This window comes from Streptomyces violaceorubidus (assembly GCF_000717995.1).
GTDB classification, from domain to species: Bacteria; Actinomycetota; Actinomycetes; order Streptomycetales; family Streptomycetaceae; genus Streptomyces; species Streptomyces violaceorubidus.
Map to the genome: position 1 here is coordinate 55,783 of NZ_JODM01000007.1, position 57,671 is coordinate 113,453.

A 57,671-nucleotide genomic window follows, 5' to 3' on the forward strand; every position below is an offset into this window, starting at 1 on the left:
CCAGGACCTGGTGGAAGAACTCCTCCGCGGGGCCTCGGCCCTCGTGCGCGCTCCCGGACACCGGACCCGGGCCGTGGGCGCCGCCCAGTGGGCTGATCAGACGCAGCAGGGCCGAGGCCCGCTTCATGCGGTCGCGCAGGACGGTCGCGGTCCGGGCGCGGGGGTCGTCGCCTCCGGGGGAGAGCGTCAGCAGCTCGATGATGTTCTCCGCGTCGAGCCAGCCCCGGGGCAGGAAGCGGGTCAGCCCGGCGGCGAGATAGGCACCCCGCATGAGGGTCTCGGTGCCGGGCATCTCCGGCAGGCCGGCCCGCCGTCGATACGGCTCGGGGAGCGAGGCGACCGTGATCGCGCCGAGCAGCGGTCCGACGACGGCCCTGCCCGCCGCCCACAGGGTCGGCGCACCGTCGAGCAGCGCCGGGGCGGGCAAGTGGTCGAAGAGCCGGTACAGGATGATGCGGGCCGCCTCGGTGTTCTCCAGCTCGTCTTCGACGACCCGGTCGAAGTACCCCCAGAAGTCCTGGAGGCTCTCCGGGAGTTCCCCGGCGTCACCGTCGAGCGCGGCGAGGTACGCGCGGTACTCGGCGTACATCCGCTCCATCGTGTCCTGGTCGAGAGGCTGGCCGCTCAACCGGCACATCGTGACGGCACTCTCGAACAGGGTGGCGACCACCCAGGCGCGCGTGGCGCGGTCCATCGCGTCGTAGGGCCGGCCGCGGGAGTCCTCGCCGCTCATGCGTGCGTGCAGCCGGTTGAGCCGGGCGGCCTCCCGCTCGCGTACCGCCGGGTCGCCGCTGTACATGCGCCGCATGCTGAGGAGGGTGTTGCGGAGCCGGCGCCAGGGATGGGCGACGAAGGTGGAGTTGTCGGCGAGGGCCGCACCGATCTGGGGGTGCGCCGCCTCCAGCACGGTCGCACGGATGATGGCGAGGGCCCAGCGCGGGTCGTCGAAGAAGGCGTGGAACTGCGAACCCGGCCCGAACAGGGGCGGTTCGTCGTCGGGGCGCCCGGTGTGCGTGCGGCTCGTGTCGGTCGTCATCGTGAGTCTCCGTTCGTCCAGGGCGGCAGGCTGCCGAAGCGACGGTCGCGGCGCCGGTAGGTGTGCAGGCAGGCCAGGAAGTCGGGGGCCCGGAAGTCCGGCCAGAGCACCTCGGGGAACGTCCACTCGGCGTAGGCGACCTTCCAGAGCATGAAGTTGGAGATGCGCTGCTCGCCGGACGTCCGGATGACCAGGTCCACGTCGGGTGTGTCGGGATACGGCAGGTGCTGGGCGAAGAGGTGCTCGGTCACCTCGTCCGCGGACCTCCCGCTCCGGATGAGCGACCGGGCGGCCTCGACGATGTCCCTGCGCCCGCCGTGGTCGAACGCCACGGTCAGCGTCATGCCCCGGTTGCCGTCGGTCAACGTCGTCAGGTCGTCGAAGTCCTGGGCCAGCTCGCGGGGGATGCGCGGGTCGGTGACCCCGAGGAAGCGACAGCGGACGCCGCGGGCGAGCAGGAGCGGTGCGTGCTTGCGCACCACCCGGCGGACCAGGCCCATCAGATAGTCGACTTCCGTCCCGGGCCGGTTCCAGTTCTCGGTGGAGAAGGCGTACAGGGTGAGCCACTCGACACCCGCGGACCGGGCCGTCTCGATGATCTCGATGACCGTGGCCTCGGCGGCCCGATGGCCCGCCGTCCGGGGCAGTGAACGCCGCTGTGCCCACCGGCCGTTCCCGTCCATCACGCACGCCACGTGCCGGGGCAGGGCGCCTGCCCCGGAACCGGTGCCTCGCCCCCGCTCGGCACACGTACCGGCACGTCCGGCAGTACCGTGCTCGTCCACACCCACCCCACCTCGCCCACGCCCCCACCGGCGCGCTTTCCCTACCGGGAGCTTGGCAGCGACACAGGCCCCGGCAGGCGGAAACGGTGTGTTGTCATCCTTGGCTCATACGTCCGAGTCCCGCCGTGTGGACGAGGTCGGGCTCACATGCAGTTCGGGGGCTTGTCCTGTGGATTCAAGGGCATTCGGTGCTCTGGAGGTTGATAACTATGGTTCCCCTGCTTCTTGTTCTTCTCCTGGCCCTGATTCTCTTCGGCGCGGGCTTCGCGTTGAAGGCACTGTGGTGGATCGCCGTCATCGTGCTCGTCCTGTGGCTGCTGGGCTTCCTCGTCCGTCCCGCCGGCAGTGGAGGCCGCAAGGGCCGCTGGTACCGCTGGTAGAGACACATGGCGGAGCCCGGAGGGGGCGGAGGATGGGCGGCGTCACCCGGCAGGGTCGCCCCCGGAATCCGCCCCCACCGGCGTAGCGGACGTGTCCGGGGCCCCAGCGCACAGGTCGAGGGTCCAGCTCTGGCCGACGAGGTCCTGGCCGTAGCTGGGGTGGCGCTCCTCGTCGGCGAGGGTGAACCCGAAGCTCTGGTAGATCCTGCGCGCCGCCACGAGGACGTCGTTGGTCCACAGGGTCACCCGCTGGTAGCCCGCCGCACGGGCGAAGTCGAGGCACTCCCCGACCAGGCGTGTGCCGAGGCGGAGGCCCCTGCCCCGCGGGGTGACGAGCAGGATCCGCAGCTTGGCCACCTCCGGCCGGTCGCCCGCGACGAGGAAGACGCAGCCCACGCGCCGACCGTCGACCTCGGCGATCCAGCCCCCTCGCGGGACGGGTCGTGCCGGGTGGCGTAGTCGGCGACGATCCGGGCGACCAGGGCCTCGAAGTCGGTGTTCCAGCCGAACTGCCGGTCGTACGTCTCGCCGTGGGCCGTCACGACCCACCCCGGGTCGCCGGGCCGGTCGGCGCGGCGTACGACGACGTTCCTCTCATCCTGCTGCGGCATGTGCTGCTCCCCCGCCTCCGCGGTCGTTCCCCCGGTCCCTCGACACCGCGGCCGTCGCGCTCCAGCTCGGCCTGCTGCGGGACAGCGACGGCGAAGGCGACGCCGGGGGCGGGGCCAGGGACGGGGACGGGGCCAGGGGCGGGGACGGGGCCAGGGACGGGGAGGACTGACCGCCCCGGCCTGCCTGGAGGTGACTAATGTGAACGGTATGAGCGAACACTCGGAGCGTTCCGTCGTCGTCGAACGCATCAGCAGCGGCCAGTTCGTGGCGACCAACTCCCACGGCGCATCGATCCGGTTCGGTACGTCCCCGGACGGCGACCAGGACGCCGGGTTCACCCCCGTCGAGTTGTTCCTGGCCGCGATCGGCGGCTGCACGGCGGTGGACGTCGATCTCGCCACCGGCCGTCACGCGGAGCCCACCCGGTTCTCCGTGACGGTCAGGGGAGACAAGGTCAGCGACGACCTGGGCCATCGCATGACGAACCTCGAAGTCGCGTTCACCGTGGCCTTCCCGGACGACGAGGGCGAAGGGGCGGAGCGCGCCCGCGCGATCCTGCCCCGGGCCATCAAGGCCTCCCACGACCGTCTGTGCACCGTGAGCAGGACCGTCGAGATCGGCACACCGGTGACCACGACGGTCACCGACGGCTGACGCCCCAGCCCGCCCCGCTCGCGCCATACTGGTGGAAACAGGGTGAAATCGGGAAGGGCGAGTTCCTGGAGGCGCAGCGATGCAGCAGCACGCCGAGAACGGGCGCGACCGCACGACGGACGCCGCGGAGGAGCCGGAGCCGTACGACGACGAGCCGTACGACGACGAGCCGTACACCGACGAGCCGTACGACGACGGGGCGTACGACGAAGAATCGGCGGCGCGGCCTCCGCAGGACGGCGGCCCCGATGTCTTTCTGGACGTCCCCCAGCTCAAGGTCGATGAGCTCACCCTCGACGTGGAGAACCTGCGGGCCCGGGTGTCCCTCCAGGCCGAGGTGCTCGACCTGCTCAAGCTGAACGTGGGCGCCGACGTGGCGCTCGGCCAGGTCCACCTCGGCATCTCGGGGGTCGAGGCGCAGGCCCAGCTCAAGGTCCGCCTGGACAACGTCGCGCTGATCATCAACCGGGTTCTCACCACGCTCGACCGCAATCCGCAGATCCTGGAGGACCTGGCACGCGGCATCGGGTCGGCCGCGCACGACGTGGGCCGGGGTGCCGGGAGCGCCGTGCGGCAGGTCGGGGAGGGAGCCGGGTCCGCCGTCGAGGACCTCGGCGGCAGCGCCGGCGAGGCCGTCGGAGAGGTCGCGCGGGACGTCGGAGATGGAGATACCGTCGACGCCGTCGAGGGCGTCGCAGGCGGGGCGGGGGAAGCCGTCGCCGAGATGGGCGGGGCGGCGGGCAGGGCCGGCGCGAGCGCGGGCGACGCGGCGCGGGAGACCGGACGGGCCGCTGGACGGGCTGCCGGGCGGAGCGTTCCACGCACCTCGCAGGAGGCCGGGGGCGGAGACCCGGCCCGTCGGCGCCGCACCCGCGACGACGGGCCCCGGGCGCCGCGACCGACCGCGCGCCGGGGTGTCGGAAAGCGCGAAGAGCCGCCGTGAACGGGTGCGCCGGCGTCACCGGCCGCCGGGCCCTCCACCGGGCACCCCGCGGACCCCGGCCCCGACATCGCCTTCGACGCGGTCGTCAGGGGCGCCCGGCTGCGTTTCGAGGAGTCACCACGGACCCGGGTCTCCTTCCCCGGCTCCGGAGCGCGCGAGTCGGTGTCCCGCACCGAGCGGACCAACCTGCCCCGACGTGTGGAGCCGGGGAAGGAGTATCGCGGGGTGACCGTGGAGTACCACCTCGCCAGCCGTCTCACGGGGACCCCGGAGCACGGGTCGCCGCCCGACGAGGGTGATCGGGCGACGCGAGCCGAACGGCCTGGGCCGGACCGCGGACCGGCGGCTTCCCGTAGCTCCCCAGTCGACCGACCATGATGGACGCATGGCAGCACAGGAACCCGACCGGCCCGACAGCGGGCCTTCGCTGGACCGGATCCTCGGTCTCATCGCCCCCGGCATGCTGGATGTCGTCGTGGCGCCGCGCGGCTCCGGTGTGCCGGTGGCGGACGTGGCGCTGTACGACCCGGGCGAGGAGCGGGACGACGGCACCTGGGCGGCGTCCGGACTGATCCTGCTCGCGGTCGGTGTGGACGCCGCCTCGCCGGAGGCGATCGACGTGCTGCGCGCCGCCGACCGGGCCAAAGCCGCGGCCGTGGTGCTGAGGCGGGGTACTCGCGGGCCGCGGACCGCGCTGCTGGAGGCGGCCGCAGCGGGCCGTACGGCGCTGCTCACCCGGCGGCCGGCGCCGGGGTGGACGGAGGTGCTCGGTCAGCTGCGCACCGCCCTGGCCCACAGTGCCCCGACCGGGACGACCGGGATGGAGGGCCTGCGGCTCGGTGACCTGCCGGGGCTGGCCAACACGGTGGCGGCCCTGGTCGGCGGCGCGATCACCGTCGAGGACCCCCGGTCGAGGGTGCTCGCCTACTCGCGGATGGACCATGAGCCCGACCCGATGCGCAGGCTGACGATCCTCGGGCAGGAGGTCCCCCGCTGGCGGGTGGACGAGCTGCGCGAGAGCGGCTTCTTCCAGGCCCTGTGGAGCACCGACGGCGTCGTACGGCTGCCCGCCGACGACCGGTACGCGGAACGGCTGGCCGTGGCGGTGCGCCACGGCTCGGAGATCCTCGGGTCGCTCTGGGCCGCCGCCGACGGCCGGCCACTGGCCGAGGACGCGGCGGCGGCGCTGCACACGGCGGCGCGGGCCGCCGTCCCGCATCTGTCCCACCACCAGACCTGGGGCCGGGCCGCGGCCAGGGCGCGAGAGGGCGCGGTGCACGCGCTGCTCGACGGGAGCGGACAGCCGGCGCGCGTCGCGCACGAGGCCGGGGTCGCGCCGGGTCGGCCGTACACGGTGATGGTCGCGGAGGCGTACGACGCTCCGGAACGGACCGGTGCGCCGTCCGCGGCAGCGGGGGGCGCCGCCGAGCAGCGGGTGCTGGACGTGCTCGCGCTGCAGGCCGCGGCGTACCGGCCGGGCTGTGTGACGGCGAGGTCGGGGCGACGACTGTACGTCCTGCTTCCGGCCGGGGAGGACGAGACGGACCCGGCGCGTGCCCTGCTGACGGCGGCTCGCTCGGTGCCGCGCGGCGTGGTGTTCGCGGGCGTCGGCCCGGTGACGGCCGACCTGTCGCAGTTGCCCGCGTCGCGCGAGGCCGCGGAGCTGGTGGTGCGGGTGCTGGAGGAGCGTGCCGCGCGACTGCCGGCCGTGGACGTGGTGTCCGCGGCGGCGGCGTTCGGTGAACTGGTCCCCGAGGTGTCCGCGCTGCGGGTGCTCGACCGGGTCGCGCCGTTGTGGGAGAGCCTGCCGGGCCCGGTGCACGCCATGGTGGAGCACGACCGGACACACGGCTCGGAGTACGGCGCGTCGGTCGCCGCCTACCTCGACGCGTTCGGTGACACGGGCGCGGCGGCCGGGTGCCTGAACGTGCATCCGAACACCCTGCGGTACCGGCTGCGGCGGGCCCGGGAGCTGTTCGGCGTCGACCTGGCGGACCCCACCCTGCGCCTCCTGGCGGACATCGGGCTGCGGCTGGCGCGGCGACCGGGGTGAGGCTCCCGGTCCCTCGAGTGTCGCGACCACGCAAGAAGAGTGATCGTTTGGTTGTCGTCGTGCACAGCAATCCGAGCCCACCCTGGGCGAGGGGAACGAAGACACGGCGGGTGCCGCGGACCGAAGCTGGGCGGGACAGGACGGCAGACCGCCCGACGAACGCCGTGAGGACCGACACGTCTGGAGTGTGTTGACAGTGACTTCCGGTTCCGTGACCTCTGGTCCCGTGACTTCCGGTTCCGTCCACCGGCGCGGCGCCGCCCGTGAGGCCGCGCTCGCACGGGCCGTCAAGGACGGTCTGCTGGGCCCGCACGCGCCGCTGATCGGTCTCCTCGACGTCGACGGTGTGCTCGCCGCCGTCGAGGCGCTGAACGAGGCGTTCCACGGACCGGCCGCGGCGCAGCACACGTTCGCGGCGAAGGCGTGCGGCCTGGTGCCCGTACTGAGGCTGCTCGCGGAGGCGGGCATGGGGTGCGAAGTGGCCTCGCCCGGGGAGCTGGAGCAGGCGCTGGCGGCCGGATTCACCCACGACCGGCTGGTCTTCGACAGCCCCGCCAAGACCGTCCAGGAGCTCGACTTCGCCCTGGCCCACGGGATCGCGATCAACCTGGACAACTTCCAGGAGATGGCCCGCGTCGACCGCCTGCTGGCCGGCCGGGAGGCCTGCGGGCCCATCGGACTCCGAGTGAACCCGCAGGTCGGAGCGGGTGCCATCGGTGCGATGAGCACGGCCACCGCGACCTCCAAGTTCGGCGTCGCGCTGCGTGACGAGGGAGCCGTCGACGCGGTGATCGAGGCTTTCGCGCGCCGGCCGTGGCTCAACCGGCTGCACGCCCACGTCGGCTCCCAGGGCTGCCCGCTGCCGCTCATCGCCCAGGGGGTGCGGGCGGCGTACGAACTGGCCGAGCGCATCAACACGGAACTGGGGCGCGCCCAGATCACCGGACTCGACATCGGCGGTGGCCTGCCGGTCAACTTCGACGACGAGGACGACCGCCCGACCTACGCGGACTACGTCGCCGAGCTCCGCACCGCGGTACCCGGCCTCTTCGACGGCCGCTACGCCCTGATCACCGAGTTCGGCCGTTCCCTGCTCGCCAAGAGCGGCACCATAGGCTCGATCGTCGAGTACACCAAGTCGGCCGGGGGCCGGCGGATCGCGGTCACGCACGCCGGTGCCCAGGTGGCCACCCGCACGGTCTTCATGCCGGACGCCTGGCCGCTGCGCGTAGGGGTGTTCGACGCGGCGGGCCGGCCCAAGCCGGGCCCCACCGAGGTCGTCGACATCGCGGGCCCGTGCTGCTTCGCCGGCGACCTGACGGCGACCGGGCGCGAGCTTCCGGCCGTCGAGCCGGGCGACGTGGTGGCGCTGTACGACACCGGGGCGTACTACTTCTCCTCGCCCTTCTCCTACAACTCCCTGCCGCGACCCGCTGTGTACGGCTATCGGACGGACTCCGGCGGACGGGTCGCCTTCGCCGTGGTCCGCGAGGCCCAGAGTGTGCGCGGCGTGGTCGAGGAGAGCGGGCTCTCCCAGGCGGACGCCCTGGTGGGGCTGTGCTCCGGGAACGCCGTGACACGCCCTGGTCGGTGAGGGCCGGCTCGCCGCCGTCCCGGGGGACCTGTCGAGTGCGCCGGGTGCCTGCCGGTGGTGCCTACCCGGTTCCGGGCCGGCCGCCGGGTGTCATGGCAGCATGACTCTCGATCGGCCGATGTACCGCGTCAAGCGGCGTCTGCTCGGCAACCCGCTCACCACCGAACGCGTCAGCGAGGAGAAACTGAGCAACCGGACGGCACTCGGTGTGCTCGCGTCCGACTGCATCAGTTCGTCGGCCTACGGCTCCGAGGAGATGCTCCGGGTACTCGTCCCGGTTGCCGGAGCGGCCGCCTTCACGATGGTCATGCCGGTGACCGGTGCGATCCTGCTGGTGTTGCTGCTGCTGACGCTCTGCTACAGCGATGTCGTCACGATCTACACCCGGGCCGGCGGCTCCTACGTGGTGGCCCGGGAGAACTTCGGACCGAACGTCGCGCAGGTCGCCGCGGTGGCCCTGCTCGTCGACTACGTCGTCACCGTCGCCGTCCAGGTGTCGGCCGGCACGAGCGCGCTGATCTCGCTCGCCCACCTCGTCGGCAACGGCTGGACGGGGCTGGACCACCTCCAGTTGCCGGTCTCCGTGCTGGTGATCGTGCTGCTGGGGTACGGGAACCTGCGCGGGGTGCGCGAGGCGGGCCGGATGTTCGCGCTGCCCGCCTACCTCTTCGTCGCCGCGATGGGCCTGGTCTTCCTCGTCGCGGCGGTGCGCGGACTCGTCGGTGAGCTGCCGCACGCCGACCTGAACGCTCCGGGTGTCGTGCCCCTGGGGACTCCTGGCGACGGCTGGCTCTACGGTGCGTCGCTCTTCATCGTGCTGCGCTCCTTCGCCAACGGCGGCTCGTCCCTCACCGGACTCGAAGCGATCTCGAACGGCATCTCCGCCTTCCGCGAACCGCAGGGCCGCAACGCCCGGCACACCCTCGTCGCCATGAGCTGCGTGCTCGCCGTGCTGGTCCTGGGTGTCTCCACCCTCGCGCACTTCACCCACGCCGTCCCGTACACCGACGGGACCCCGACCGTCATCGCGCAGGAGGCGCGGCTCGCCTTCGGCAACGGCACCGTGGGGACGGTCGGCCTGGTCTTCGTCCAGCTGGCGACAGCGCTGGTCCTCTACACGGGCGCCAACACCCCCTTCACCGGCTTTCCGTACCTGGCCAGCTTCGTCGCGCAGGACCGGTTCCTGCCCGGGTGCTCACCCGGCGCGGGCACCGGCTGGCCTTCTCCAACGGCATCGTCACGCTGGCCGCTCTCTCGCTGGCCCTGCTGCTCGGCACGGGCGCCAACGTGGACAGGCTGGTGGCCCTCTACGCGATCGGCGTGTTCACCGCCTTCACCATGGCCGGGGCCGGCCTCACCGCCTACCACCTGCGCAGGCGCGAATCACTGCGCCGGGTGAAGATCACGGTCAACGCGCTCGCGGCGCTCGTCTCCGCGGCCGTGGTGCTGATCTTCGCCGTCACGAAGTTCACCGAGGGCGCCTGGCTGGTCGTCGTGGTCTTCCCCCTCGGGGTCTGGGTACTGATCCGGATCAACCGCGAGTACCGGCGCGAGGCCGCCGCCCTGGAGCGGCTGCCCGCGGGCGCGGACCGCCCGCGCATGCGCCGCCACCGGGTCCTCGTCCTGGTCGAGACGCTGGACCTGGCCACTCTGAAGGCCCTGCGGTACGCCCACGAGCTGCGGCCCGACAGCGTACGGGCCGTGCACTTCGCCATCGACGAGGCACACGCGCGCCGACTGTCCGCCCGTTGGGCGTCGACGTCCGCGACCTCGGTCGAGCTGGAACTGGTGGCGTGCCCCGACCGCCGACTCCGTCACGCGATGCGGGAACTGGCCGTCCGGACCACGGAGGACGGGGAGACGTCCCTGACGGTGCTCGTGCCCCGGCGGATGTACGCCAACGCCCTCGGCAAGCTCCTCCACCGGGGCACCGGGGAGAAGATGTCGAGAACGCTGGAGCAACTGCCGCACGTGGCGGTCACGATCCTCCCCTTCAACGCGTCCCACGCCATGCGGGCCCTGGAGCGGGACCACCTGCCCGACATGGACTGACCCCACCCTTCGGCCGAGCGACGCCCGTCAGGAGTCGGCGGAGGGCCGGGAGCCGGTCCCGGCGGCAGGCGTGCGCCGTTGGAACGTGGCGTACAGCAGCCACAGCGAGGGCACGAGCAGCAGGGCTCCCACAGCCAGCACCACCAGGCAGGCCGCCAGGACCGCACCGTCCGAGGCGGCCTGCTCGACCGTCGTCCCGCCGACCAGCATCGCGGGGTACTGCGCCGCGCCCCACGCCCACAGGATCGCGGCGACCGCCAGGGCCGCGGCGGGACGGGCCAGCACGAAGCGGTTGCGGTGCAGCAGGACGAGGCCGAGGAGACCGGCGACGGCACTGAGGACGACCAGCGGCAGCGCGCGGTGGGTCAGACCGTGGAAGAGCTCGGGGGCGTCGGCGTGCAGCACGGCGACTCCGGCTCCCGCGACGGCGCCACTGACCAGCCCGCTGATGACGGCGCGACGGGCGAAGACCGGGGCGAGCTCCCGTTCGCCGTCACGGGCGGCGTCGGCGCACAGGTAGACCGCGGCGAGATGGGCGCAGGCGGTGACCGCGAGGACGCCGCCGAGGGCGGAGGTGGGGTTGAGCCAGCTGGTGATGACGTTGCCGGCGGCGAGGCCCGGCGGTACCCGCCCGGAGGCGACCGCCCCGGCGACAGCGCCGAGGAAGAACGGTGTGACCAGGGAGGACAGGGCGAAGAAGGCCCCGAAGAGCCGTTGCTGCCACAGCTCGGTGCTCGCCTTGCGGAAGGCGAAGGCGGCCCCGCGCGCGATGATGCCGAGAGCCGCGAGCGTCAGCGGCAGGTAGAGCGTGGACAAGACGGCGGCGAACACGGGGGAGAACGCCGACCACAGCAGCACGATCACGAAGATGAGCCATACGTGGTTGGCCTCCCAGATGGGACCGATGCTGTGCTCGATCAGGCGGCGCTGGGGCAGTCCGCGCCGGGACCCGCCGGCGAGCAGGTCCCACACGCCGGCCCCGAAGTCCGCCCCGCCGAACAGGGCGTAGCAGGTGAGGCCCACCCACATGACAGCAAGAGCCGTGTCTGCGAGCACGGTCACCTCCGAGGCCGGCCGCCTGAGCGGCGCGAGAAGCGGTTCAGGGGGTGGAAGCGGTCGGCGGGGGAGTGCTCCGGGCGGCGTGGACGGCAAGGCGCGCCGGGAGACCCCGGGCCGGTCGTACGGCCGGTCACAGGGCCGGTCACAGGGGTGGTCATACGACGGGATAGCTTTCGACGTCCTGCTCCTGCGGAGCCAGGGGCACGGCGGTGCCCTTGGCGAGGCGGCGGAGTACATAGACGGTGGCGACGGTCATGCCGGCGTAGACGATCAGGACCAGCCACAGTCCGGTCATGAGGCCCGGCGCCGGGTTCACGGCATCACGCACGCTCATGATTCCCCAGACGATCCAGGGCTGCCGCCCGAGTTCGGTGACGCACCAGCCGCTCTCCAGCGCGACCACCGAGGCCGGACCGCCGATCGCGGCCAGCACCAGGAACAGCCGGGAACCGCGCTGGTCCAGCAGCTCGTCCCGGCTCCGGCGTCCACGCCACCAGGAGAGCAGCAGCCAGGCGCCCAGGGCCAGCAGGAACAGTCCGATCCCCACCATGATGTCGAACGCCCAGTGCACCCCCGTCACCGCCGGCCACTGGCCGCGCGGCACCTTGTCCAGGCCCTGGACCACGGTGCTCGGCGAGTAGCCGACCAGCAGGGAGAGGCCGTTGGGGATCTCAAGGCCATAGCGCAGGGCGTCGTCACGAGCGACGCCGCCGAGAGTCAGCGGCACGTGCGAACCGGTGGTGAACACCCCTTCGATCGCCGCCAGTTTCGCCGGCTGGAACTCCGCCAGGAACCGCGCGGCCCAGTCGCCCACGACGAGCTGGAAGGGTGTCACCGCGGCTCCCAGCGTGAAGGGGATGTAGAACCCGGCCTTGTGATAGGCGTCCCGGCGGCCCCGCAGCAGAGCGACCGCGTAGACCGCCGCCGTCGTGAAGGACGCCACCATGAACGCGGCGAGGATCATGTGCACGGTCTGCGGCGGGCTCGCGGGATTGAGCATGGCGGCCCAGGGGTCCACGTCGACGACCTTCCCCTCGCGCAGCACGAAGCCGCGGGGCTGGTTCATCCAGGCGTTGGCGCAGACCACGAAGAACGCCGAGGCGACACCCGCCACCACGATCGGCAGCCCGGTGAGCAGATGCCGCCGGGGCGGGAGGCGGTCCCAGGCGTAGAGGTAGATGCCCAGGAAGATCGCCTCGATGAAGAAGGCGATGCCCTCCAGGGCGAAGGGCAGACCGATGACCTGGCCGAACCTCCCCATCAGACCCGGCCACAGCAGCCCCATCTCGAAGCTGAGGATCGTGCCGGACACCGCGCCCACGGCGAAGAGCACACCCATCGCACGGGCCCATCTGCGTGCCAGGAGCCGGTGGGCCGGGTTTCCGGTACGGATGCCGTACCACTCGGCGATCAGCGTCAGCGCGGGCAGCCCCACACCGAGACACGCGACGACGATGTGCCAGGCGAGGGAGAACCCCATCTGCGCCCGGGCCGCGGCGAGGTCCCCCTCGGACACCTTGTCGACGGCCGACAGGACGGCCGGCCACGCAGTCGCGGCCAGATCGTGCGTGACGGCCACGCCTGCCTCCCACCAGTGAGCCATGCCCGGTGCCGTGTTGCATATGCACCGGTTTGTGCCCCCCGACGGTAGCGGCAACGAGCCCTTGAACCACCCGCGCCACGCCTCGACGGGGGCGGGCGCGCGGCCCAGCCCCGTCCGGGGCGGAGCGACATGGCACACAGACGTGGCAGAACTCGCCGTGAGCGGGTACACGGGTCAGGGCAAGGGTCACACGCGCTTAGTTGCCATTTGACAACAATAGTCATCGGCAACAGGGTGGCGAGGTCGGGTACGAGGGGAGAGGACCTGAGATGCTCCGATGGGCGGGAACCACTCCGCGCGTCGAGCGCTGTCGCCTGCGTGCGGGGCCGCCGGTGCTGCCGGCGCCCGGTCAGGCGGTGCGGCTGTTGGAGTCCGTCACGTCACCGTGCGTCTGCGCCGCCGCGGTGTCGCAGAACGCCTCCAGCCCTTCCAGCAGGGCCACTCGCTTGGCGGCGGGCATGTCCGCCAGCACCTTCCGCAGCTCCTTCTCCCTTCGGACGCGCAGGTCGGCGAGGAACGCTCGGCCCCGGCTGCTGAGGTGCAGCCGCACCTCGCGCCTGTCCTCCGGACGCGTCACCCGCTCGACGAATCCGGCCGCGTGCAGGCGGTCGCACAGTCGGCTGGTGGACGGTGGCGTGGAGGCGAGGGACTCGGCGAGGGTGCGCAGGTTGATGCCGTCGTGGTGCTCGAGGATATGCAGCACGCGGAGCTGGGAGGCCGACGTGGGCGCCGTGGAAGCCCGCCCCCACACGACCTCCAGCAGCTCAACGGCCGTCGTGGTCACGCGCGCGACCTCGTCGGGCTCCGGGCGGCGGAAGACAGTCACGATCACACTCTCGCAGGCGCTGGGGTGCCTGCCAGCGTACTAGGCGCACTCGCCGCGTACAGACGGTCCGGAGCCGCTTGTGCGACTCCGTGAGCCCGACGCGTTCCGTTGCAGGACGAAAGGAAGGTGCATTTCCCCTCATGAACAGATTTGTGACCACAGAGCGCGCCCTGCGTACGGCGGCCCCGCACGAGCTGCTCGACGCCATCCGTGCCGTACTGGCCGAGCAGTATGGTGCGGAGGACGTCGAGCTGTTCATGGCGGACTACGGCCTGACCGTGCTTCAGCCGGTGTCGGTGCTCCCGCACACCATGGAGCCGGTGTCGGTGCACAACAGTCCCGCCGGGCGGGCCTTCGGCTCGCAGAGTCCCTACCGCGAGGACGCCGGGGGCGGGCGGGCGCGCCTGCACCTCCCGGTCAGTGTGCGCGGCGACCGGCTCGGCGTGCTGAGCGTCACGCTGCCCGGCACGGACGCGGCCCGGGAGTGGGAGTCGGAGCTGGCAGAGATCGCCTCCGTACTGGGGCACGAGGTGGTCGTGGCGGAACGCGACACCGATCTCTACCTGCAGGCGCGGCGTCGGGACCGGCTGACACTGGCCGCCGAGATGCAGTGGCAGTTGCTGCCCGGCCGTTCCTGCTCCCGTCCCGAGTACGAGTTGGGTGCACAGCTGGAGCCCGCCTATGCCATCTACGGCGACAACTTCGACTGGTCCGCCACCGCCGACCATCTGATGCTGTACGTGACCAACGGCATGGGCGAGGGCGTCGAGGCGTCCCTGCTGACGAGCCTGGCGATCAACGCGCTGCGCAACGCGCGACGCGCCGGCATTTCCATCGCCGACCAGGCCGCTCTGGCCGATCAGGCGGTCTACGCGCACTACCGGGGGCGCTCCTACCTGTCCGTCCTCATGTTCGACTTCGATCTGGCCGCCGGCCGGGCGAGCGTGGTGGACGCCGGCTCCCCCCAGCTGCTGCGGCTGCGGGACGGCAAGGTGGAGCGTGTGGCCTTCGAGGCCCAACTGCCCCTGGGCATGTTCGAGGAGACCGACTACGTGGCGCAGGACTTCCCCGTGGAACCCGGTGACCGGCTCGTCTGCGTCAGTGACGGCGTCCACGCGGTGGCCTCGCCGAAGGGGGAGAGCTACGGGGAAGCGGCCCTCGCCGGCGCCATCCACGCCACCAGGCTGCTGCCTGCCGCGGAGGTGCCGCGCGCCATCCTGCGGGAGCTGACCGGCCACCGCGGTGAGACCGTGCCGGACGACGACGCCCTGGTCATGTGCCTGGACTGGTACGGAAGACGGGACGGCTGACCGGTCGAGGCCGTCCGGTCGCGACGATCGCGTGTTGTTCCACCCGGCGCATCACGCTAACGTTGCATCACGCTAATGTTTGTCATCCGACAATTATTGCCTCATGGCCCGTCGTTCGGCGGCCGGGTACCGGGCACAGCAAGGAGACGATGCAGGTGGCGGAGCACGACACGGCCCTCGGGACGGCGCAGGAACTGGGCGCCTTCCTGGAACGCCGTCGCGAGCAGATCGCCCAGCGGTGGGCGGACGCCGCGCTGTTCCGCACGGTCTTCACCGTCTCCAGGGACGAGGCGGTCGAGGCGTGCAAGGCCGTGGTGGACGCCCTGGCGGAGGTGGCCCGCACCGGTCGGCTGGAGGACGTCACGGCGCCCGGCTTCGGCGCGGTGCGGGACCAGTTGGGGCGGATGTCCGCCTCCCGGAGCCGGGCCGGGCAGAACCCGTCGCAGATCGCCGACGAGATCGCCGGCCTGCGCGAGCCGGTCGGCGCGCTGCTGCGGGCCGACTTCGACGAAGACGCCGTCGAGCGGACGCACGCCTGCCTGGTGGCGCTGACGGTTCTCATGGGCACGCTCCGCCTCGTGGTGCTGCAGACGACGGTGCACGCCGGGGAGGAGCTGATCGCCCGCCAGCGCGAGCAACTGCTGGAGGTCGCCACCCCGGTCATACGGCTGTGGGAAGGCATCGTCGCCGTGCCGCTCATCGGCACCCTGGACAGTGCCCGCAGCCAGGTCGTGATGGAGAACCTGCTGGAGGCGATCGTGGGCCAGCGCGCCCGGTACGCCATCCTCGACATCACCGGTGTGCCGACCGTGGACTCGCTCGTGGCGCAGCACCTGATGAAGACCGTCGCCGCGGCCCGCCTGATGGGGGCCGAATGCATCGTCTCGGGGATCCGTCCCGCCATCGCCCAGACCATCGTCCACCTCGGCATCGACCTCGGCTCGATCACCACGCGCGCCTCCCTGGCCGACGCCCTGGCGCACGCCCTCACCCGGCAGGGCATCGTCGTCTCCCCGCGTCCGGCCGCGGGAGCGAGCGCTCCGTGACCGGGCTCCCCACCTCCCGGCCGGCGCCGGCGCCCGTGCCGGTGCTCGCGCTGGGGGACGTCCTGCTGGTCACGCTGCGGGGAGAACTGCACGACGGGGCGGCCGAACAACTGCAGGACGACCTGGCCCACCGCATCGCCTCCGGCCCCGCGCCCCTGCAAGGCGTGGTGATAGACATCTCCGGCGTGGAGATCGTCGACTCCTTCCTCGGCCGCGTCCTGGCCGAGATCGCGGCGGCCGCGAGCCTGTTGGCCACGCGCACGGTCCTGGCCGGGATGCGCCCTGCCGTGGCCATCACCCTGGTGGAGCTGGGCCTGACCCTGCCCGGCCCGGTGACCGCCCTGGACGTCGAAGCGGCCCTGTCCCTGCTGGGACGAGCCCCTGTGTCCGCTCTCCCCGTTCCCCCGGAAGGGGGTGTGTGATGCATGCCCCATCCGCCTCGGCATCCGCCGCGACCACACGTCTGCACATCGGCTCGGACGCCGACCTGGCCTGGGTCCGTCACGAAGTACGCCAGGCCGCGGCCGGCCTCGGCTTCAGCCTGGTGCAGCAGACGAAGCTGGTGACCGCGGCCAGCGAACTGGCCCGCAACACGCTCGTGCACGGCGGCGGCGGGCACGTGGAGATGACACACCTCGAAGACGGTGCCGGCCGCGGACTGCGGCTGGCCTTCACGGACGAGGGACCCGGGATTCCGGACCCGGAGCTGGCGATGACCGACGGATACACCTCCGGCGGCGGCCTGGGCCTGGGCCTGAGCGGAGCCAAGCGGCTCGTCCAGGAGTTCACCCTCGACAGCCGTCCCGGACGGGGCACCACCGTCACCATCACCGACTGGACCACCGTCCTCCCCGCCGCCCGTACCGGCGGATCATGAGCGGGGTAGGGGACGACGAGGCCCTGGAGGCGCGGCGCTACTTCGCCGTCCTCGCCCCGCGTCTGCGCCCCTACGGCTGCTCGGGGCCCGCGACCATCCGCGACACCTCGCGACCGCCCGGGCCGCCGGCGAGCCCGGCACGGAGTTCCGCTACGAGAACGGCAACGTCGAGGCACTCGCCGAGGTCCTGCGACGGATCACCGGTCTCAGCACCTCGGCGCTGATGTCCGAGATGATCTGGTCCCGCATCGGGGCGGAGGAGGACGCCTACTATCTCGTCGACACGGACGGGGCCGAGGCGGCCTGCGGGGGCTTCAGTGCCACCGCGCGCGACGTGGCCCGCCTCGGCGAACTCGTCCGCTGCGGCGGGGCCGTCGGCGACCGGCAGATCGTGCCGGAAGCCGTGACCGCCCTCGTCGGGGGTGTCCCCGACGGCTACCCGCGCCGCGGTCGCCTTCCCGCGGCACCGCCCGAATCGCCGACCACCCTGTCGTACCACGACCTGCGGGGGATCCTGAACGCGTTCGTCAGGCCCGGTCGTGGAGGGTGATGTGGTAGCCGTCGGGGTCGGCGAAGGTGAAGGTCCGGCCGAAGGGGCCGTCGACCGGCGCGGAGACGATGGTGTGGCCGTCGGCGGCGAGAGCGTCGTGGGTCCGCTGGACGTCGGTGGCGTGGAGCCAGATCGCGGCACCGATGCCGGGCCGGGCGGCGGAGCCGAGGTCGGTGCCGGGCGCGATGTCGCGCACCGCGAACGCGATCGGCTTCGTGTCGAAGACGACGGCGTGCGCGGGTCCCGCCGGTGAGCGGACGAGGCCGAGGTACTGCTCGTAGAAGGCCTGGGAGGTGTCGAGGTCGCGTACCTGGAGGGAGAGGAAGTCGGGGCCGGTGGCGGGCATGACGATGCTCCTTCTGTCTGTGTCAGATTCCTGACACGAGACGGTATGTCAGAATGCTGACATGAGTCAAAAGGATGCCGGCGTCGACCTCGACGCCTCACTGGGCTACCTGCTGAAGGAGGCTTCCAGCGCCCTGCGCACAGCCATGGAGGAGGTGCTGCGGCCACTCGGCATGAGCGTGACGCACTACTCCTGCCTCGAACTGCTGGCGCAGCGGCCGGGCCTGTCCAACTCCGAGCTGGCGCGGGGCGCGTTCGTGACGCGGCAGACGATGAACGTGCTGCTCCAGGCCCTGGAACGAGACGGCTACGTGACCAGGCCCGCGGAGGCGCCCGTGGGGAAGGCCCTCCCCGCGCGGCTCACCCCGCGCGGACGACGGAGCCTGGAGAAGGCGACGGCAGCGGTCCGGTCGGTCGAGGTCAGGATGCTGTCCGGCATGACGGAGGCCGAGCAGTCGAGCGCGTTCCGCAGCCTGCGGAGCATGGTCCGTGCCCTGCGCGACGGTGACGACGGCCGGTAGTCCGTACCGCCGGCGCGATGACGAAGATGAGTACGACGACTCATGCCGACACCGTCGCCCGCCACCGACGATGAAGACCGACATCGCCGGGACCGGGAGACTGCTCATGCTCAGCCGCATCGCGGACCTGTTGGTGCCCGCCGTCGGCCGTCTGTCCTTGACCGCCGACCCGAGTGCCGAACTCGCGCCGGGCAGCATCATCGCCGCCAACCACACCTCCCTCGCGGACCCGGCCGTCGTGATCGCCGCCCTCCGCCGCCTCGGCGGAGAGCCGGTCGTCATGGCGGCCGCCGGACTGTGGCGCGTCCCGGTCCTCGGCCGGGCCCTCGCCCGGGAGGGACACATCCCCGTCGTGCGCGGCGACCGGCGGGCCGCGGCCGCACTGGACTCGGCAGTCGACGCGTTGGAGCGGGGGCGGCTGGTCCTCCTCTACGCCGAGGGCGGCCTGCCCCACCGCAGGGACGCCGCGGAGACACCCCCCGGCCCCTTCCGCAGCGGCCTGTCCAGGCTCGTCGAGCGCACCGGAGCCCCCCTGGTGCCCGTGGGACAGGCAGGCGCCCGCCGGATCACCTCGGGCCGGGCGGTGAAGCAACTCGCGGGTCTCGTCACGGCTCCCGTGCGCCGACCGGCTCTCCACGTCCACGTCGGCGCACCGCTGGAACTGACCGGTGACCACGCCGCGCGCACGGCAGGGGCCAGGGCCGCGGTGACCACCGCCTGGCGGACGGCGGTGACCCACCTCGGCGATGCCGCGCGCCGCGCCTGACCCCGCCGCCCGCGCGTGCTTCAGTCCTTGGCGCGGTGCAGCTGTATCTGCCGGTTGACGAAGAGGTGCACGAAACCGCAACGCAGGCAGATCAGCCCCGTGGCGGTCTCGTCCGCCCAGGCCAGATTGAACAACTCCCCGCCCGTGCTGTTGAGTTTGACCCCCCGCTCGCGGAAGAGATCACTCTTGCAGACCTGACACGTGATCCACATCTCTCCGAGTGAGGCCCGTACCGCCTTGGCCATCGCATCCCCCTTGCCGGGCCCAGCACTCCGGCTGAGTCGTCAGAGCTCCGTCGTTCGTTCCTGCCCTACCCACTTTTGATCATCGTCGATCAACCCGCATCCAGGTAGAGTCGGGTGATGCCCGAGCTGAAGCGGCTGCGTGCCCACCACGCACCGGCGGTCCTGGCCTTCGAGCTGGCGAACCGCGCCTACTTCGCCGCCTCGATCTCCGACCGCGGTGACGACTTCTTCGACCGGTTCACCGAGCGGTACGAAGCGGCGCTGGCCGAGCAGGAGGACGGGGTCTGCGTCTTCTACCTGCTGGTCGTCGAGGACGGCTCGGTACTCGGCAGGTTCAACCTGTACGACCTCCAGGACGGTGGCGCCCGACTCGGCTACCGGGTCGCGGAGCGGGTCGCCGGCCAAGGCGTGGCGACCGCGACCGTCCAGGAGCTGTGCCGGACGGCACCGGCGACGCACGGACTGCGCACCCTGCGCGCGGCCACCGCCCACGACAACCCCGCGTCCCAAAAAGTCCTGGTCAAGTCCGGCTTCGTCCCGGTCGGGCCCGCCGCCCCGGCGGATCTCGGCGGCAAGCCGGGCACCTGGTACCGGCGCGACCTCCGGCCGTGAACCCCCGTCCGGCTCGTGGACCGGCGAAGGCGGCCACGGCGGGAACGACGGCGGTGGTGGCGCTGCTGCCGGACGCCGAGCCGCTGTTGCGGTCGGCCGCCGGGACGGACGGGCAGGCGGTGCGACCGGGCCTGCCCGCACACGCCACGCTGCTCTACCCCTGGTTGCCCGCCGGCGAGGTGGACGAGTCGGAGCTGCACCGGCTGCGGCTCGCGCTGCCGGTCGGCCCGGTCCGCCTCGGACTGGCCTCGGTCGAACGGACCGGCGGGTTCGTCGGAGTGCCGGTGCCCGAACTGAGCCCACTGGCCGACGCCGTTCGTACGGCGTTTCCGGCGCAGGTCCCCTACGGCGGCCGATTCGGTCCCCGTCCACCGGTCCACCTCACCGTCGCCCTGGACGCGGATCCGCGGGCCGCCGCCGACATCGCCCGCCGGACCGCCGCCGCCCTCCCGATCACCACGGAGATCAACACCCTGCACGTGGTCGGCCTCGCCCCCACCGGCTGGCAGGGCCTCGCCGAACTGCCGCTCAGCCACTAGTTCCGGCCAACCTCCCGCGGTTTCCCACCTCCTGGACAACCGGGCAACCCGTCGTTCCCTCTCACAGCGCGGGCACAGCAACGTGCCCGCCTGCTTCCTTCCCACAGCACCCCCCAGTACTCGAAGGACGAGGGATCGATGACCAGAACGCGCACCACCCGGCTGCGGCGTCCGCTGCTCGCGGGCACCACGGCCGTCGCCGCCATGGCCGTGACCGCCGGACTCGTGGCGGCCACGGCGGAGCCGGCGAAGGCCGCGACAGGGCCCAAGCTGAGCCTCATCGCCGCGACCAACTCACTCACGCTCACCTCCTGGAAGGAGGATCCGGGCGTCTACCTCGACCTCGGCACCTACCTCACCGCGGAGGGCAGGCCGCTGGAGCTGAAGGTGACCAGGAAGTCCTACAAGGACCCGGTGACCGTCACCCAGACCGTGTACGAGGGCGGCAAGGCCAAGGCCAAGACGTTGCCCAAGGGCACGGTGAAGGACTTCTCCGGGCTGCCCGGCTTCGCGGAGATCACGATCACCGACCAGAAGGGCAAGAAGGTCCTCAACCGGACCGAGGACTTCTGCCCGAACAACGCCAGCGGCCGGGTACGCCCCGACGCGCCCGCCACCTCCAAGTATCCGGAGAGCTGCCCCACCAACCCGTTCACCCTCGGTTCGGTGTGGGGCGTCGAGAAGGGCTGGGCGGCCAACACCTACGCGGGTTCCTACACCGATGCCGTGCCACTGAAGGCCGGGACCTACACCGCCAAGGTCGGCGTCGCCAAGAAGTACCGTGACCTGTTCGGCATCGCCAACAAGCCCGCCACCGTCAAGGTGACCGTGGTGGAGCGGAGTTACGAGGACGACCAGGGTGCCGCCACCCCGTCGGCCGCTTCCCGGTCCGCGACGGCGGGCGAGCACGCCGGCCACGGAACCGCCCACCGGACCCCGGCCGCGCACGCGGACCACGGTCCGGGGCACGCCCCGACGCCCGCCCAGGCCGCGGCGCCGGTCACCAGCGGGGCGAGCCCCTCGTACAACGTGGGCCACGGACCGCTCAAGGCGGCGCCGCCCGCCCTGCCCTGGGCGCTGAAGAAGAAGCAGGCCGCGCGCTCCATGCCGGTCGGCGACACGGCAGGCCAGACCGACGGCTCGCGCAAGGCTCCCGCACTCCAGCCGCTGGCGAAGCGGCCCGCCGGCAAGCCCGCCGTCCCGGACGTCCCGAAGCCCGACCTGCGCTCGCTGCCGGCCTACGGCATCGTCGTCACCGACGGGGAGAAGGACATCCCCGGCAAGGACTACCTGGCCTTCAGCGCCAACGTGTGGAACGCCGGTCCGGCGCAGCTGGTGGTGGACGGCTTCCGCTCGCCGGGCAAGTCGAAGATGGACGCCTACCAGTACTTCTACGACGCCAAGGGCAAGCAGGTCGGCTACACCCCGACCGGCACCATGGAATGGGACCCGCGTCCGGGACACGTGCACTGGCACTTCACCGACTTCGCCAGCTACCGGCTGCTGAAGGCGGACAAGAAGGAGGCCGTGCGCAGCGGCAAGGAGGCCTTCTGCCTGGCCAACACCGACGCGATCGACTACACGGTGAAGAACGCCAACTGGCACCCCTACAACACCGACCTGTCCACCGCCTGTGGCGAGGAGAACTCCATCTCCGTCCGCGAGGTGCTCGACGTCGGCTCCGGTGACACGTACTCCCAGGACCTGCCGGGCCAGTCCTTCGACATCACGGACGTGCCCAACGGCACGTACTACATCCAGGTACTGGCCAACCCCGCGAAGCGGCTGAAGGAGACCAGCCTCGACAACAACAGCGCGCTGCGGAAGATCGTCCTCGGCGGCAAGCCGGACGCGAGGACGGTGACCGTCCCGGCGCACGAGCTGGTGAACGCGAACTGACCTGACCCGGGGCGTCAGCGCCCCGCTGCGAGGAGCCGACGGCCGCCCCACGGTGGCCGTCGGCTCCTCTGCGTCACCGGTGGGAGCTCCACGACGGGTCGGCCTGGGCTCCCGCGAGGCCGCCGCCCGCCCTCGACGTGCCCGTCCGGTCGCGGATCCCGCGGCTGCCCGTCGGCATCCGGCATCCGAACGGCCCCGCTCGGTTGGTCCGTCCTGCGGCCCTGAGCTGGACTGAGACCGACGGCCCCGATCGGGCGGGCCGCGCGCTGCCCATGGGCGGCCGACGATCAGGGAGACCCACATGAAGCAGCACACCAGGACCGTCACGGTCCTGGCCTCCGTCCTCCTGCTCGCCTCGGCGGCGACAGGGTGTTCGGACAGCGGCGGTGACGGCGGCGGCGACGGCACCGAGACCCACAACGCCGCAGCCGACCTCGACACCGACGTCGTGCCCGCCGCGACCTCGTCGACCTCCCCCGCCGTCGACATCAAAGACGGCACCTACGGAAAGATGCTCGTCGACGAGAAGGGCCGGACACTCTACCTGTTCGAGAAGGACGCGAACGACAAGTCGATGTGCAACGGGGACTGCGCCAAGGCGTGGCCGCCGTTCACCGTCAAGGCCGCACCGACCGCGGGTGGCGGGGTCAAGAAGGACCTGCTGAAGACGATCAAACGCGACGACGGGTCCGAGCAGGTGGCGTACAACGGGCACCCGCTGTACCGGTTCGCCGACGACCAGAAGGCCGGCGACACCCATGGTCAGGACGTCGACGCCTTCGGCGCCAGGTGGTTCGTCGTCGACCCCGAGGGCAAGAAGATCACCACCAAGCCCCAGAACAACGACGGCGGGTACTGACCCCGGCCCGGTCGGGCCGACGAACGCTCGGAGACACCATGCCGTTCTCGTTCCCCCCGGGCCGGGCCCGGATCGCCCCGGCCACCGCCTGCGCCCTGGTCCTGACCACCCTCCTCGGCTGTTCGAACGGAGGAGGCGGTGGTGGCGGCGAGACCGCGTCCACCACCACCGGCCCGTCGGCCGGCAGCGGGACCCGGGTCACCATCAGCGACTTCAAGTTCCAGCCGGCCTCCCTGACCGTCTCCCCGGGCGCGACGATCACCGTCGTCAACGACGACACGACCACGCACACCCTGACGGCGACCAAGAGCGGGGCCTTCGACACCGGTGACATCGATCCGGGCAAGAGCGCCACCTTCTCGGCGCCGTCGAAGCCGGGCGACTTCCCGTACGACTGCACGATCCACCCCTTCATGAAGGGCACGCTCACCGTCGAGTGAGACCCTGGCCGGCGCTGCCGTCCGCGCCGCGAATGGAGACCCGCCATGTCCTCCCAGCCCACCGGCCCGCCCGCGCGCCGAGCCGACGCCGGCCGCCTCGCAAGGGGCGCGGCACGGCTGCTCGCCGCAGCCGGCCTCGCCGTGGACGCGTATGTCCACGCGCACCTGGCCGACCAGTACGACGGCGTCTCGGCCGGCGTCAGCCAGGGGACCCTCTTCCGCGTCGAGGCGGCACTCGCGGCGCTGGCCGCCGTGCTCGTCCTGCTCTGGCGCCGCCTTCCCGGCGACCTCTTCGCCACCGCGGTGGCGGCGGGCGGACTCGCGCTCCTGCTCGTGTACCGCTATGTGGACGTCGGCGAACTGGGGCCGGTCCCGAACATGTACGAGCCGATCTGGTACGGAGAGAAGGAGGCCACCGTCGTGGCGCAGGCGGTCGCCGTACTCGCCCTGGTGTACCTGCTGCTCGTCCGTCCCCGGGGCCGGCCCCGGGGACGGCACTGAACGCCGCGGCGGACGCCGGCCGCCGGACCGGCCGTGCCCCGGCGGTGACCGCGTGCGGGGCAGTGCTACTTCCGGAACGGACCGGTCACCTCGTAGGTGATGCCGCCGGAGGAGCTCCCGCTGGTGCCGGGTGCCGTCGGGTGAGAAGGCCGGTCCGGTGATCTCCGAGCCGCTCTGAGCGCCGATCCGCAGGAACGGGGCGACGACGTCGTCCGGGGTGATGACGCAGATCTCCATGTTGCCGCCGTCCTCGGCGACGAACAGGTCGCCGGAGGAGGAACCGGTGACGTTGTCGACACCGGTCAGCGGGGCGGTGCCGGGGCTGACGAGGCTGTCGTCGTAGGCCAGCTCGTAGGTACTGTCCGCGAGGTTGAGCTGCCAGACGCGGTTGTCGCCCTTGGTGGTGAACCAGACGGTGTCGTTGGCGTAGTGACAGCCCTCACCGCCGTTGAACCGCTTGGCACCGGAGACCTGACGGCGTGTCGTGGTCGGGGCTCCGTCGGGGTCGGGCACCGTCGCCCAGGTGAAGGAGCCGGAGGCGGCCGTGCCGGCCACGAGGACCTGAAGGGTGCCGGCGGACACGTTGCCCCAGGTGGAGGGGACGAAGCGGTAGAAGCAGCCGTCCGTCTCGTCCTCGGTCAGGTAGATCGCCTTGCGGACCGGGTCGCAAGCGGCTGCCTCGTGCTTGAACCTGCCCATCGCGTCACGGCGGACCGCGGCCTTCACACCGTACGGATCGGTCTCGTAGACGTACCCCAGGCTGATCTCCTCGCAGGACAGCCAGGTGTTCCACGGGGTGGCGCCGCCCGCGCAGTTCTGACGGGTGTTGGACAGGACGCGGTAGGCGTCGGTGACCGTGCCCGAGGAGTCGAACCTGACGGCGCTCGCGCCGCCGCCGGGGTTGATCTCCGAGTTGGAGACGTAGATCCAGCCCGCGCCGTCGGCGAAACAGGCACCGCCGTCGGGAGCGCTGTGCCAGGTGTACGAGGTACTGCCGACCTTCTGGCCGGAGCGCGCGATCACCCGGCTGCGGAAACCGCTCGGCAACTGGATGCCGTTGGTGTCGGCCGCGCCGAGCGCACCGTAGGGGCCCGGACCGTTCTGGGCGGGGGCCGCATAGGCGGCGCCGCGCATGAGGGAGCCGCCGAACGCTGCGGCGGAAGTGCCGATGACGGCACCACGCAGGAAGCTGCGACGTTCCATGTCATCTCCGTTCGGGACAGACGAAACGATGGCGTTGAACGCTGCCGGCCGGCCACGCAGGACAGTACGGTCACGCCATCGATTCGATAAGGATCACGCGAGCGAACTCCACGCGACCAACCCGTGACGACCCGGCGAGCGGAGAACGAGGGCGCCGACGACGGTCGTGACGGGTCCGGGCCCGCCCCCTCCGATGCCCGGCGCACCGCGCGCGGTTCACGGTCGGCTTGCGGTGCGCAGGGCGAGAAGGGCGATGTCGTCCTCGTTGGCCGCGGGGCGGGCGCGGGCGAGCAGCTCGTCCGCGAAGGTGTCCAGGGAGTGGTGCGAGAGGGCGGCGGCCTCGCGGCTCAGCCGGGCGAGTCCGTCGTCGAGCGACGCTCCGGGCTCCTCGATGAGGCCGTCGGTGTACAGCAGCAGGGTGGCACCGGGGGGCAGAAGCAGTGACACGTCCGGACGGGGCGCCGACATTCCGGTCCCCAGGAGAATGCCGTGCCCGTCGGTGAGGTACTGGGTCTCGCCCTCGTGGGTGACGAGCAGTGGTGGTGGGTGGCCCGCGTTGGTCCAGGTCAGCTCCCATCCGAGGGACTCGACCTTCGAGAGCCGGGCCAGGACGAGGGTGGCCATGTCGGATCCGGACAGCTGCATGGCGGACTGGTCCAGCCATTCGACGATCTTGCTGGGCGGCTTCTGCTCGGAGAAGGCGTAGGCGCGCAGCATGTTCCGCAGCTGGGCCATGTCGGCCGCCGCGTCCAGGTCGTGTCCGACGACGTCCCCGATGACCAGCACGGTCGCGCCGTCGGGCAGGACGAACGCGTCGTACCAGTCGCCGCCGACCTGGGAGGCGTCCGGTGCCGGCACGTAGCGGGCGGTCATCCGCAGATCCGGGACGCGTGGCAGCTGCGGCAGGAGGTGACGTTGCATCGTCTCCGACACCTTCCGCTGCCGCTCGTAGAGACGGGCGTTGTCCAGGGCCAGCCCCGCCCGCCGCGTGATCTCCTCCAGCAGCGGCAGGTCGGCGGTGGTGAAAGGGCGCGAGCACGTGGAGCGGCCCAGAGTCAGGGCGCCCAGCACGTCCCGGAGGCCGGGGATGGGGCCGATGGCGGCGGACTGGATCCCTGTGGCGGAAAAGAGCCGACGCTGTTCCACGGCGATTGCCGAGTCCGGCTCTCCCCGGTACGTCTCGGGGCCCGCCAACGTGGACGCGGCGCCCCTCAGGGCACGGGAGAGAGGGAACTGCGACTCCTGGGGTACCGCCGGCATGGGCCCGACGAGATCCTCCCGGTTCTTCAGTGCTCCGTCCTCCGCATGGACCACGACACGACGCCGGACCTCGCCCGCCTCGTGGATCAGGTCGACGACGGCCCAGTCCGCCAGCCGCGGCACCAGCAGGCGAACCAGCCGGTTCAGCACCTCCTCGACGTCCATCGTCGAGGTCAGCTGGGTGGTCAGCTCCGCGAACAGCGCCAAGCGCTCCAGCTGGGACAGCGGTTCCTGGAGCGAACCGGGCTCCGTGTCGTCCAGGGGGTGAAAGAGCGCCAGGGTGCCCCGCCGAATGCCGTCGTCGTATCCGGTGACCAGCCAGGCCACCGGCGCGACCGAGCCGTCGCCCCGCTCGAACCAGAGCTCGCCGCCCTGCGCCGTGCGGCTCGCCAGGGCGGCCTGCCGCAGCGGGCACTCGCTTCTCGGTTCGGGCTGGCCGAGGGCGTTGCGGTGCAGGGTTTCATGCGCGTCCCGCCCGAGCAGTTCGGCGGCGGACCGGTCGAGGAGCCGCTCGGCGCTCGCGTTGACGGCCGTGATGACGCCGTGCTCGTCCGCCAGGTACGCGGCGGCGGTCAGTGAGTCCAGCCAGGCGGACTCGGCTCCCGGTCCGTCCGCGGGAGTGTGTCCACCAGGTGCCGAGGGACCTTGTCCTCGCATGTCTCTGCCCTCCTCATGGCCAGCATGGAACACGGGGCGATGCCGGGCGTGGTGACACGGCCGGTCGGGTCGGCGGGATCGGCGACGAGGGCGCCGACGGGACGTCGTGGGAAAGGGCCGAGGGGGTCATACCTGGTCCGGCACGGTCGGCGCGGCGGGGTTCGGGATGTTCGGGGCCGGGGCGTACTGGGCCGCCTGCGCGTCGAACATGGCGGCGTACCGGCCGCGGGCGGCGACGAGTTCGTCGTGGGTGCCGTGCTCGGCGAGGTGTCCGTTGTCCAGGACGTAGATGTGGTCGGCGCGGCGGACGCCGGACATGCGGTGGGTGACCAGGACGACGGCCCGGTTCGGGGCGGCGAGGCGGCGGATGCGGTCGAAGGCCTCGATTTCGGCTTCGGGGTCGAGGGCGGAGGTCGGTTCGTCCACGATGAGGATGCCGTCCGCCCGGGAGGTCGAGCTGCGCCAGTGCGTGCGGGCCAGGCCCACCTTCTGCCATTCGCCGCCGGACAGCTCGATGGCGCCGCGGAACACGCGGGCCAGCAGGCTGCGCAGGCCGTCGGGGAGTTTGGCGACGACGGGGCCGGCGACGGCGTAGTTGACGGTCATCGACACCCGCCTGCGGATCATCGACCGGCTGCGCTTCGCCACGACCTCACGCACCCCGCGACCGCCCGCCGCCCACCCCGAGCTGATCGAGCGCCGCGCCGCGGCGATCCCGGCGACGCTGTGGCCGTCGTGGAGCATGAGGCTCATGCCGCACCAGATCGGCGGGCTCAGGGGCGTGAAGGTCGTCGAGTTCCGGGCCGGACTCAGCGCACTCCTTTTGGTCGTCCGCTCTACCAGCCGTGTCTATCGCGACGCACTCGAACTTCTCGGCGACCCTGTGCCCTCGACCTTCGTCAAGAGCATGGTCACCCGCCTCGACCGCCAGTATCTAACGCCCCTGCTGGCCGCGCTGACACAACTGGCCGACGCCCTCGACGATCACGGGTCGCCCATCGACTATCAGCGGCGCCGGAGCCTGGCCGACACAGGGCTGGCCATCGATCGTCGGGCCTATCGGCAACTCGTCGCCCGAAACGGCTGGCGCACTCCCACCGACCGAAGCCTCGACGCTCTGGACCGCTATCTCACGGCCATGTGGACCGGCACTCTCACCGACTCCGACCCCCGCCTGAACGACCTGCGCTTTCGGGCGGATCCCGCGGTGCGTGCCTTCCTGCTCGACCAGGCTGCCGGACACATGAAGCGACGGGGCATCGACGAACCCGTCACCTGGGAACCATCGCCAGAGTGGGTGAGCGGCATCCCCTGGCCCGGCACCGAACCAGCCGATATCAGCGCGGAGGAGTTCCGGCGCACCGCAGCACGCCACCACAAAATCACCGATGTGGCCGACTCGCTTGGCATCGGAATCGAGCACGCCCGCCTGTACGTCGAACTCGCCAGCACCATCTCCACAGTTCAACGGAAGCCTCTCGTCTCCCCTCGCGGTCCGCAGACCGTGGTCCCAGACGCGGCCACCCTGCATGACCTGTACGTCACCCAGGGCCTTTCTCTCCGGAAGATGGGCAAGACCACCGGCTCCAGCGTGGAGGTGCTCAAGGCGGTACTCCAAGAAGCCGGCGTAGTCATACGCCAACCCCGGGAGCGGGCCAGCTGGGGATACCGCCTCGATCGTGACTGGCTCTATGAGCAGTACGCCGTGAAGTGTCGAGGCTTTGCCGAGATAGCCGAAGAAGTCGAAATGAACGTGCGCACTGTTCGCCGCATCGCCCGCACGCTCGGCTTCTCGATCAGACGACACGCTGGAGTGCCCCGGGATTTCATCGAGACCACTCGCGGACTGGACCTGCCCCCCGCCGTGTATCAGGCTTTCTGCGGACGCAACGCGGTGCAGCGGGTCAGAAACGTCAGTCTGCTGATCGTCACCCCACGGTGCCGCAGGCTGCAGCAGCCTGCGGCATCCACGTGGCAGACCTTCAACGGCAGACGGTAGTCATCGAGAATTCCACCGGGTTCCGCCTCCTGAACACCTCGGAACCGCCGCGGCTTACCGCCGAGGGCAGACAACTCCTGCACGATGCCAAGCCGGTGCTCGAGTGCTACGCCCGCCTGCACGCCGATAGTCCCGACGCCGTATCTGGCGTGCATGCGAGAAGTCCCCGTACCGCTGCCCCGCCCCAGAGATCCTTCGAGATCTCTACGTCAATCAGGGGCTCTCCCTCCAAAAGCTCAGGGACACCACCGGTGCTAGCATCACCGTTCTCAAGCTAGCCCTGAGCAGCGCTGGAATCGAGATCCGAAAACAGGGGCACCGCCCCGGATATGCCTACCAGATCGACCGCGACTGGCTGTATGAGCAGTACGTCGTGCAGCACCGAACCTTTTCCGACATCGCCGATGAGATCGGAGCGGTCTCGACAACCCTCCTCAACGTCGCCAGAAGACACAACATTCCGATCCGGAGCGCGGTCGGAGTACCCCGGGACTTCGCCGCCACGACACAGGGACTCGTCATCCCTCCCGTCGTCTATCGGGCGTTCTCTGGATGGAAGTCAGTGGGACGGCTGAAGAAGATCAGCCTGCTACTTGAGCACCATGCGCTGGAAACTGCCGCCGATGCGGCCAACGTGCGGCCGTCAGAGTTGAAGCGGATCGCCGCAATCGTCGAGAAGGACACCGGCACCCCCGTACTGGAGACGGTGAAGCCCCCGAGTCTCACAGCGGCAGCCCGAACACTTCTGGAGCAGGTCATGCCAGTCCTTCACCGTTATGACGCCATGGCAGGCAGTGCTTCCGCACCATGAGTGTCCCCGAAGGATCACCCGCCTCCAAAGTCAGAGGGCGGTTGTGCCGTGGATGAAATGGTTGACGGCACCGACTCGCTCGGTGCGATCCGCATCCTGAAGCGGGTTCATGGTGCAGCAGGTTGGGCTTCCAAGGGCCGCCGGGATCGCGGACTATGGCGACTGGGTGCGGACTCAGGACGTTGCGCGGGTTCGTTCCAGACAGTGTAGAAGTGTTGACTGTCATCGGCGCCGACGGTCTTGTCGATGGCGAGGAGGATCGCGAACCGGAAGATTCACTTGGCATTACGGCAGAGTCACGTAATCGTGGGGCCCGTATCCGAAAACTTGCTGGCCGTGTGTTCAGGCTCAGTGAAGCGATGCACCGCGCGCAGGTGTTCCGCCGGCGCGTTGGCTCCGAACTCCATGAGCGCCAGGCAGAAGCGGTCGACGATGAACTGCTTGGCATCTGGCTTCAGCTCGCCGAATGCAGATTCCAGAAGCCGTGCAGTCTGCACCCACTGCGCCCCGGGTGAGAACGTGGCGATGTAACCAGCGATCTGGCTTAAGAGGTCTGTCCCCATGGACGCGATTGAGGTGGGATCTTCCAGTAGGAGCTGTGCCAATGCAAGGGTCGGGTCCTCGCGCAAAAGATCGCGGAAGTCGGCGTACTGGTTGATCCGGTGTTGCTGTTCCTCTCTTCGTAGGCGTGCTGATGCCGCCATGCGCTCACGGGACTGGGCATCAAGGGCGTCCTCGGGCCGGGCGTGGACATGGGCAGTGGCCCACTGCATGCGCACGCCGGTATCACAGAGGTCGTCAGGCAGTCCCAGGCGGGCATTCGCCCGATACTCTAATTCGGCGGCGGCTAGGATTGAGGTGGTCTTCGCCAACTGGGTCACCACGTCTATGACATGGGAGGCGGCGACTGCCCCCGGATTGTGCTGGCGGGTGCGCCATCCGCTTGTCCATACGCCCTCGGTTCGGACGTCGAAGCGGTATCCGCCCTCAGAGCTAGCGACCGTAAACGAAAGGTCGAGGGGCCCGTGGCGGGCGAGAAAAGAAGGGAGCCTAAGCAACTTGCACGTCGCCTCGGGGCTGGGGGCGAAGAGGGTCTGCCAGCTCAGCGCGGCGTACCAGGTCCGCTCGGAGCAGGTCGCGGGCCTCTTCGTTGAGGGCCGTGCTCTGGAACAGCCAGTGCTCGGCCAGTCGTACCAGGTTCAAGAAACGCTGACCCCTCAGATCGTGAGTGGGGTGGTCGTGAACGGCTCGGACCAGCGTAGTCATGACTCGCTCGGCCGCCTGGGCATGGGCTGTGGCGGCGTCCATCCAGGCGATGCATGCCCGTCTGGTCAGAGCCGAGGGGCTCGGAGCCTCCAGCGCCGTACGCCATCCGTCGACAACCCAGTCAGGAGTCGTCGCGTCGGGACCGCCGAGCAACGCTGGCTGACCGTTCTCGTCTAGCTGCAGAGTCAAGTTCATGAAGGCGTTGCCGGCCGTGCTGCGCAAAGACTGTTCGGCGCTGGTGAACCAGGTGGTAAGCAGTGAGTGCAGCTTGGGATGAAGCTCGCCGTTGTCCCACAGGTTGTTGATGGCCTCGCCGACAGCCTCCGCGACGACGGCGTCACGAGAGAGCGCCAGCTCCCCCAGCCGCCTCAGTGAGCGCTGTGGGTAGGCTGGAGCGAGACTTTGGAAGACGTGTGCAAGGGTCTTCTCGAGGCTGGTAGTGCTCTTCCCATCGGTGGTCCACGTGCGCGTGGCGTTGCGTGTCAACTCGCCCACCACGGGATCGAGGCTGGCGGCAACCAGGAGCGCGTGCGCGTGTGGAGCAAGGTTCTCGTCCTCGGCCCAGTCGGTGACCACGAGGCGTAACAGTCGTGTGGTCCGGGTGGCTTGGAGATGGTGGAGCACCCAGGGAGCCATCCGTTCGGCCAGCTCCGTCCCCCGAGGGTGCTTGAGGTCCAGGCACAGGCGCGCGGTCCACTTGGTGAACGCATCGATGAGTTCCGGCCGGTCGCGCCAGAAGTACTGCACGACCGCTTCTGCGAAGCCGGGGCCTGGGAAGCGTACGGAGCCGTCTGAAAGCGGTTCCGCCTCGATCTGCCGTGCGAGCTGGATCAGGCCGGGTCCCTGTTGACCTGACAACGATTCCGCTCGTTCTCCCTTTTCTCCGAGAGCGGTGGCGAGGGATGCGATCTTGGTGTGGACGCCGTCGATGGGGGCCCCGCCATATACCGCGACCAGGAGCAGGTAGTTGCGGTCGTAGCTGGTGCGGTTATCGCATGCGTGCCATTCGGCTAGGACATTCATCCAGCCGGACAGGGCGTGGCTCGCCGTCTTCGTGATGGTGTCGACGCCCTGTTCATCCAGTTCGCTGCCGCCGGTGGCGGCCAGGTACTGGGATTCACTGAGAGCGATCGTGCGGGCCCACTCCCTCACCTGTCCGGGAAGCAGCCGGGGGAGGTCGGGAGCGAACCGGTGATGGGAGGCCAATAGTTCGGGCTTGGTGGAGCCGGCAGACGTCAGAGCCCGCACAAATAGCTCAGACAGATCGGCCACCCTGGGGGACTTGGAAAGCTCTCCGACGTCGCGGCCGATGGTGCCCCACAAGCCGGTGCCTACGAGGACGATCAGAAAGGATCCGTCGTCCTTTAGATCGGCCGTATCGAGGAGCTCCAGGCCGAAGTCACAGTTGCTCGGCATGTGGTCTTCCGCAGCCCGCAGGTCCAAGATCCAGCCGGTGTTCTTCTTGCCACGCAGTCCCTCCATGCTGAAGGCGTCGCCTGGATCGCGGCGTACTCGGCGCAGGGTCAGATTCTCATCAAGTGAGCGCAGCAGATGCAGAGCAGCCGTCCAGCGGCCGCTGCCGAGTTTGTCGGCGACGAGCACGAGGACCTGATTGTCGCGCAGTGCCTTGGCCGCACTGGCCTGGTCCTCGATCGGGACGTAGTCCGCGAGTTGCTCATCCACCCACTGTGGGGTCAGTTCGGCTCCGCTGTGGCGTTGGACCGCCTCGAACCACTGCCCCACCAGAGTGCCTTGGTTGAGGTCTGCCTTAACCTCGACGTGCGGGACTACCCGCTCAGTGGGTTTCTCGGTTCCCTTCGCTGTGCCCGTCGACGCGTCCCTAGTGGGGGAGTCGTCCGATGTCCTCTGGTGGGCCAAGGGTGGCGTGCTCTCGGCGGGAGGAAGGCTTGCCGACGCCAGGTTCTCTCCCGGGCCCTCTACGGCCCGTTGAGCCGGCACTTCGATCAGGGCCGGAGCATCCACGGTCTGGGGCTGCTGCTTCTCTCGCGGAGACGCGCCCGCCGTGTCCGGACCCGCCCCATCGTGAGGCGTTCCAGTGGCGAGGCCGGGGACGTCGGCATCGCTGCCGGGGAAGGGCATTCGTGAACTCCTAGCGCCAGGCAAGGTGGACGGGATCGAGATCCGTTTTGACAGCTGGTGGCGGCCCGGTACTGCCCCTCGGCGTCGTTCGAGCCAGGGCATTCAGCGCCGGGTCAGTCACTCGCCTCAATGTTGCGGGCCTTCATGCCCACCACTTTCGCCCCCCGTTCCACGGACTTCGCATGGATGACGGACGTGGCCTGGCCCCGGATGGTGTCCTGAGCTTCCAGACCGATGACCTCGCCAGCCACCCGCTCGTATCGGTGTTCCGTGGTCGGACCGGACGGGGCACGCTGTTCGCCCTCGAAGGTGAACCGCTGGCCATACACGTCTTCGAGTGCCTCGCGCATTCTGCCCAGGGTCTGCAGCAGCAGCGGGTCAGAGGCGGTGATGGGGACGGAGCCGCGCCGGTAGTGCTCCAGGCTTAGGGCGAGCGCCTCAAGTGCCGCCGCTTGAGAGTTCAGCCGCTCAGGGTTGGCGTTCAGAGGTAGCTGCAGCGCGCCTACAAGCTGCGGTGGCACCTCTGGCAATGCATCTGGGGCGGGTACCCTGCCCGCGCGACGGCGATTCAGCAGCGAGTCCACTCGCTGTAAGAAAAAGGTGCAGATGGCAGGCAAGGTGCTGCTGGCAACCAGTGAGAGATCCATCGCATCAGGCATAGGTCTTTCTTCCCCCGAACCGTCCGCTCTGTATGACAGGAAGATTCCCAGTTATACCGTGACATGCTTCCGTCCCCACCTGACTCTTCGGGAATGGCGAAAAATAGCCCGCATCGAAGATCAAATATTTCCTGACGGCGGCGCTTGGATCATGCCCTTCGGGTGCGCCACGATCTTCGGAGTGGCAGCTCGTGCGATCTAGTGCACGGGTCCAGGAGGGGAGGGGTAGCGGCCGTGTCGTTGTAAGACCAGCTCGTCCGGGTGCGTCCGCAGGCGAGTCGCTCGCCAAGCGACGTCGAACGAAAGTACCCATCCCGAATGTTGTATCGCCTTCATCGCTCGCCAGCAAGTGATCGGAGATAAGAGGAATCGTAGAGCCGTTAGTCTCACAGTCCGAGTATTCCATCTACGTGAATGTCCTTCATCTGTAACTTCACGCCAACCTCCCTCGCCGCTGGTGTCACTGATTTCACAGAGGTGCAGCATCCGGTCGAAAGTGTTGACGGAAACGATCATTTTCGGTGCTTGTTGACGGTGCATCTCTCGAAACGGATGGCGCGGGAGCGGAACGGTGCTAAGGGATGGCTGTGGGCAGTGGGGCGCGTGCGGCTACCGAGCCGGGCAGTTTTCCCGCAAGCCCCAGGCCGAGCCCGTCGCCTGATCCGACCCATTCGACAAGGGCCCCGCACATGCCGTGTGCGGGGCCCTTGTCGAACGGGTCGGACTCACGACCTCGTTCCGGATGCTGCATGCCCTTCCCCGGTGCGGACGGGACACCCTCCACACCACCCGAACACCACCCGCGCCCGCGCGGCACCGCCGTCAGCCGACCGCCGAAAGGCCGACCCATGGGCTTCCCCACCACCGTCAAGGACCACCCGATCGTCCAAGAGGCCGTCCACCGGCTGGACGACCTCGGCGACCCGCGCCTCGGCCAGACCCTGACCCGCTGCCTGGACGACACCCTGGCCCGCACCATCCGGCCGATGCCCGACGGCACCGCCTTCGTCGTGACCGGCGACATCCCCGCCATGTGGCTGCGCGACTCCTCCACGCAGATGATGCCCTACCTGGCACTCCTGACGGACGACCCCGCCCTGCAGGACCTCCTGCTCGCCGTGCTGCGCCGCCAGTTCCGGCAGATCGCACACGATCCCTACGCCAACGCCTTCAACGCGGAACCCTCCGGGCAGGCCCACGACCCCGCCGACCTGTGCGAGGACCCCTGGGTGTGGGAGCAGAAGTACGAAGTCGACTCGCTCGCCCTCCCCTTGCTGCTGGCCCACCGCTTCTGGCTGGCGAGCGGACGGACCGACCACGTCCCCGGGACGCTCAGGACCGCGCGCACCGCCATCGCGGTGTGGCGCACGGAGCAGGACCACGAACGCCTCTCCACCTACCGCTTCCGTCGCAGGAACGGTCCGCCGAGCGACACGTTGCCGAACGCGGGACGAGGAACCTCCGTCGCCCGCACCGGGATGACCTGGAGCGGGTTCCGGCCCAGCGACGACGCGTGCGCCTTCGGCTACAACATCCCGGCGAATTTGTGCGCCGCCGCCGCCCTCGACGGCACCGCCGAACTGGCGCACCGGGCACACGACACGGAACTCGCCGAGGACGCCGCCCGACTGGCGGCAGAGCTGCGAGCGGCCACCGTGCGGCACGGCACCGTGCGGCATCCCGACTTCGGCCCGATGTACGCGTACGAGGTGGACGGCAACGGCAACGCGGTACTGATGGACGACGCCAACATGCCCGGACTGCTCTCCCTGCCCCTCGTCGCCGACATCCCCACCACGGACCCGGTGTACCTGGCGACACGACGGTTCGTCCTCTCACCGGCCAACCCCACCTGGCACCGGGGAGCAGCGGCCGAAGGCATCGGCAGCCCGCACACGCCCGACGGGCACATCTGGCCCATCGCCCTCGCCGTACAGGGGCTGACCAGCAACGACACCGCGGAACGGATGGGCGCCCTGACGACCCTCCTTTCGACCGACGCGGGCACCGGCCAGATGCACGAGTCGTTCCACAAGGACGATCCCGGCCGGTTCACCCGCCCCTGGTTCTCCTGGGCCAACGCGATGTACGCCGAACTCGCCCTGGACACCGTCGGACTCGGCACCCGGCCCTTGTGGCAGGCGACGCCCTGAAACCGGGACGCGGCCGACGGCCGGTGCGAGGACGAGATCGCAGACGTACAGGTCGTCCGGGGTCGGGCGCCCGTGGAAGCCGCACGAGCGGCCGTCTGCCACCCGGCCGCAGGGGGGTTGGTTCACTCCTCGGCCATGCACCCGTCGTCCCCGGGTCGCCGGGGCGACGCACGCTCTCCGCCTGCGTTCTCGATCATGTGGCGTCGTCCCAGTGGTGGTGCGGTCGGGATCCCGACGCCGGATGGGTGTCGGCTCCGCCCGCTCCCTGACGAAGGAGACAGCCCGTGCACGCGTTCACAGGACGCCGTTCCACCGTCGTCGCGGCGACGGCGGCCCTCATGGTCACCGCCGCTGCCGCGGCCGTACCCTCGGCCGGGGCCACGGCGCTCGCCGCACCGCCCGAGGTCGTCCCCCGCGCCGAGACCGCCGCGCTGTTCGACGACGACGAGGGCGGGAACGCGAACGCCGACGACCCGGCGATCTGGCGCAACCCCGCCGACCCGGACGCCAGCCTCGTCGTCGCCACGGCCAAGGAGGGCGGCCTGCGGGTCTACGACCTCGACGCCCGGCAGGTGCAGTCGGTCCCCGCGCCCGTGGCGCCCGGAGCGGACGACGCTCCCGGCCGCTTCAACAACGTCGACCTGGTGCACGGGATGTCCTTGGGCTCCGGCCCCGCGGACCTGGCGGTCGTCAGCGACCGAGGCAGCGACAAGCTGCGCGTCTACCGCGTCGACGGTGACCGGCCGGACGCCCCGCTCACCGATGTCACGGACGCCTCGGCGCCGTGGATCTTCTCCGGCTCGCAGGAGGAGGTCGACGAGGAGAGCACGGCCTACGGCCTGGCCACGTACACCGACTCCGCGACCGGCAGGTCCTACGCGCTGGTCAGCCAGAACGCCACCACCCGCATCGCGCTGCTGGAGCTGACCCCCAAACGCGGCGGCACGGTGTCCTACCGGAAGGTCCGCACCCTCGACCTGCCCTCCGCCTTCACGATGCCCGACGGCACGAAGTGGTCCCCCTGCGGGGCCCCCGGCGAGGGCCCGCAGGTCGAGGGGATGGCCGTCGACCCGGAGACGGGCACGCTCTTCGCCGGGCAGGAGGACGTGGGCATCTGGCGCCTGCCGGCCGGTCTCCAGGGCACTCCCGTCCTCCAGGACAGGGTCCGCGAGTACGGTGTGCCGGCCACTTATGACGAGGCGTCGGACGAGTGCGTGGCGGGTGACGACCCCGGCTTCGGGGGCAGGCGCGTGTCCGCGGACGTCGAGGGCCTGACCCTGTTGAAGCAGGACGACGGCGACGGCTACCTGCTCGCCTCCAGCCAGGGCGACGACACCTTCGTCGCCTACGACCGCGAACGGTCCGACGGCTACGAGTACGAGGGCGGCTTCCGGGTGGGTGCCGCGTCCGAGTCGCTGGACGGTTCCGAGGAGTGCGACGGGGCGGACGTACTCGCCGAGCCTCTCGGCAGCAGGTACCCGAAGGGCCTGCTCGTCGTCCAGGACGGCCACATGGCCCCGGAGGACGGCGACCGGGAAGCCACCGGGTTCAAGTTCGTCGACCTCGCCGACGTCCTGGAGGCGCTCGACGACTGACGGGTTCAGCCGTAGGGTCCCCACCGGCGTTCGAGGGTGTCGTACATGTACCGGGGCAGGCCCTCGATGGCGCTGGTGCGGAACGGGCGGCCGTCGTCGTCGACGCGGACGGTGCCCGTGCGCCCCTGGGAGGACCAGTCCAGCTCCAGGTACCAGCGGCAGTTGCACGTGCTGGTCCCGGCCGTGACCAGCAGCACCTCGGGGTCCTTCGCGGAGACGCGGTAGGGCATGCGCACGGCCGGGATCGGCGTGCCCGAGTCGTTCCCGGCGACCGCACGGGCGATGGGGCGGTCCTTGTCCAGGTCCACCGCGAAGTACCGGGGAGTGATCGAGCCCCCGCACCCCTGGTCCATGGCGTAGGCGTTGCCCTCGGCCGGCGCTGTGCGGCCGACCACGCGCACGCGCAGTGCCTCCAGCACGACGGCCGTGTCGCTGCGCCCCTGCACCGACAGCTGCACGAGCGTCTCGCCGCCGTGCACCGCGCTCTGGGTCGCTGCCCAGGGCGCCGCGTCCTGCGGGGCGGGGGGAGGGGGGACCTCACCCGGCGGCTTCGCGATGACGTAGTCGTGACCGCACCCCAGTTTCCAGGCCTGGGAGTTGACGGACCAGGCGAGGGGCGGTCCGGCGGGCTGCCCGCCGCGGGGCGGGGCGGAAGTCGCGCCGGGTGGGCGTGAGGTGGCCGGTTTCTCCTTCGGGGTGGTGGAACCCGAAGGCCGCTCGGAGGCGCCGGAGGAGGCGGGGGACCGGCTCGGGCTGGAGGAGGCGTCTCGCCCCTCGGCCGACCCGGCCTCAGCCGTACCGGACGCCGTCGGGCCGGTGCCGGCGCCCCGGACAGGACCGTCGGCGGACGACCGCGTCCCGTCCGGCAGCGCGGACAGGGTCCCGAGCGTCGCGAGCACGGCACAGACGGAGGCCAGCCCGACCGCGAGGCGTCTGTGCCGGTACCAGGTGCGGTGCGGGGGCGCGGGAGCCCCGGGCGGTCCGGGCGCGGGGTCCATTACGACGGCCGATCCGCCGGTGGCGTTCGGCGCGGGCTCCGCTGCGGACGCCGCGGCACCGGGCGCGCTCACCGCCGCCTCCGCCGTACGAGGCCGGCGACGCGCCGCCACTGCCGCGAGCCAACGGCGGTGGAGGTCCAGACGCTGCTCCGAGGTCGCCCCGCACAGGGCCGCGAAGCGCTCCACCGGGGCGAAGTCGAGCGGCACCGCGTCGCCCGCGCAGTAGCGGTGCAGCGTCGAGGTGTTCATGCCGAGACGACGGGCCAGCGAGCCGTAGCTGCGGTCCGTGCGCTCCTTCAACTCCCGCAGCAGCGCCGCGAACCCGGCCACCTCGTCGATGCCGTCGCCGTCCTCCTGTGCCGACACAGGTCCACCCGTCCTCGTACGACCTCGTCCGGCGCCCGGGACGGTATCCCAGGCACCCCATGTACCTGCACGTCGGACGGGGTGGGATGGTTCCACCCCGTCTGATCGGCCGTCGGCTGTTGCGCCCGGCCGCCGTGACCGCTGATGCTCTTGGTGCCGCACCGACCAGGTCGGGGCCACCACTCGGCTCCCCGCGGCATCCACGGCCACGCATCATCCACGCATCGTCCACGGGGGAACGTCCATGTCCATGCGCATCCGAACGAGCGCGCTCACCGCACTCACCGTCGCCGGCCTCGCGGCGGGCACGGTCCTCACGGCACCGGCGGCCGGCGCCGCTGCGAAGGCCGCAGCGCCCACCTTCCTGTCGGCGTCCCAACTGCCGCCGCACCCCACGTCGTCCTGGACCGCCGGACCCGTCACCGAGGGGTTCCCGGAAGAACTCGGTCTGTGCGTGAGCGTGGAGGGCGTGCCCTCGTACGACTACCGGCACCGGCAGTTCTGGACCGACCTGGACACCACTGCCGTGCAGTTGACCGTCGTGACGGGCACGGCCGACCAGGCCAAGGCCCTGGCGAAGCACTACGACGACCTGGTCCGCACCTGCGCCGACCGCATCGAGGAGTCCTCGCCCGACGTCGAGGCCGAGGGCCGCGACTACGGCAGGCTGCCGGTCGAGGAGGGCGCCCGCGTCCGTGGCCTGCACACCGAGACCTCCTGGGGCGCCAGCGACATCGCCCTGATGTCGGTCGGTCGGGACGGCAGGACCGTCACCGTCGTCAAGTGGGGGCAGATGGGCGACTTCCGGGACGCACCCGTCGCCGCCTTCAAGAAGACCACGAGCACGGCCGTCGACAAGCTGTACTGACCGGTCGGCCGTCCACAGGACCGGGGCCGTCCTCCCGTCACGGGGTCGGGAGGGCGGCCCCGAATCGGTCATCCGCCGCCTCACCGGCCGGCCTTCCGCGGCCCTGACGCGCCGTGGTTCTTCGTGGCTTCCTTCGTGGCTCCCCCTGGTTGTCCGGCAGGCGCCGGGGAAGAGGGGGAAGCATAGAGGCCGAGAGAGGCGCTCAGGTTGCCGAGGATGGGAGAGAAACCCATGGGAAGTGTGTGGATGTACGCGCCGGAGATCGGGTACGGAGCCCGGCAGTCGTTGGTGGGATTCACCGTGGAGGCCGCCGACGGCGTCATCGGGCACGTGGACCGCCAGCAGGACCAGCCCGGCATGCAGCACCTCGTCGTCGACACCGGAGTGTGGAAGTTCGGCAGGAGCGTCCTGATCCCGGCCGGCGCCGTCACCGGCATCGACACCGAGGCGCAGAAGGTGCGCGTCGCACCGTCCCGGGAGGAGATCAAGGCCGCTCCCCGTTTCGCCACCGACAGCGAGACAGCCGATCCCGGCTACCTGTCCGGGGTCGGCGACTACTACCTGGCCCTTCGTAGCTGAGCAGACCGCGACGACGATCTTCCCGGCATGAAGCCTCCCCTCTCCAGGCAGCGGTGCGCACCCTCCCACGCCTTCGCGGGGGAGTACGGCACCACGCAGGGGCCATCGAGCCCGGACCGGTCCGCCCCGGACCGCGCGGTCACGCCGCCGGTGCGAGGTCCTGTTCGAGCGCCTCCACGGCCTCCGTCCACAGGCCGGGCAAGCGCTCGCCGTGGGGCAACGCGTGGTCGACCGTGAAGGAGACCTCCGCCCAGTCGCCGAAGAAGGCGAGTCCCACGCCGCAGATGTGGCCCGGCAGGAGCAGCGGGAGCAGGGCGGCGCCGGTGACGTTGGCGCCGCCGAGCGCCCCGCCCTCGGCGAGCGGCACCGTGGTGGTCACCATCGCGGTGACGGCCGGTGAGGTGATCTGCCGCATGTACCAGGCCGTGGGCCGGGCGGGCATGTAGCGGACCAGGTCGTGGATGGCCTGCCGTCGTGTTCTCCGCTTCACCGCGGAGGTCGCCGCGGCGACGCGTTCGAGCCGTCGTGACGGCGAGGTCTCGGCCAGGGGGAGCCGTACGGGGACGGCGAAGGTGCGGTTGCCCCACGTCTGCTCCTCGTCGTGCCGACGTGCGTCCACGGGCAGCAGCGCCGACGCCCGCCGCAGGGGGATGCCCGCCTGTCCCGACCACCTGCCCAGGGCGTCCGTCAGAGCCGCGAGGTGAACGTCGTTCGCCGACACCCCCCGCGCCCGTCCGACCTTCCGCAGCCTCTCGACGGGCACCCGCGCCCGCAGCAGGCGCCGCCGTCCACTGGGTACGAGGACCTTCGAGGGCCGCCGGCCCGGACGGGGGAGAACGTCCAAGGCGTATTTCGCCGCGAGCCCCAGTGCCACGACCGCCCTGCGCAGGTTCTCCCCGGGACCGCGAGGGCCGGGCAGGGGACGGGGGGCGGGCTCACCGGTGCCGAGCAGGGTGCGGAAGGCGAGGGCGGCGGCGATACCGTCCTGGCACACGTGCTCGAACCGGTAACACACCGCGTACTCGTCGGACGCTTCGCCGTGCACCAGCCACAGGCCCCACGGCGCGTCGCGGGGCAGTGGCGCGCCGAGGGCCGTCTCCAGAGCGGACCCCGGTGCGCCGGGCGCGGCCGCCACCACCTCGTGAACATGGCGCTCGAGAGTGAAGGTGTCGTCGGGGCTCCACACGGGAGGTCGCGCGGTCCGCTCCAACCGGTGGGTGAACATGGGCAGTTTGGGCAGGTGCGTTCCGACGTAGGCCCGGAAGTCCCGCAGACTCGGGGGCCGGCCACTGAGATACGCGATGCCCCCCGTATCCCAGTGGGCACCGGGATGGGCCTGCTGAAGCATGAGGTAGGCGCGGTCGATCGGGTGCGTACGCACGTCGGCGGACATGGTCACCAGCTTCCGGTGGGGGCGGTCCGGTGGGCCGCGCAGCGGTCGGCGTCGAGCGGGGAGGGGCCGACGGACGGAGCGGGGCCGGAGCGCTCGGGCGCTCGAACGGCCGGTCCCCGGGTCGGAAGCACACGGTAGACGGCCGCCGCCGTGCGCTCGCGGAGACCGAAGGCCCCGTCACGCGGTCGGACCATGTGTTCGCGCGTCCGTTCGTCAATCTCCGTACCGGCGCCACGCCTTGGAGGATGAGCATGGGCGGAAAGGACTCCTCCGGCACCCGTCGTCTGGCACCGTCCTCGACGAACGTTGGGAGCGTCCGATGGGGGACCGGGGATGAGGGTGGGCGAGTCGGTGGCGCGGAGGCGGTTACGGCCCCCCGCCCTCCCGTGGCACGGCCCGGGGGAGTCGCACTCGTGAGCATCGCCCTCACCGGAGCCACCGGTTTCCTCGGCCTGCGTCTGCTGCGGTGCCTTCTGGAACGCCACGGATCGCTGACCCTGCTCACCCACGCGGCTTCGGGAGACGCCCTCGCCCGCATCGCACGGTTCCTCGAAGTGACCGGAGCGCCGGAACGGCTGATCGCGGAACTCCCCACGCGGGTACGGGTGGTACCCACCGACCTGAGCCGACCGCGCATGGGACTGACCGCGGCGCGGTTCGGGGAACTCGCCAACGCCCTCGACGCGATCTGGCACAGCGCGGGCTCCATCAACCTGGAGGGCGACCTCGCCTCGCTGCGCCGCGTCAACGTCGAAGGCACCAGGACCGTACTGGAGTTGGCCGCCGCCGGAAGCCGCCGACCGGTGATCCACCACGTCAGCACCGCCTTCGTGGCCGGAGCGCGACGTGAAGGAGTCGTCTACGAGGACGAACTCGACGACACCCACGGCTTCGAGAACGCCTACGAGCAGTCCAAGTACGAGGCCGAGACCCTGGTGCACGCCTGGTCGCGGACCCATCGCAGACCCGTCGTCGTCCTGCGGCCGAGCATCCTGGTGACGAACCTGCCGCCCGACCCCGATCTGCCCCGGCACCCGCTGCAGGTCATGGATCAGTTGGTGCGGGACGCCCTGCGGGCCACCGGTCTCGCCGACGCCCACCGCGCACGGCCCGATCTGCCCGTCGCACGCCTGGTCGGCCGGCGCTACGGCCACCTCAACATGCTGCCCGTCGAGGACGCGGCACGGCAGATGGTGCGCCTGGCGGAGAAGGAACCGTCCGGCCGGGTCGACACCTACCACGTCGTCCACGAACACGACGTTCCAGTGGTCGCGGTCACCGAACTCATGGAGCGGCTCGCGCCGCTCAGGACCCGGCTGGTCGAGAAGCGACCCGACGACGTGTCCGCCCTCGAAGCCGCCATGGACTTCTACCCCGGCATCACGCCCTACCTGAGCCACCTCCGCCGCTACGACAGCACCCGGGTGCGCACCGTCCTCGGGGCTCCCCGGACGGTCACCCGGGTGGACGTCGACTACCTGCTGTCCGGCATCCGCCCGACGCGCCCGGCACCTCCGGCGGTGGCGCCGGCCGAGGCGCGCCCCTGAAGCCCACCGGGCCTCTCCCACGACCGTCGTCCGTCCGCACCCCTCCCCTTGGAGCCCGCCCTTGTCCGCTCCCGCCCGGCCCGACGGCACCGACGCCCGCCCGCAGGTCTTCTCACCCGAAGCGATCACCGCCGGCACCCGTCGGATCCGGGAGCACGCGCACATCGTCACCGACGGCACCCGTCGGGCCCTCGGCGTGGATTTCGCACCGCGGCCGGCGGCCGAGGTCGTCGGCACACTGCCGCCGCTGTATCCGGAGTGGCTCGGCGGGCGGACCTTCTGCGAGGCCCACGGCGTCCGCTTCCCCTATGTGGCGGGGGAGATGGCGAACGGCATCGCGACGACACGCATGGTCACGGAGATGGCCCGGGCCGGCATGCTCGGCTTCTTCGGCGCGGCGGGTCTCGGACTGCCGCAGGTCGAGCGGGCGGTGGGGGAACTGGCCGACGGGCTCCGCGACCGGACCAACTGGGGCGTGAACCTCATCCACTCGCCGGCCGAACCGGAGCTCGAACACCGGACCGCGACGCTGCTGCTCCACCGTCGGGTGCCCTGTGTCTCGCTGTCGGCCTACCTGGACCTCACACCCGCCGCGGTGCTGTGCGCGGCCCGCGGACTGCGCCGGCACGCCGACGGGCGGATCGTGCGCCCCACGCGGATCCTCGCCAAGGTGTCCCGGCCCGAGGTGGCCGAGAAGTTCCTCTCGCCCGCACCGCCCGACCTGCTGCGCCGACTCGTGGAGCAGGGCGAGTTGAGTGCCGAGGAGGCCGAACTGGCCCGGTGCGTACCGGTGGCCGAGGACATCACGGTCGAGGCCGACAGCGGGGGCCACACCGACGGCCGGCCGCTGGGCTCGCTGCTGCCCCGTGTGCTGATGCTGCGCGACGAGGTCACCCGCCGCTTCGGCTACCGGCGCCCGGTGGGCGTCGGCGCCGGGGGAGGGCTCGGGACGCCCGCCGCGGTGGCGGCGGCGTTCGCGCTCGGGGCGGCCTACGTGGTGACGGGGTCGGTGAACCAGTCCGCCACGGAGGCGGGCATCTCGGACGACGCCAAGGAACTGCTCGCCCGGGCGGACGTCGCCGACGTCGCCATGGCGCCCGCGGCGGACATGTTCGAGATGGGCGTCACGCTCCAGGTGCTGAGCCGGGGCACCATGTTCGCGCCCCGGGCCGCGCAACTCTACGCCGCCTACCGGGCGCACCCGTCCCTGGAGGACATCCCCGTGCCCTCGCGGGCCAAGCTGGAACGGGACGTCCTCGGGGCCTCCGTCGACGAGGTGTGGGAACGGACCGAACGGTTCTGGAGGGCACGCGACCCCGCACAGCTCGCTCGGGCCGAGCGCGACCCCAAGCACCGGATGGCACTGGTCTTCCGCTGGTACCTGGGCAGCTCCAGCCGCTGGGCCATCGACGGGGACACCGGCCGACGCGCCGACTACCAGATCTGGTGCGGCCCGGCGATGGGAGCGTTCAACCGGTGGACCGCGGGAGGCTTCCTCGCCGAACGGCAGAACCGCACCGTGGTGCAGATCGCGCTCAACCTCCTCGAAGGCGCCGCCGTGCACACCCGGGCGCACCAACTGCGCACCTACGGCGTCCCGGTACCGGACTCGGCCTTCGCCTACACGCCGCGCAGGCTCGCGTGAGCGCGCTCGGCACCCGGAAGACGACGCCCCAGGAAAGAGAGCCCGTGTCCGAAACCCACCCCCCGCAGGTTCCCGTCGCCGTGGTCGGCGTCGGTGCCCTGGCACCGGGCGCGACCGACCCCACGGAGTTCTGGCGGACCGTGCTCTCGGGCCGGGACCTGATCACCGAGGTGCCGGCCGGGCGCTGGCTCGTCGAGGACCACTACGACCCCGACCCCACCGCGCCGGACAAGACCTACGCGCGCAGAGGGGCGTTCCTGCCCGAGGTCGGCTTCGACCCCCTGGCCTACGGAATCCCACCCGCCACCCTCCCCGCGACCGACACCAGCCAACTGCTCGCCCTCATGGTGGCCGACCAGGTCCTCGCCGACGCCGGCGGGCTGGCGGGCGTGGACCGCGACCGGGTCGCCGTCGTCCTCGGCGCGGCCTCGCTGGAACTCCTGAGCCACATGCAGGGGCGGACCCAACGCCCCGTGTGGCTGAAGGCCCTGCGGGAGAAGGGGGTCCCCGAGGCCGAGGCCCAGTCCCTCTGCGACGCCATCCGGGACCACTACACACCGTGGCAGGAGTCGACGTTTCCCGGGCTCCTCGGCAACGTCGTCGCGGGTCGCATCGCCAACAGGTTCGACCTGCACGGCACCAACCACACCACCGACGCCGCCTGCGCCAGCTCGCTCGCCGCCCTGTCGACCGCCGTGGCGGAACTCTCCCTGGGCCGCGCCGACCTGGTCCTCAGCGGGGGTGTCGACACCCTGAACGACATCGGCATGTTCATGTGCTTCTCGAAGACACCCGCGCTGTCGCCCACCGGGGACTGCCGGCCCTTCTCCGACGACGCCGACGGCACGATGCTCGGTGAGGCCGTCGTGATGTACGCGCTCAAGCGCCTGTCCGACGCGGAACGGGACGGCGACCGGATCCGCGCCGTGATCCGGGGCATCGGCAGCTCGTCCGACGGGAAGGGGACGGCGATCTACGCACCACTGCCCGAAGGCCAGGCACGAGCGCTGCGACGCGCATACCAGCAGGCCGGCTACGACCCCGGCACCGTGGAACTCGTCGAGGCGCACGGCACCGGTACGAAGGCCGGGGACGCCGCCGAACTCGCCGCGCTGCGCACCGTGTTCGAGGAAAGTGGGCGTACGGACCGGCAGTGGTGCGCGATCGGCTCGGTGAAGTCCCAGATCGGCCACACCAAGTGCGCGGCGGGCGCCGCCGGACTGCTCAAGACGGTCATGGCCCTGCACCACCAGGTCCTGCCCCCGACCATCAAGGTCGAGCGGCCGGCCTCCGTGCTGCGGACGCGGGACAGCCCCTTCTACGTCAACACCGAGGCACGCCCGTGGGTAAGCCCGCCCGGCCGGCCCCGCCGGGCCTCGGTGTCCAGCTTCGGGTTCGGCGGCAGCAACTTCCACGTCACCCTGGAGGAGTACGTGCCCTCGGCGGAGCCCGGCCGTCAGGCGTGGCGCAGTCGCCGCGCACCCACGGAACTGGTGCTGTTCAGCGCCCCCTCACCGGCTGCCCTGCTGGAGCGGACCATCGACCGGGACCGCCCGCTCGCCGAGATCGCGAGGGAGAGCCAGGCCCGGTTCCGGCCCGCCGACGCGGTGCGCCTGGCCCTCCTGGCGACCGACACCGACGACCTGCACGACAGGTTCTCGCAGGCCGCGGCGGCGATCAGGCGGCGACCGCACGACACGTTCTCCCTGCCCGGCGGCACGCACTACGGCACCGGGACCCCCGCCGTCGGCAAGGTGGCCTTCCTCTTCCCGGGACAGGGGGCCCAGTACGTCGGCATGGGCGCGGCCCTCGCCATGTTCGCCCCCGCCGCCCAGACCGTCTGGGACCGCCTGGCAGGCCGCCGGTTCGAGGATCGCGCCCTGCACGCAGTGGTGTTCCCGCCCCCCGGCTTCGGTGACGCGGAGCGGGCGGCGCAGGCCGCCCTGCTGAACGCCACCGAGTGGGCGCAGCCCGCGCTCGCCGTGCACAGCCTGGCCCTGCTCGAAGTGGTGCGCGGGCTCGGCCTGCGGCCCGACTGCGTGGCCGGCCACAGCTTCGGCGAACTGGTGGCCCTGCACGCCGCGGGAGTCCTGGACGCCGACTCCCTGGTCGCGCTCGCCCGCAGACGCGGCGAGCTGATGCGCGCCGCGTCCGGCACCCCGGGGGCGATGCTGGCCGTGTCCGCGGGCCGCGACCTGGTGGCGGCCGTCCTCGCCGAGGCGGGCGCGCAGAACGTGTGGCCCGCGAACCAGAACGCGCCGGACCAGACCGTGGTGTCCGGCGCGAGCGGGGCGATCGAGACAGTCGAGCGGGAATTCTCCGCCCGGGGTATCGCCACGCGCCGGCTGGATGCCTCGCACGCCTTCCACACCCCGCTGGTCGCCCCGGCGGCCGAGCCGCTGTCCGCGTTCCTGCGCGACACGCCTGTCAAGGCACCCGCGATCGATGTGTACGGCAACGCGGACGCGGCACCGTACCCGGGGGACCCCGACGACGTACGCCGCAGGATCACCGCACACCTGGCCTCGCCCGTGCTGTTCGACGAGCAGGTCGAAGCGATGTACGCCGCAGGGGTGCGGACGTTCGTCGAGGTCGGCGCCGGGGCCGCGCTGACCGGCCTGGTCGGCCGCATCCTGGGCGAGCGCGAGTACACCGCAGTGGCACTGGACCGCCGGGGACAGGACCCCGTCACCACCCTGCACGGCGCGCTCGGCGGACTCGCGGCGCGCGGTGCGCAGTTGGACTACGGCTTCCTCTGGACGCCGTACGGACCGTCAGGGACACCAGCGAAGGAGCGCGAACCGCGCATGACCGTGCAGATCAGCGGAGCCAACTACGGTCAGCCCTATCCCCCGTCGGGCGGGGCGAGCGAACTCCCGCCACCGAATCCCCCTCGGACACCGCCGGTGCCCGCACCGGCCGGGGAATCCGTACCGCTCGCCCCCTCCCTGCCGGAGCCGATCGATCCGGCCCTCCCGGCGGACCCGCACTGGCCCGCCATGGTCGAGAGCGTGCAGCGGCACGCGGCGGAGGCCCACGCGGCCTGTCACCGCATGCTGGTCGACAGCCACATGGCGTTCCTGCGGATGACCGAGACCACCCTGGCCGCGCTCCTGGGAGCGCCCCCGCAGGAGGACGTCCCCGCACCGCCGGTGCCACCCGTGTCCCCCGACTCCCCGGCGGCGCCGCACACCGGGATCCCGTCCTCCGCTGCCGTGGGCCGGACACCCGAGGCGACGCCGCGGATCCCCGACCCGCTGCCGCAAGCCCCCGCCCCGACCGTGACACCCGTGGTCCCCAACGCCCGCACGCCCGAGCCCCCGCCGTCTCCCCTCCGCGTCGACACCCCGACGGCCGCGGACCCCGCCCGGCTCGAGGAACTGCTGCTCTCGGTGGTGGCCGAGCGCACCGGCTACCCGGTGTCCATGCTCAACGCGGACATGGCGCTCGACGTGGACCTCGGTGTGGACTCCATCAAGCGCGTGGAGATCCTCTCGGCCGTCCGGCAACGCGTGGGCGACCTTCCGACCGGGGACGTCGCCGCGCTCGGCAGACTCAGCACCCTGCGCGAGATCGTGGACGCGCTCACGGAGGCGGCCGAGCCCGCCCCCGCCCCCGCATCGCCCGCCGCCGAGCCCGAGAACCGCGTCGTGCGCCGGGAACCCGAGCCGGTGCCGCTCAGACGCCTGGCCCTGCGAACGGTGCCCGCGCCCGCGCCGGGACTGGAGATGGCGGGACTCGGTGACGGCCCGGTGTCCGTGATCGGCGGCCCTCCCGAGACCGCCGCCCTGGTGGCGGGGAAACTCACCGCTCGCGGGGTGCGGGCCGATACCGCGGCACAGGTGCCCGACGGTGCCGGCGCCGTCGTCCACCTCGGCGGGCTGACCGACATCGGATCACCGCGAGAGGCCGGGCAGATCCTGCGCGAGGCCTTCCGCACGGCCCGCGCGCTCGCGCCGCGCATGGAGGCCACCGGTGGGGCGTTCATCACCGTCCAGGACACGGGGGGCGACTTCGGACTGGAGGGCCGGGAACCCGACCGCGCGTGGCTCGGCGGCCTCGCCGCCCTGACCAGGACCGCGGCACGGGAGTGGCCGGGCGCCCGCGTCAAGGCGATCGACTGCGAGCGCGGTGGCCGGGACGCCGAGGCCGTCGCCGAGGCGATCGTGGAGGAACTGCTCGCGGGCGGACCGGCACCGGAGGCCGGCCTGCGCGCGGACGGCACCCGCCTCGTGCCGTGCGCCGTCGAGGCGCCGGTGGAACCGGGCACGGCCACGACGGGGATCGGCCCGCAGTCGGTGATCGTGGCCACCGGGGGAGCGCGCGGCGTCACCGCGGCCGCCCTGACGGACCTCGCCCGCACCCACCGGCCGCGCATCGCCCTGCTGGGCCGCACGGAACTGGTGCCGGAGCCCCCCGGTGCGTCCGCGGCCCTCGACGAAGCCGCACTCGTGCGGCTCCTCGGCGAGCAGCGAGCCCACGGCACGAACCCCGCCGAGGTCGGCGCGCGGGCGCGGGAGATCCTGGCCGCGCGCCAGGTACGGGCGACGATCACCGAACTGGAGGCGGCCGGCTCTCCCGTCCGGTACCTGCCGGTGGACGTCAGGGACGACGAGGCTCTCGCGGCCGCGCTGCGCGAGGTGCGCGAGACGTGGGGCCCTGTCACCGGGATCGTGCACGGCGCCGGAGTACTGGCCGACAAACGGATCTCCGACAAGACGGACGAGCAGTTCGACCGGGTGGTGTCCACCAAGACCGACGGTCTGCGGGCGCTGCTCGCGGCGACGGCCGGCGACCCGGTCGAAGTGATTTTCCTGTTCTCCTCGGTGGCCGGAACCTTCGGCAACGCGGGACAGTGCGACTACGCCATGGCCAACGGCGTACTCGACCACGTGGCGTCGGCCGAGCGTGCCGCGCGGCCGGCGTGCCGGGTGCGCTCCCTCGCCTGGGGCCCGTGGCGCGGTGGCATGGTGACCCCGGAACTGGCCGAGCACTTCGGCCGGTCGGGCGTCGAACTGATTGCTCTGGAGCGGGGTGCCGCCGCCTTCACCGCGGAACTCGGCGACGCGGGCCCCGACTGCCGCATCGTCCTTGTCGCCGGCGACGCCGACGCGCCGTCGGACGCAGCGGCCGACCCGCCCACCGCACACCTGCGCGTCACGTCCGCCACACACCCCTACCTGGCCGACCACCGCGTCGCCGACGATCCGGTCCTGCCCCTGGCCATGGTCCTGGACTGGTTCACCGGCGCGGCCGGAGCATGGCGCCCCACGTCCGGCGGGCCCGTCCTGCGTGACGTGCGGGTGCTCGACAAGGTCACCCTGCCCGAACTGGCCCGCGAGGGGCACCGGTTCACCCTGCACGGACGCCGCCGCCCCATCGGCCCCCCGACGGGCCTGGAGGCGGAACTGCGGGACGCGGACGGGGCACCGCACTTCCGTGCCGTACTGGACTTCGAGGCCGCCCCCTCGCCGCAGGAGCCCTGGCACGGCCCCGACGACGGGGGCGCCGCCGGCCGCCCCGCCCCCTACGACGGACGGACCCTCTTCCACGGACCGCGGTTCCGGGCACTGCGCACCCTGCGGGGCGTCGGTGACGAGGGAGCGGAAGCGACCGTCGTGGGCGTCACCGGACTGGGCTGGGGCGAGGCCCACTGGCAGACCGATCCGGCCGCGGTCGACGGCGCGCTCCAACTGGCCCTGGTGTGGGCGGAACACGCCCTCGGGAGCGCGTCCCTGCCGATGGGCGTCGCCGAGTGCCGCGTCCACCGGCGCGGCCCCGCCGCGGACACCCTGAGGTGCGTGGTGCGGGCCCGGAAGGTGCACGACACCGGGGCACGGTGCGACGCGGCCCTCTTCGACCCGGACGGCACCCTTCGCGTGGAACTGCTCGGAGTGGAGCTCGTACGCCGTCCCGACTGAACGAGCGCGCCCCGCGCCCCCGTTCCTCCGTATGCGTGCGCCCCGTGGAGTGGAGCAGTATGGGATTCGAACCGATCGCCGTCGTCGGACGCGGCTGCGTGCTGCCCGACGCGTTGGACCCCGACACGTTCTGGGCCAACGTCGCGGCACGCCGCTGCAGCCTGTCGGCGGTGCCGGAGCAGCGGTGGCGGCTGCCCCACCGCTGGGCCATGGGCACCGTCGACGACCACGGCGACCGCACCTGGACCGACATCGGGGGCTACGTCCGGGGGTTCGAACCGGCCTTCGACCCGAGCGGTTTCCTCGTCGACCCGGAACAGATCCTGGCCCTGGACCCGCTCTTCCACTGGGTGCTGTACGGCGCCCGGCAGGCACTGGGCGAGTCCGGCTACGCGGGACCCGGCGAGCGCGTCGGCCTGGTACTGGGCAACCTCTTCTACCCCACGAGCGCCGGATCGGCCTACGCCGAGCACGTCTGGCTCTCCGCCCAGGAGCCGCATGTACGCGACGCCCTGCTGACCGGCACACGCCGCACCCGCCCCGACCCGCGCAACCGCTTCTCCTCCGGACTGCCCGCGCATTTCGCCGCCCGGGCCCTCGGGCTCGGGGCGGGCGCCTTCGCGCTCGACGCGGCCTGCGCCTCCTCGCTGTACGCGATCAAGCTCGCGTGCGACCGCCTGCACTACAACACCGCCGACCTGATGCTCGCCGGCGCGGTGAACCGCGTGGACAACCTGTTCCTGCACGTGGGGTTCTGCGGCCTGTCGGCCGTGAGCAGGTCCGGCCGCAGCCGCCCCTTCCACCGGGACGCGGACGGTCTGCTGCACGGCGAGGGCGCCGGGTTCGTGGCCCTGATGCGACTGGCGGACGCGCTGGCGGGCGGGACACCCGTCCTCGGCGTGATCCGGGGCATCGGACTGTCCAACGACGGCCGCGGACGCGGCCTGCTCAGTCCGGCCCAGGAGGGACAGGAGCGGGCCATGGCGCTGGCGTACGCAGCGGCGGGCGTCGCGCCGGAGACGGTCTCGCTCGTCGAGTGCCACGCCACGGGCACCCCGGTCGGGGACGCCGTGGAGGCCCGGAGCATGGCGCGGACCTTCGCCGCGGCCCGCGACCTCCCCATCGGCTCCGTGAAGTCCAACGTCGGCCACCTGCTCGCCTCGGCGGGCGTCAGCGGGCTGCTCAAGGTGCTCGGGGCGATGCGTGCGGGCATCCGTCCGGCGACGCTCGGAGCCGACCGGCCCCTCGACGGACTCGACGGCACACCGCTGCGGGTGCTGGACGAGCCCGAGCCGTGGCAAGGGCGTCGCCGGGCCGCCGTCAGTTCCTTCGGCTTCGGCGGCACCAACGCCCATCTGATCGTCGACGCCTGGGACGGCGACTCGGGAGCACCCGAGGCAGGCGCGCCCGGCCCGTTCCGTCCGGCTCGGGACGCCGCCGGGGCGTCCGACGCCCCGCCCGCGGACACCGCGATCGCGATCGTGGCCGTCGGGGCGCGGGCCGGCGACGGTTTCGGCACCGCGGACTTCCGTCGCGCGGTCCTGGACGGAGAGCGGTGCGGCCCCGCCACGAGGATCGGCGTGTCCCTCACGGACCTGTGCTTTCCTCCGTCGGCCCTGCGGAGCACCTCGCCCCAGCAGCTCATGGTGCTGGAAGCCGCTCGTGAGGCCGTGCGAGGGATCTCACTGCCCCGCGAGCGGACCCTGGTGCTCATCGGCACGGGAGTGGACGCCGAGGTGGCGCGCGGCGGCGCACGCTGGAGACTGCCGCACTGGGCGGAGCAGGCCGGGTGCGACGCCGACCCCGACCTCCTCGGGCGGGCCCGGGACGCCTTCGTCTCCGCGATGGGGGCGGAGCGGGTGGTCGGCACCCTCCCCAACCTCGTGGCCAACCGGATCAACACCCAACTCGACCTGGCAGGACCGGGGTTCGCGGTGTCGGCGGAGGAGGCGTCCGGCCTGGTGGCCCTCGCCCTCGCCGCCCGGGCCCTCCGGGCGGGCGAGGCCGACGCCGCGCTGGTCGGCGCCACCGACCTGTCCGGCGGAGCGGTGCACCGGACCGCTCTCGGCGAACTCGGCCGCGGGACCCCGACCGGGGACGCGGCCGTCGTCCTGGTGCTGAAACCGCTCACCGCCGCCCGCCGGGACGGCGACACCGTGCTCGCCCTGCTCGACGACGAGGAGGAGAGCGAGGGCGGGTACGAGGGCGAGGGCGAGGGCGGGGACGGGGCGGACCTGCTGGTCGGGGACGACGCGGCGGCCATGATCGACCCGGCCTCGCTCTTCGGACGGGTCCACGCCGCCCAGGGCCTGCTGTCCGTCGCCGTCGCGGCGACCGCCCTCCCGCACCGTGCGGTGCCCCGCCCGGGAGCGCCCGCCCAGCCGCGCCCCGGCCTGCGTACCGCCCAGGCGGTCGTCACCCCGCTGGAGGCCCCCTCCGTACGCGTACGGCTGCGCGCCGGCGACGTGCTGCCCCGGGTCGGGGGAGCCGTGCCGCGGCTGCACGTCTTCTCCGGACGCGACCGGCGGGAGGTGCTGGCCGCGCTGGAGCGGGGAGCGGAGTCCTGTGCCGGTCCCGCCCGCCTGGCACTCGTCGTCGACGACGAGGACGGGCTCCCGGAGGCCGTGGAGCGCGCGCGGGGCTGGCTCACCGGTGGCGGGGTCAAGCCCGGTGGGGTGCTGTACCGGGACGCCCCGGTGGCCGGAGAGACGGCCTTCGTCTACACCAACGGCTCGGCCGCGTACCCCGGCATGGGGCGGGAGTTGATGCTCGCCCTCCCGTCACTCGGCGAGGCCGTCCTGGCCAGGCACGGGAGCGCCGCCGGCCCCGTGGAACCGGGCTCCGCGCCGACGACGCTCGAACGGGTCCGCAGCGCCGCCCGGCTCGCCACGGTCCACACCGAACTGTGCCGGGGGCTGCTCGGCCTGCGGCCGGACGCCGCCATCGGGTACTCCTCCGGCGAGAGCGCCGCCCTGGTGGCCCTGGGCGCCTGGCCGGACGCCGAGGGCCTGTACGCGGACGCCCGCGCGAGCGGCCTGTTCACCCGGGAGCTGACCGGAGAACTCCGCGCGGTGCGGCGGGCCTGGGAACGGGCCGGTGTGACCGGGACCCGGTGGTCCAGCTACCTGGTGACCGCGCCCCTCGAACGGGTCGGTGAGGAGATCGCGCACGAGCCGGCCGTTCACCTGATGGCGCTCAACGCCCCCGGGGTGTGCGTCGTCGGCGGCGAGGCACGGGCCTGCGCGGCCGTCGTGAACCGGCTCGGCGCTGACCACGCCATCGCGATCGACTACGACCTCGCCGCCCACGCGCCGGAGTTGGCGGAGGTCCGTGAGGAGTGGCGCCGGCTCCATCAGCGGCCGACCACCGAGGTGCCCGGGGTGCGGTTCTACAGCGGGGCCGACCGGAGGGCGTACCTCCCGACGGCCGAACGGGCCGCCGAGGCGATCACCGCCCAGGGCCTTGGCACGATCGACTTCGCCGGCACGGTGGAGCGGGCCTGGGGCGACGGGGTCCGGATCTTCGTGGAGCAAGGGCCGCGCGGGCTGTGCACCGGGTGGATCAAACGGGTCCTGGGGGAGCGGGAGCACGTGGCCGTGGCCCTGGACGCTCCGGACGGCAGGAGCCTGCGGCAGTTGTGCCTGGCCGTCGCCGAACTCGTGGTCGCCGGTGTGCCGGTGCGGGCCGAGGCGCTCTTCACCGAACTGCGACGGGCTCCGGCGCCCGGAAGCGCGTCGAACGGCCCGGCGCTCGGACCGGCGCTGGAGGTACCGGTCCTGGCGGAGCCACGGCTTCCGTCGTCACTCGGCAGGTCCGTGACGGTCCTCCCCGAGGCGCCCCGACTGGCCCCCGTACCACTCCCCGAACCCGCCCCTCCCGCCGCTCGGCCGACTGCCGCGCCGACTGCCGCGCCGGCCGTCGCGCCGACCGTCGCCGTACCCCGCGCGACCGACGGGCCGGACCCGGTGTCCGCGGACCGGCGTGCCCTGGCCGCCCGCCACGTGCTGCGTGTCACGGCGCAGCATCGCGAGATCCTGTCCGGACAGGCGCGACTGCACGGCCGGTTCCTGCGGATCACGGAGCAGACCATCGCCGCGCTGGGGCGTGCCGCACCGGCCGCGGCCGTGGATCTCCCGCAGCCAGGCGTACCGCCCACCCGGTCGGTGACACCGCCCGCCGCCCTTCCGGCCGCCGATCCGGGCCCGCCGCGGCCCGGGTCGCGGCCCGGCCCCAGGTTCGACCGGGCCCAGTTGGAACACCTCGCGACCGGGCGGATCTCCGACCTCTTCGGCCCCCGGTTCGCCGCGCAGGACGCCTACGCGGTGCAGACCCGGATGCCGGAGCCGCCGATGCTGCTCGCCGACCGCGTCACCGGTATCGACGCCGAACCGGCGGCACTGCTCGCACCCGGGCAGGCGAACCAGCGGGGCACGATCTGGACGGAGACCGACGTCGCCCTCGACAGCTGGTACCTCGACGCCACCGGGCGGATGCCCTGCGGCCTGATGGTCGAGGCCGGCCAGGCGGACCTCCTCCTCATCAGCTGGCTCGGCATCGACCTGCTGAACCGGGGCGAGCGGGCCTACCGGCTGCTGGGCTGCGAACTGACATACCACGGCAGCCCTCCCCGCGCGGGCGAGACGCTGCGCTACGAGATCCACATCGACGGACACGCCGAGCACGACGGTGTCCGGCTCTTCTTCTTCCACTACGACTGCCACGTCGACGGCGAACTCCGGCTCAGCGTCCGCAAGGCCCAGGCCGGGTTCTTCACCCCGGGCGAACTCGCCCGGAGCGCCGGAGTGCAGGGCGACCCCGCCGCCGATCCTCCCGGCCCCGATCTCCCCACCGACCCGCCCGCCGTCCGGTGCACGCACGGTTCCTTCGACGCGGACCAGGTGCTGGCCCTCTCCGCGGGGCGCCCCGCGGACTGCTTCGGGCCCGGCTGGGAGCGGACCGCGGCCCACGTGCGTCCGCCGCGCATCGACAGCGGCCGACTGCGGCTGCTGCACGAGATCACCGCGTTCGACCCGGCGGGCGGGCCCTGGGGCCGCGGCTACCTGCGTGCCGAGACGCCCGTCGCGCCCGACGACTGGTTCTTCGACGGGCACTTCAAGAACGACCCCTGCATGCCGGGGACCCTGATGCTCCAGGGCGGGATGCAGGCGATGGCCTTCTACCTGGCGGCCATGGGCTTCACCGTCGACAGGGACGGTTGGCGCTTCGAACCGGTTGACGGCGCCCCCAGCACGGCCGAGTGCCGCGGCCAGGCCACTCCGGACAGCCGACGGATCGTGTACGAGGTCTTCGTGCGCGGGGTGTCGGCCGGACCGGTGCCGACCCTCTACGCCGATGTGCTGGGCACCGTCGACGGTTGCAGGGCCTTCCACGGCCGGCACGTCGGCCTCCGGCTGGTGCCGGACTGGCCACTGACGCACTGGCGCCAACTCGGCCCGGTGGCCCGGCAGACCGGCGGAGCGGCGGTACCGGCCGCTTCGCTCGGCGGCCTGGTGGGCCACCGGGAGCCCTCGGCGGTCGCGGTGGTGGACGGCTTCTCCTTCGACTACGCCTCACTGCTCGCCTGCGCGTGGGGCAGACCCAGCGAGGCGTTCGGTCCCGCCTACGCGCGCTTCGACGGCACGCGCAGGTGCGCACGCCTGCCGGGCCCTCCCTACCACTTCATGAGCAGGATCGTGAAGGTGGAAGGGCCGCCGAACGGGATGCGGGAGCGCAGCCGCGTCGTCGCCGAATACGACGTCCCCGACCGCGCCTGGTACTTCGAGCAGAACGACGGCACGACGATGCCCTTCGCCGTCCTCATGGAGATCGCCCTCCAGCCGTGCGGATGGCTCGCCACCTATGTGGGCAGCGCCCTGACCCGCGACATCGACCTGCTGTTCCGCAACCTCGACGGCTCCGGAACAGTCACCGCACCCGTCACCCGCGGGACGAGGACCGTGCGTACCCACGCCGAGTTGACCAGCGTCTCGCGCGACGGCGACATGATCATCGAGTCGTTCACGGTCCGTTGCCTCGCCGACGGCCAGCAGGTCTTCGACCTGACGACGGTGTTCGGATTCTTCCCCCTCGCGGCCTTCGAACAGCAGGCGGGACTCCCCGTCTCCGCGGCCGACCGGGCCGTGCTCACCGAGCCCTGCGACCACACGGTGGATCTCACGACGCGTGGGGCGGCCCGCTTCGAGGGCCGTGCGCTTCTGCCGGGCCCGATGCTGCTGATGCTCGACCGGATCACCGGCTACTGGCCGGACGCGGGCAGTGCAGGTCTGGGCCGGCTGCGGTCCGAGAAGGACGTGGACGCGGGGGAGTGGTTCTTCAGGGCGCACTTCTTCCAGGACCCGGTGCAGCCGGGCTCCCTCGGCGTCGAGGCGATGTGCCAACTCCTCCGCTACTACATGATCGAACGCGGCCTCACCGACGGCATCCCCTCTCCCCGGTTCGAGCCGGTGATGCTCGGCCAGGAGGTGACGTGGAAGTACCGGGGTCAGATCACTCCGGAAACCCGGGTGATCACAGTGGAGATGGA

General features: G+C 71.8%; 42 protein-coding genes and 3 pseudogenes (2 of these 45 only partly in view). 29 read left to right on the forward strand and 16 right to left on the reverse strand.

The features are described from left to right. Positions 1-1,036, reverse strand: the 5' portion of a protein-coding gene (locus IE94_RS0112810; protein ID WP_030182669.1) for an oxygenase MpaB family protein. 440 nt of this gene lie to the left of the window's left edge; the window shows 1,036 of its 1,476 coding nt (coding positions 1-1,036); it begins with the start codon at positions 1,034-1,036; its stop codon lies off the left edge, out of view. Continuing rightward, positions 1,033-1,743 carry a polyprenyl diphosphate synthase gene (gene uppS, locus IE94_RS0112815; RefSeq protein WP_078606474.1) on the reverse strand — a complete coding sequence of 237 codons (711 nt, stop codon included), beginning with the start codon at positions 1,741-1,743 and terminating at the stop codon, positions 1,033-1,035. The genes IE94_RS0112810 and uppS overlap by 4 nt, the downstream gene beginning before the upstream one ends. A gap of 287 nt (positions 1,744-2,030) precedes the next feature. On the opposite strand from uppS, the gene IE94_RS0112820 reads away from it, so the two are divergent. Next, positions 2,031-2,201, forward strand: a complete 171-nt coding sequence (locus IE94_RS0112820) for a DUF5670 family protein (protein WP_030182680.1) — start codon at positions 2,031-2,033, stop codon at positions 2,199-2,201. A gap of 42 nt (positions 2,202-2,243) precedes the next feature. Here the strand turns inward: IE94_RS0112820 and IE94_RS41825 are convergent, their stop codons facing one another. Then, positions 2,244-2,597, reverse strand: coding sequence for a GNAT family N-acetyltransferase (locus tag IE94_RS41825; protein ID WP_425337962.1), 354 nt, complete (start codon positions 2,595-2,597; stop codon positions 2,244-2,246). Positions 2,598-3,020: 423 nt separating this feature from the next. Between IE94_RS41825 and IE94_RS0112830 the strand changes: the two genes are divergently transcribed. The 5 genes and pseudogenes from IE94_RS0112830 to IE94_RS35465 all read left to right on the forward strand — a co-directional run bounded on the left by IE94_RS0112830 (position 3,021) and on the right by IE94_RS35465 (position 10,109). Then, complete coding sequence (locus IE94_RS0112830) at positions 3,021-3,467, forward strand: OsmC family protein (protein ID WP_030182683.1); 447 nt, start codon at positions 3,021-3,023, stop codon at positions 3,465-3,467. Positions 3,468-3,546: 79 nt separating this feature from the next. Then, positions 3,547-4,410: a hypothetical protein gene (locus IE94_RS40595; protein WP_078606465.1), complete on the forward strand. Its 864-nt coding sequence runs from the start codon at positions 3,547-3,549 to the stop codon at positions 4,408-4,410. A gap of 385 nt (positions 4,411-4,795) precedes the next feature. Continuing rightward, on the forward strand, positions 4,796-6,463 hold the full coding sequence (locus IE94_RS0112840) for a PucR family transcriptional regulator (RefSeq protein WP_030182687.1): 1,668 nt from the start codon (positions 4,796-4,798) through the stop codon (positions 6,461-6,463). A 226-nt stretch (positions 6,464-6,689) separates the two neighbouring features. Next, positions 6,690-8,057 (forward strand): type III PLP-dependent enzyme domain-containing protein, encoded by a 1,368-nt coding sequence (locus IE94_RS0112845; RefSeq protein ID WP_030182689.1) that lies wholly within the window; start codon positions 6,690-6,692, stop codon positions 8,055-8,057. 100 nt (positions 8,058-8,157) lie between these two features. Next, a pseudogene (locus IE94_RS35465) lies at positions 8,158-10,109 on the forward strand (APC family permease). Positions 10,110-10,136: 27 nt separating this feature from the next. Here IE94_RS35465 and IE94_RS0112855 read toward each other — a convergent pair. The 3 genes from IE94_RS0112855 to IE94_RS0112865 form a co-directional block, all read right to left on the reverse strand. Next, positions 10,137-11,165 carry a cytochrome d ubiquinol oxidase subunit II gene (locus tag IE94_RS0112855; RefSeq protein WP_051777484.1) on the reverse strand — a complete coding sequence of 343 codons (1,029 nt, stop codon included), beginning with the start codon at positions 11,163-11,165 and terminating at the stop codon, positions 10,137-10,139. Between the two features lie 157 nt (positions 11,166-11,322). After that, positions 11,323-12,729, reverse strand: coding sequence for a cytochrome ubiquinol oxidase subunit I (locus tag IE94_RS0112860; RefSeq protein WP_051777486.1), 1,407 nt, complete (start codon positions 12,727-12,729; stop codon positions 11,323-11,325). A 391-nt stretch (positions 12,730-13,120) separates the two neighbouring features. Further along, positions 13,121-13,555, reverse strand: a complete 435-nt coding sequence (locus tag IE94_RS0112865; RefSeq protein ID WP_030182700.1) for a MarR family transcriptional regulator — start codon at positions 13,553-13,555, stop codon at positions 13,121-13,123. A 182-nt stretch (positions 13,556-13,737) separates the two neighbouring features. On the opposite strand from IE94_RS0112865, the gene IE94_RS0112870 reads away from it, so the two are divergent. The 5 genes from IE94_RS0112870 (at position 13,738) to IE94_RS35470 (ending at position 17,380) form a co-directional block, all read left to right on the forward strand. Then, on the forward strand, positions 13,738-14,907 hold the full coding sequence (locus tag IE94_RS0112870) for a PP2C family protein-serine/threonine phosphatase (RefSeq protein WP_030182702.1): 1,170 nt from the start codon (positions 13,738-13,740) through the stop codon (positions 14,905-14,907). A gap of 149 nt (positions 14,908-15,056) precedes the next feature. Then, on the forward strand, positions 15,057-15,953 hold the full coding sequence (locus IE94_RS0112875) for an STAS domain-containing protein (protein ID WP_030182705.1): 897 nt from the start codon (positions 15,057-15,059) through the stop codon (positions 15,951-15,953). Continuing rightward, a complete protein-coding gene (locus IE94_RS0112880) occupies positions 15,950-16,375 on the forward strand; it encodes an STAS domain-containing protein (RefSeq protein WP_030182708.1) in 426 nt (141 codons plus the stop codon). The genes IE94_RS0112875 and IE94_RS0112880 overlap by 4 nt, the downstream gene beginning before the upstream one ends. Then, positions 16,375-16,830: an ATP-binding protein gene (locus IE94_RS0112885; RefSeq protein WP_030182709.1), complete on the forward strand. Its 456-nt coding sequence runs from the start codon at positions 16,375-16,377 to the stop codon at positions 16,828-16,830. The genes IE94_RS0112880 and IE94_RS0112885 overlap by 1 nt, the downstream gene beginning before the upstream one ends. Before the next feature lie 76 nt (positions 16,831-16,906). Further along, entirely contained in the window at positions 16,907-17,380 is a 474-nt protein-coding gene (locus IE94_RS35470) for a serine hydrolase (protein ID WP_245235236.1), read from the forward strand. Here the strand turns inward: IE94_RS35470 and IE94_RS0112895 are convergent. Next, complete coding sequence (locus tag IE94_RS0112895; protein ID WP_030182712.1) at positions 17,358-17,726, reverse strand: VOC family protein; 369 nt, start codon at positions 17,724-17,726, stop codon at positions 17,358-17,360. The genes IE94_RS35470 and IE94_RS0112895 overlap by 23 nt on opposite strands. Before the next feature lie 61 nt (positions 17,727-17,787). On the opposite strand from IE94_RS0112895, the gene IE94_RS0112900 reads away from it, so the two are divergent. Next, positions 17,788-18,246 carry a MarR family winged helix-turn-helix transcriptional regulator gene (locus tag IE94_RS0112900; protein WP_030182715.1) on the forward strand — a complete coding sequence of 153 codons (459 nt, stop codon included), beginning with the start codon at positions 17,788-17,790 and terminating at the stop codon, positions 18,244-18,246. A gap of 106 nt (positions 18,247-18,352) precedes the next feature. Next, a complete protein-coding gene (locus IE94_RS0112905) occupies positions 18,353-19,012 on the forward strand; it encodes a lysophospholipid acyltransferase family protein (protein WP_030182718.1) in 660 nt (219 codons plus the stop codon). A 20-nt stretch (positions 19,013-19,032) separates the two neighbouring features. Here the strand turns inward: IE94_RS0112905 and IE94_RS0112910 are convergent, their stop codons facing one another. Continuing rightward, positions 19,033-19,224 carry a hypothetical protein gene (locus IE94_RS0112910; RefSeq protein ID WP_245235229.1) on the reverse strand — a complete coding sequence of 64 codons (192 nt, stop codon included), beginning with the start codon at positions 19,222-19,224 and terminating at the stop codon, positions 19,033-19,035. 150 nt (positions 19,225-19,374) lie between these two features. Here IE94_RS0112910 and IE94_RS0112915 point away from each other — a divergent pair, with 150 nt between their 5' ends. The 6 genes from IE94_RS0112915 to IE94_RS0112940 all read left to right on the forward strand — a co-directional run bounded on the left by IE94_RS0112915 (position 19,375) and on the right by IE94_RS0112940 (position 24,107). Further along, positions 19,375-19,869 carry a GNAT family N-acetyltransferase gene (locus IE94_RS0112915; protein ID WP_030182723.1) on the forward strand — a complete coding sequence of 165 codons (495 nt, stop codon included), beginning with the start codon at positions 19,375-19,377 and terminating at the stop codon, positions 19,867-19,869. Further along, positions 19,866-20,408: a 2'-5' RNA ligase family protein gene (locus IE94_RS0112920; RefSeq protein ID WP_245235230.1), complete on the forward strand. Its 543-nt coding sequence runs from the start codon at positions 19,866-19,868 to the stop codon at positions 20,406-20,408. The genes IE94_RS0112915 and IE94_RS0112920 overlap by 4 nt, the downstream gene beginning before the upstream one ends. 138 nt (positions 20,409-20,546) lie before the next feature. Next, a complete protein-coding gene (locus IE94_RS0112925) occupies positions 20,547-22,307 on the forward strand; it encodes a lysyl oxidase family protein (protein ID WP_030182729.1) in 1,761 nt (586 codons plus the stop codon). Positions 22,308-22,608: 301 nt separating this feature from the next. Further along, positions 22,609-23,166: a COG4315 family predicted lipoprotein gene (locus IE94_RS0112930; RefSeq protein ID WP_030182732.1), complete on the forward strand. Its 558-nt coding sequence runs from the start codon at positions 22,609-22,611 to the stop codon at positions 23,164-23,166. Positions 23,167-23,204: 38 nt separating this feature from the next. Further along, positions 23,205-23,606 carry a cupredoxin domain-containing protein gene (locus tag IE94_RS37490; protein ID WP_030182734.1) on the forward strand — a complete coding sequence of 134 codons (402 nt, stop codon included), beginning with the start codon at positions 23,205-23,207 and terminating at the stop codon, positions 23,604-23,606. Between the two features lie 45 nt (positions 23,607-23,651). Continuing rightward, positions 23,652-24,107 carry a hypothetical protein gene (locus tag IE94_RS0112940; protein ID WP_037922483.1) on the forward strand — a complete coding sequence of 152 codons (456 nt, stop codon included), beginning with the start codon at positions 23,652-23,654 and terminating at the stop codon, positions 24,105-24,107. 65 nt (positions 24,108-24,172) lie between these two features. Here IE94_RS0112940 and IE94_RS37950 read toward each other — a convergent pair. From IE94_RS37950 to IE94_RS0112960, 3 genes and pseudogenes are all read right to left on the reverse strand, one after another. After that, positions 24,173-25,310 (reverse strand): annotated as a pseudogene (locus IE94_RS37950) (alkaline phosphatase PhoX). A 216-nt stretch (positions 25,311-25,526) separates the two neighbouring features. Further along, positions 25,527-27,227 (reverse strand): SpoIIE family protein phosphatase, encoded by a 1,701-nt coding sequence (locus IE94_RS0112955; protein WP_030182739.1) that lies wholly within the window; start codon positions 27,225-27,227, stop codon positions 25,527-25,529. A 126-nt stretch (positions 27,228-27,353) separates the two neighbouring features. Next, positions 27,354-27,827 (reverse strand): annotated as a pseudogene (locus IE94_RS0112960) (ABC transporter ATP-binding protein); the annotation flags it as partial. Positions 27,828-27,978: 151 nt separating this feature from the next. On the opposite strand from IE94_RS0112960, the gene IE94_RS0112965 reads away from it, so the two are divergent. Together IE94_RS0112965 and IE94_RS39890 are read left to right on the forward strand one after the other, a co-directional pair. After that, entirely contained in the window at positions 27,979-29,226 is a 1,248-nt protein-coding gene (locus IE94_RS0112965; RefSeq protein WP_157849342.1) for a hypothetical protein, read from the forward strand. Between the two features lie 373 nt (positions 29,227-29,599). Continuing rightward, positions 29,600-30,037 carry a hypothetical protein gene (locus IE94_RS39890; protein ID WP_157849343.1) on the forward strand — a complete coding sequence of 146 codons (438 nt, stop codon included), beginning with the start codon at positions 29,600-29,602 and terminating at the stop codon, positions 30,035-30,037. A 296-nt stretch (positions 30,038-30,333) separates the two neighbouring features. Here IE94_RS39890 and IE94_RS37160 read toward each other — a convergent pair whose 3' ends face one another. The 3 genes from IE94_RS37160 to IE94_RS0112980 all read right to left on the reverse strand — a co-directional run bounded on the left by IE94_RS37160 (position 30,334) and on the right by IE94_RS0112980 (position 34,062). Next, positions 30,334-30,909 (reverse strand): hypothetical protein, encoded by a 576-nt coding sequence (locus IE94_RS37160; RefSeq protein WP_167343955.1) that lies wholly within the window; start codon positions 30,907-30,909, stop codon positions 30,334-30,336. Positions 30,910-31,087: 178 nt separating this feature from the next. Continuing rightward, positions 31,088-32,986: a hypothetical protein gene (locus IE94_RS0112975; RefSeq protein WP_157849345.1), complete on the reverse strand. Its 1,899-nt coding sequence runs from the start codon at positions 32,984-32,986 to the stop codon at positions 31,088-31,090. A gap of 530 nt (positions 32,987-33,516) precedes the next feature. Next, entirely contained in the window at positions 33,517-34,062 is a 546-nt protein-coding gene (locus tag IE94_RS0112980; protein ID WP_030182746.1) for a hypothetical protein, read from the reverse strand. An 848-nt stretch (positions 34,063-34,910) separates the two neighbouring features. Here IE94_RS0112980 and IE94_RS0112985 point away from each other — a divergent pair. After that, the gene (locus IE94_RS0112985) at positions 34,911-36,215 is read left to right on the forward strand and encodes a glycoside hydrolase family 125 protein (protein ID WP_030182748.1); all 1,305 of its coding nucleotides are present in this window, start codon (positions 34,911-34,913) and stop codon (positions 36,213-36,215) included. A gap of 284 nt (positions 36,216-36,499) precedes the next feature. After that, positions 36,500-37,810, forward strand: coding sequence for a phytase (locus IE94_RS0112990; protein ID WP_030182751.1), 1,311 nt, complete (start codon positions 36,500-36,502; stop codon positions 37,808-37,810). Positions 37,811-37,815: 5 nt separating this feature from the next. Here the strand turns inward: IE94_RS0112990 and IE94_RS0112995 are convergent, their stop codons facing one another. Next, the gene (locus tag IE94_RS0112995; RefSeq protein WP_030182755.1) at positions 37,816-39,174 is read right to left on the reverse strand and encodes a helix-turn-helix domain-containing protein; all 1,359 of its coding nucleotides are present in this window, start codon (positions 39,172-39,174) and stop codon (positions 37,816-37,818) included. A gap of 244 nt (positions 39,175-39,418) precedes the next feature. Here IE94_RS0112995 and IE94_RS0113000 point away from each other — a divergent pair, with 244 nt between their 5' ends. Both IE94_RS0113000 and IE94_RS0113005 read left to right on the forward strand, forming a co-directional pair. Continuing rightward, a complete protein-coding gene (locus tag IE94_RS0113000) occupies positions 39,419-40,042 on the forward strand; it encodes a hypothetical protein (RefSeq protein ID WP_030182758.1) in 624 nt (207 codons plus the stop codon). A gap of 231 nt (positions 40,043-40,273) precedes the next feature. Next, positions 40,274-40,621 carry a hypothetical protein gene (locus tag IE94_RS0113005; RefSeq protein ID WP_030182760.1) on the forward strand — a complete coding sequence of 116 codons (348 nt, stop codon included), beginning with the start codon at positions 40,274-40,276 and terminating at the stop codon, positions 40,619-40,621. 139 nt (positions 40,622-40,760) lie between these two features. On the opposite strand, the gene IE94_RS0113010 is transcribed toward IE94_RS0113005, so the two are convergent. Further along, complete coding sequence (locus tag IE94_RS0113010) at positions 40,761-42,014, reverse strand: wax ester/triacylglycerol synthase domain-containing protein (RefSeq protein WP_030182761.1); 1,254 nt, start codon at positions 42,012-42,014, stop codon at positions 40,761-40,763. Positions 42,015-42,427: 413 nt separating this feature from the next. On the opposite strand from IE94_RS0113010, the gene IE94_RS0113020 reads away from it, so the two are divergent. From IE94_RS0113020 to IE94_RS0113035, 4 genes are all read left to right on the forward strand, one after another. Continuing rightward, positions 42,428-43,561 (forward strand): SDR family oxidoreductase, encoded by a 1,134-nt coding sequence (locus tag IE94_RS0113020; RefSeq protein ID WP_030182765.1) that lies wholly within the window; start codon positions 42,428-42,430, stop codon positions 43,559-43,561. 61 nt (positions 43,562-43,622) lie between these two features. Further along, the gene (locus IE94_RS0113025; RefSeq protein WP_030182767.1) at positions 43,623-45,206 is read left to right on the forward strand and encodes a PfaD family polyunsaturated fatty acid/polyketide biosynthesis protein; all 1,584 of its coding nucleotides are present in this window, start codon (positions 43,623-43,625) and stop codon (positions 45,204-45,206) included. A gap of 44 nt (positions 45,207-45,250) precedes the next feature. Further along, on the forward strand, positions 45,251-51,127 hold the full coding sequence (locus IE94_RS0113030; RefSeq protein ID WP_030182769.1) for a type I polyketide synthase: 5,877 nt from the start codon (positions 45,251-45,253) through the stop codon (positions 51,125-51,127). A gap of 59 nt (positions 51,128-51,186) precedes the next feature. Then, positions 51,187-57,671, forward strand: the 5' portion of a protein-coding gene (locus IE94_RS0113035; RefSeq protein WP_030182772.1) for a type I polyketide synthase. It continues 115 nt past the right edge of the window; the window shows 6,485 of its 6,600 coding nt (coding positions 1-6,485); it begins with the start codon at positions 51,187-51,189; its stop codon lies beyond the right edge, outside the window.

Excerpts from the sequence above, each read along its gene's own strand:
- IE94_RS0113010 (WP_030182761.1), bottom strand. The coding sequence starts at position 42,014 with ATGTCCGCCGACGTGCGTACGCACCCGATCGACCGCGCCTACCTCATG.
- IE94_RS0112900 (WP_030182715.1), top strand. The coding sequence starts at position 17,788 with ATGAGTCAAAAGGATGCCGGCGTCGACCTCGACGCCTCACTGGGCTAC.
- IE94_RS0112985 (WP_030182748.1), top strand. The coding sequence starts at position 34,911 with ATGGGCTTCCCCACCACCGTCAAGGACCACCCGATCGTCCAAGAGGCC.
- IE94_RS0112915 (WP_030182723.1), top strand. The coding sequence starts at position 19,375 with ATGCCCGAGCTGAAGCGGCTGCGTGCCCACCACGCACCGGCGGTCCTG.
- IE94_RS37490 (WP_030182734.1), top strand. The coding sequence starts at position 23,205 with ATGCCGTTCTCGTTCCCCCCGGGCCGGGCCCGGATCGCCCCGGCCACC.
- IE94_RS0112965 (WP_157849342.1), top strand. The coding sequence starts at position 27,979 with ATGCCGCACCAGATCGGCGGGCTCAGGGGCGTGAAGGTCGTCGAGTTC.
- IE94_RS0112940 (WP_037922483.1), top strand. The coding sequence starts at position 23,652 with ATGTCCTCCCAGCCCACCGGCCCGCCCGCGCGCCGAGCCGACGCCGGC.
- IE94_RS0112925 (WP_030182729.1), top strand. The coding sequence starts at position 20,547 with ATGACCAGAACGCGCACCACCCGGCTGCGGCGTCCGCTGCTCGCGGGC.
- IE94_RS0112980 (WP_030182746.1), bottom strand. The coding sequence starts at position 34,062 with ATGCCTGATGCGATGGATCTCTCACTGGTTGCCAGCAGCACCTTGCCT.
- IE94_RS0112840 (WP_030182687.1), top strand. The coding sequence starts at position 4,796 with ATGGCAGCACAGGAACCCGACCGGCCCGACAGCGGGCCTTCGCTGGAC.
- IE94_RS0112870 (WP_030182702.1), top strand. The coding sequence starts at position 13,738 with ATGAACAGATTTGTGACCACAGAGCGCGCCCTGCGTACGGCGGCCCCG.
- IE94_RS0112830 (WP_030182683.1), top strand. The coding sequence starts at position 3,021 with ATGAGCGAACACTCGGAGCGTTCCGTCGTCGTCGAACGCATCAGCAGC.
- IE94_RS0113005 (WP_030182760.1), top strand. The coding sequence starts at position 40,274 with ATGGGAAGTGTGTGGATGTACGCGCCGGAGATCGGGTACGGAGCCCGG.
- IE94_RS0112885 (WP_030182709.1), top strand. The coding sequence starts at position 16,375 with ATGCATGCCCCATCCGCCTCGGCATCCGCCGCGACCACACGTCTGCAC.
- IE94_RS0112910 (WP_245235229.1), bottom strand. The coding sequence starts at position 19,224 with ATGTGGATCACGTGTCAGGTCTGCAAGAGTGATCTCTTCCGCGAGCGG.
- IE94_RS0112930 (WP_030182732.1), top strand. The coding sequence starts at position 22,609 with ATGAAGCAGCACACCAGGACCGTCACGGTCCTGGCCTCCGTCCTCCTG.
- IE94_RS40595 (WP_078606465.1), top strand. The coding sequence starts at position 3,547 with ATGCAGCAGCACGCCGAGAACGGGCGCGACCGCACGACGGACGCCGCG.
- IE94_RS0112875 (WP_030182705.1), top strand. The coding sequence starts at position 15,057 with ATGCAGGTGGCGGAGCACGACACGGCCCTCGGGACGGCGCAGGAACTG.
- IE94_RS0112820 (WP_030182680.1), top strand. The coding sequence starts at position 2,031 with ATGGTTCCCCTGCTTCTTGTTCTTCTCCTGGCCCTGATTCTCTTCGGC.
- IE94_RS0112955 (WP_030182739.1), bottom strand. The coding sequence starts at position 27,227 with ATGCGAGGACAAGGTCCCTCGGCACCTGGTGGACACACTCCCGCGGAC.
- IE94_RS0113000 (WP_030182758.1), top strand. The coding sequence starts at position 39,419 with ATGTCCATGCGCATCCGAACGAGCGCGCTCACCGCACTCACCGTCGCC.
- IE94_RS0112895 (WP_030182712.1), bottom strand. The coding sequence starts at position 17,726 with ATGCCCGCCACCGGCCCCGACTTCCTCTCCCTCCAGGTACGCGACCTC.
- IE94_RS0112905 (WP_030182718.1), top strand. The coding sequence starts at position 18,353 with ATGCTCAGCCGCATCGCGGACCTGTTGGTGCCCGCCGTCGGCCGTCTG.